The 56,579-nt window shown below is 61.7% G+C and carries 56 protein-coding genes, 1 tRNA gene and 4 pseudogenes (2 of these 61 only partly in view); 41 read left to right on the top strand and 20 right to left on the bottom strand.

Annotated features, from left to right (window positions below; genetic code table 11):
• The 9 genes and pseudogenes from AC0L2U_RS23275 to AC0L2U_RS23235 form a co-directional block, all read left to right on the top strand.
• Positions 1-11 (top strand): annotated as a pseudogene (locus AC0L2U_RS23275) (JAB domain-containing protein) (its annotated part extends 133 nt beyond the left edge of the window); the annotation flags it as partial.
• A 254-nt stretch (positions 12-265) separates the two neighbouring features.
• Positions 266-844, top strand: a pseudogene (locus tag AC0L2U_RS23270) (PfkB family carbohydrate kinase); the annotation flags it as partial.
• A gap of 103 nt (positions 845-947) precedes the next feature.
• Positions 948-1,160, top strand: a pseudogene (locus tag AC0L2U_RS23265) (JAB domain-containing protein); the annotation flags it as partial.
• 154 nt (positions 1,161-1,314) lie between these two features.
• Positions 1,315-2,199, top strand: a complete 885-nt coding sequence (locus tag AC0L2U_RS23260) for a cytochrome c oxidase subunit II (protein WP_127321125.1) — start codon at positions 1,315-1,317, stop codon at positions 2,197-2,199.
• Positions 2,200-2,223: 24 nt separating this feature from the next.
• A complete protein-coding gene (gene ctaD, locus AC0L2U_RS23255; protein WP_473602720.1) occupies positions 2,224-3,993 on the top strand; it encodes a cytochrome c oxidase subunit I in 1,770 nt (589 codons plus the stop codon).
• The gene (locus AC0L2U_RS23250) at positions 3,990-4,694 is read left to right on the top strand and encodes a cytochrome c oxidase subunit 3 (protein ID WP_127396523.1); all 705 of its coding nucleotides are present in this window, start codon (positions 3,990-3,992) and stop codon (positions 4,692-4,694) included. Before ctaD ends, AC0L2U_RS23250 begins: the two co-directional genes overlap by 4 nt.
• Before the next feature lie 12 nt (positions 4,695-4,706).
• On the top strand, positions 4,707-5,429 hold the full coding sequence (locus tag AC0L2U_RS23245; protein WP_127379816.1) for a heme-copper oxidase subunit III family protein: 723 nt from the start codon (positions 4,707-4,709) through the stop codon (positions 5,427-5,429).
• Between the two features lie 9 nt (positions 5,430-5,438).
• The gene (locus tag AC0L2U_RS23240; RefSeq protein WP_127379815.1) at positions 5,439-5,840 is read left to right on the top strand and encodes a cytochrome C oxidase subunit IV family protein; all 402 of its coding nucleotides are present in this window, start codon (positions 5,439-5,441) and stop codon (positions 5,838-5,840) included.
• Between the two features lie 177 nt (positions 5,841-6,017).
• Positions 6,018-6,492: pseudogene (locus tag AC0L2U_RS23235) on the top strand (aminoacyl-tRNA deacylase).
• A 49-nt stretch (positions 6,493-6,541) separates the two neighbouring features.
• Here the strand turns inward: AC0L2U_RS23235 and AC0L2U_RS23230 are convergent.
• The 5 genes from AC0L2U_RS23230 to tig all read right to left on the bottom strand — a co-directional run bounded on the left by AC0L2U_RS23230 (position 6,542) and on the right by tig (position 11,525).
• On the bottom strand, positions 6,542-7,354 hold the full coding sequence (locus AC0L2U_RS23230) for a DUF2189 domain-containing protein (protein ID WP_127379813.1): 813 nt from the start codon (positions 7,352-7,354) through the stop codon (positions 6,542-6,544).
• 337 nt (positions 7,355-7,691) lie between these two features.
• Positions 7,692-8,663, bottom strand: a complete 972-nt coding sequence (cyoE, locus tag AC0L2U_RS23225) for a heme o synthase (protein WP_127396522.1) — start codon at positions 8,661-8,663, stop codon at positions 7,692-7,694.
• A 137-nt stretch (positions 8,664-8,800) separates the two neighbouring features.
• Positions 8,801-9,181, bottom strand: coding sequence for a c-type cytochrome (locus AC0L2U_RS23220; protein WP_473602719.1), 381 nt, complete (start codon positions 9,179-9,181; stop codon positions 8,801-8,803).
• A 192-nt stretch (positions 9,182-9,373) separates the two neighbouring features.
• On the bottom strand, positions 9,374-9,898 hold the full coding sequence (locus AC0L2U_RS23215; RefSeq protein ID WP_127379811.1) for a hypothetical protein: 525 nt from the start codon (positions 9,896-9,898) through the stop codon (positions 9,374-9,376).
• Positions 9,899-10,058: 160 nt separating this feature from the next.
• On the bottom strand, positions 10,059-11,525 hold the full coding sequence (tig, locus tag AC0L2U_RS23210) for a trigger factor (protein ID WP_473602718.1): 1,467 nt from the start codon (positions 11,523-11,525) through the stop codon (positions 10,059-10,061).
• 375 nt (positions 11,526-11,900) lie between these two features.
• Here tig and AC0L2U_RS23205 point away from each other — a divergent pair.
• Positions 11,901-11,985 (top strand) — tRNA-Leu (locus AC0L2U_RS23205).
• A gap of 90 nt (positions 11,986-12,075) precedes the next feature.
• Here the strand turns inward: AC0L2U_RS23205 and AC0L2U_RS23200 are convergent.
• On the bottom strand, positions 12,076-12,654 hold the full coding sequence (locus AC0L2U_RS23200; protein WP_127272271.1) for an NUDIX domain-containing protein: 579 nt from the start codon (positions 12,652-12,654) through the stop codon (positions 12,076-12,078).
• 224 nt (positions 12,655-12,878) lie between these two features.
• Between AC0L2U_RS23200 and AC0L2U_RS23195 the strand changes: the two genes are divergently transcribed.
• From AC0L2U_RS23195 to AC0L2U_RS23185, 3 genes are all read left to right on the top strand, one after another.
• A complete protein-coding gene (locus AC0L2U_RS23195; protein WP_292699984.1) occupies positions 12,879-13,982 on the top strand; it encodes an NADH:flavin oxidoreductase/NADH oxidase in 1,104 nt (367 codons plus the stop codon).
• A 247-nt stretch (positions 13,983-14,229) separates the two neighbouring features.
• Complete coding sequence (locus AC0L2U_RS23190) at positions 14,230-14,508, top strand: DUF982 domain-containing protein (protein ID WP_127810584.1); 279 nt, start codon at positions 14,230-14,232, stop codon at positions 14,506-14,508.
• A gap of 30 nt (positions 14,509-14,538) precedes the next feature.
• On the top strand, positions 14,539-14,778 hold the full coding sequence (locus tag AC0L2U_RS23185; protein WP_095090749.1) for a DUF2188 domain-containing protein: 240 nt from the start codon (positions 14,539-14,541) through the stop codon (positions 14,776-14,778).
• Positions 14,779-14,930: 152 nt separating this feature from the next.
• Here AC0L2U_RS23185 and AC0L2U_RS23180 read toward each other — a convergent pair whose 3' ends face one another.
• Positions 14,931-15,212 carry a hypothetical protein gene (locus AC0L2U_RS23180; protein ID WP_127810585.1) on the bottom strand — a complete coding sequence of 94 codons (282 nt, stop codon included), beginning with the start codon at positions 15,210-15,212 and terminating at the stop codon, positions 14,931-14,933.
• Positions 15,213-15,533: 321 nt separating this feature from the next.
• On the opposite strand from AC0L2U_RS23180, the gene AC0L2U_RS23175 reads away from it, so the two are divergent.
• The 8 genes from AC0L2U_RS23175 to AC0L2U_RS23140 all read left to right on the top strand — a co-directional run bounded on the left by AC0L2U_RS23175 (position 15,534) and on the right by AC0L2U_RS23140 (position 23,767).
• Positions 15,534-16,277: a competence/damage-inducible protein A gene (locus AC0L2U_RS23175; protein WP_473602717.1), complete on the top strand. Its 744-nt coding sequence runs from the start codon at positions 15,534-15,536 to the stop codon at positions 16,275-16,277.
• A gap of 79 nt (positions 16,278-16,356) precedes the next feature.
• A complete protein-coding gene (locus AC0L2U_RS23170; RefSeq protein WP_127272270.1) occupies positions 16,357-17,190 on the top strand; it encodes a universal stress protein in 834 nt (277 codons plus the stop codon).
• Positions 17,191-17,322: 132 nt separating this feature from the next.
• Entirely contained in the window at positions 17,323-17,823 is a 501-nt protein-coding gene (gene gpt / locus AC0L2U_RS23165) for a xanthine phosphoribosyltransferase (RefSeq protein ID WP_057145797.1), read from the top strand.
• 212 nt (positions 17,824-18,035) lie between these two features.
• On the top strand, positions 18,036-18,524 hold the full coding sequence (locus AC0L2U_RS23160) for an NUDIX hydrolase (protein ID WP_473602716.1): 489 nt from the start codon (positions 18,036-18,038) through the stop codon (positions 18,522-18,524).
• 132 nt (positions 18,525-18,656) lie between these two features.
• Positions 18,657-18,968: a PilZ domain-containing protein gene (locus tag AC0L2U_RS23155; protein WP_127810588.1), complete on the top strand. Its 312-nt coding sequence runs from the start codon at positions 18,657-18,659 to the stop codon at positions 18,966-18,968.
• 598 nt (positions 18,969-19,566) lie between these two features.
• Positions 19,567-23,349, top strand: coding sequence for a vitamin B12-dependent ribonucleotide reductase (locus AC0L2U_RS23150; protein WP_128364211.1), 3,783 nt, complete (start codon positions 19,567-19,569; stop codon positions 23,347-23,349).
• Positions 23,350-23,355: 6 nt separating this feature from the next.
• Positions 23,356-23,556 carry a type II toxin-antitoxin system HicA family toxin gene (locus tag AC0L2U_RS23145; RefSeq protein WP_013532021.1) on the top strand — a complete coding sequence of 67 codons (201 nt, stop codon included), beginning with the start codon at positions 23,356-23,358 and terminating at the stop codon, positions 23,554-23,556.
• Between the two features lie 4 nt (positions 23,557-23,560).
• Entirely contained in the window at positions 23,561-23,767 is a 207-nt protein-coding gene (locus AC0L2U_RS23140; RefSeq protein ID WP_127810590.1) for a type II toxin-antitoxin system HicB family antitoxin, read from the top strand.
• Positions 23,768-24,096: 329 nt separating this feature from the next.
• Here AC0L2U_RS23140 and fghA read toward each other — a convergent pair whose 3' ends face one another.
• From fghA to AC0L2U_RS23110, 6 genes are all read right to left on the bottom strand, one after another.
• Positions 24,097-24,927 carry an S-formylglutathione hydrolase gene (fghA, locus tag AC0L2U_RS23135; RefSeq protein ID WP_127810591.1) on the bottom strand — a complete coding sequence of 277 codons (831 nt, stop codon included), beginning with the start codon at positions 24,925-24,927 and terminating at the stop codon, positions 24,097-24,099.
• 102 nt (positions 24,928-25,029) lie between these two features.
• On the bottom strand, positions 25,030-25,839 hold the full coding sequence (locus tag AC0L2U_RS23130) for a formylmethanofuran dehydrogenase subunit C (RefSeq protein WP_473602715.1): 810 nt from the start codon (positions 25,837-25,839) through the stop codon (positions 25,030-25,032).
• Positions 25,836-26,744, bottom strand: a complete 909-nt coding sequence (gene fhcD / locus AC0L2U_RS23125; protein ID WP_473602714.1) for a formylmethanofuran--tetrahydromethanopterin N-formyltransferase — start codon at positions 26,742-26,744, stop codon at positions 25,836-25,838. Before fhcD ends, AC0L2U_RS23130 begins: the two co-directional genes overlap by 4 nt.
• Positions 26,732-28,363: a formylmethanofuran dehydrogenase subunit A gene (locus AC0L2U_RS23120; RefSeq protein ID WP_473602713.1), complete on the bottom strand. Its 1,632-nt coding sequence runs from the start codon at positions 28,361-28,363 to the stop codon at positions 26,732-26,734. The genes fhcD and AC0L2U_RS23120 overlap by 13 nt, the downstream gene beginning before the upstream one ends.
• Complete coding sequence (locus tag AC0L2U_RS23115; RefSeq protein ID WP_473602711.1) at positions 28,357-29,445, bottom strand: tungsten formylmethanofuran dehydrogenase; 1,089 nt, start codon at positions 29,443-29,445, stop codon at positions 28,357-28,359. The genes AC0L2U_RS23120 and AC0L2U_RS23115 overlap by 7 nt, the downstream gene beginning before the upstream one ends.
• Positions 29,446-29,562: 117 nt before the next feature.
• Positions 29,563-29,943, bottom strand: coding sequence for a 4a-hydroxytetrahydrobiopterin dehydratase (locus AC0L2U_RS23110; RefSeq protein WP_256748126.1), 381 nt, complete (start codon positions 29,941-29,943; stop codon positions 29,563-29,565).
• 156 nt (positions 29,944-30,099) lie between these two features.
• Here AC0L2U_RS23110 and AC0L2U_RS23105 point away from each other — a divergent pair, with 156 nt between their 5' ends.
• The 7 genes from AC0L2U_RS23105 (at position 30,100) to fae (ending at position 36,663) form a co-directional block, all read left to right on the top strand.
• Positions 30,100-31,071 carry a beta-ribofuranosylaminobenzene 5'-phosphate synthase family protein gene (locus AC0L2U_RS23105; protein ID WP_473602710.1) on the top strand — a complete coding sequence of 324 codons (972 nt, stop codon included), beginning with the start codon at positions 30,100-30,102 and terminating at the stop codon, positions 31,069-31,071.
• 29 nt (positions 31,072-31,100) lie between these two features.
• Entirely contained in the window at positions 31,101-31,994 is an 894-nt protein-coding gene (locus AC0L2U_RS23100; protein ID WP_473602709.1) for an NAD(P)-dependent methylenetetrahydromethanopterin dehydrogenase, read from the top strand.
• 13 nt (positions 31,995-32,007) lie between these two features.
• Positions 32,008-33,102: an ATP-grasp domain-containing protein gene (locus tag AC0L2U_RS23095; RefSeq protein ID WP_473602708.1), complete on the top strand. Its 1,095-nt coding sequence runs from the start codon at positions 32,008-32,010 to the stop codon at positions 33,100-33,102.
• Positions 33,099-34,055 (top strand): methenyltetrahydromethanopterin cyclohydrolase, encoded by a 957-nt coding sequence (mch, locus tag AC0L2U_RS23090; protein ID WP_473602707.1) that lies wholly within the window; start codon positions 33,099-33,101, stop codon positions 34,053-34,055. The genes AC0L2U_RS23095 and mch overlap by 4 nt, the downstream gene beginning before the upstream one ends.
• Positions 34,056-34,187: 132 nt before the next feature.
• Positions 34,188-35,135, top strand: a complete 948-nt coding sequence (locus AC0L2U_RS23085) for an ATP-grasp domain-containing protein (RefSeq protein ID WP_128289842.1) — start codon at positions 34,188-34,190, stop codon at positions 35,133-35,135.
• Entirely contained in the window at positions 35,132-36,007 is an 876-nt protein-coding gene (locus AC0L2U_RS23080; protein ID WP_473602706.1) for a triphosphoribosyl-dephospho-CoA synthase, read from the top strand. The genes AC0L2U_RS23085 and AC0L2U_RS23080 overlap by 4 nt, the downstream gene beginning before the upstream one ends.
• 149 nt (positions 36,008-36,156) lie before the next feature.
• Entirely contained in the window at positions 36,157-36,663 is a 507-nt protein-coding gene (gene fae / locus AC0L2U_RS23075) for a formaldehyde-activating enzyme (protein WP_013532036.1), read from the top strand.
• A gap of 137 nt (positions 36,664-36,800) precedes the next feature.
• Here fae and AC0L2U_RS23070 read toward each other — a convergent pair whose 3' ends face one another.
• Positions 36,801-37,499, bottom strand: a complete 699-nt coding sequence (locus tag AC0L2U_RS23070) for a HisA/HisF-related TIM barrel protein (protein WP_164895780.1) — start codon at positions 37,497-37,499, stop codon at positions 36,801-36,803.
• Positions 37,500-37,544: 45 nt separating this feature from the next.
• Here AC0L2U_RS23070 and AC0L2U_RS23065 point away from each other — a divergent pair, with 45 nt between their 5' ends.
• Complete coding sequence (locus AC0L2U_RS23065) at positions 37,545-38,582, top strand: hydantoinase/oxoprolinase family protein (RefSeq protein ID WP_473602705.1); 1,038 nt, start codon at positions 37,545-37,547, stop codon at positions 38,580-38,582.
• A gap of 19 nt (positions 38,583-38,601) precedes the next feature.
• Here AC0L2U_RS23065 and AC0L2U_RS23060 read toward each other — a convergent pair whose 3' ends face one another.
• From AC0L2U_RS23060 to AC0L2U_RS23045, 4 genes are read right to left on the bottom strand one after another with little or no spacing between them, the layout of a single operon-like run.
• Positions 38,602-39,192 carry a DUF447 domain-containing protein gene (locus AC0L2U_RS23060; protein WP_128289846.1) on the bottom strand — a complete coding sequence of 197 codons (591 nt, stop codon included), beginning with the start codon at positions 39,190-39,192 and terminating at the stop codon, positions 38,602-38,604.
• A 3-nt stretch (positions 39,193-39,195) separates the two neighbouring features.
• Positions 39,196-40,590 carry a DUF6513 domain-containing protein gene (locus tag AC0L2U_RS23055; RefSeq protein ID WP_128289847.1) on the bottom strand — a complete coding sequence of 465 codons (1,395 nt, stop codon included), beginning with the start codon at positions 40,588-40,590 and terminating at the stop codon, positions 39,196-39,198.
• Positions 40,583-41,134 (bottom strand): flavoprotein, encoded by a 552-nt coding sequence (locus tag AC0L2U_RS23050; RefSeq protein ID WP_127268111.1) that lies wholly within the window; start codon positions 41,132-41,134, stop codon positions 40,583-40,585. The genes AC0L2U_RS23055 and AC0L2U_RS23050 overlap by 8 nt, the downstream gene beginning before the upstream one ends.
• 3 nt (positions 41,135-41,137) lie before the next feature.
• Positions 41,138-42,967, bottom strand: coding sequence for a (5-formylfuran-3-yl)methyl phosphate synthase (locus AC0L2U_RS23045; RefSeq protein ID WP_256748118.1), 1,830 nt, complete (start codon positions 42,965-42,967; stop codon positions 41,138-41,140).
• Positions 42,968-43,217: 250 nt separating this feature from the next.
• Between AC0L2U_RS23045 and AC0L2U_RS23040 the strand changes: the two genes are divergently transcribed.
• The 6 genes from AC0L2U_RS23040 (at position 43,218) to AC0L2U_RS23015 (ending at position 48,259) form a co-directional block, all read left to right on the top strand.
• Positions 43,218-44,447 (top strand): ABC transporter substrate-binding protein, encoded by a 1,230-nt coding sequence (locus tag AC0L2U_RS23040; protein ID WP_127268108.1) that lies wholly within the window; start codon positions 43,218-43,220, stop codon positions 44,445-44,447.
• Between the two features lie 21 nt (positions 44,448-44,468).
• Complete coding sequence (locus AC0L2U_RS23035; RefSeq protein WP_127268107.1) at positions 44,469-45,440, top strand: YVTN family beta-propeller repeat protein; 972 nt, start codon at positions 44,469-44,471, stop codon at positions 45,438-45,440.
• A gap of 293 nt (positions 45,441-45,733) precedes the next feature.
• On the top strand, positions 45,734-45,913 hold the full coding sequence (locus tag AC0L2U_RS23030) for a hypothetical protein (RefSeq protein ID WP_473602704.1): 180 nt from the start codon (positions 45,734-45,736) through the stop codon (positions 45,911-45,913).
• 56 nt (positions 45,914-45,969) lie between these two features.
• The gene (locus tag AC0L2U_RS23025; protein WP_292679875.1) at positions 45,970-46,758 is read left to right on the top strand and encodes an ATP-binding cassette domain-containing protein; all 789 of its coding nucleotides are present in this window, start codon (positions 45,970-45,972) and stop codon (positions 46,756-46,758) included.
• Positions 46,759-46,793: 35 nt separating this feature from the next.
• Complete coding sequence (locus AC0L2U_RS23020; RefSeq protein ID WP_050580490.1) at positions 46,794-47,630, top strand: ABC transporter permease; 837 nt, start codon at positions 46,794-46,796, stop codon at positions 47,628-47,630.
• 191 nt (positions 47,631-47,821) lie between these two features.
• A complete protein-coding gene (locus AC0L2U_RS23015) occupies positions 47,822-48,259 on the top strand; it encodes a hypothetical protein (RefSeq protein ID WP_473602703.1) in 438 nt (145 codons plus the stop codon).
• 16 nt (positions 48,260-48,275) lie between these two features.
• Here the strand turns inward: AC0L2U_RS23015 and AC0L2U_RS23010 are convergent, their stop codons facing one another.
• Entirely contained in the window at positions 48,276-48,476 is a 201-nt protein-coding gene (locus AC0L2U_RS23010; protein ID WP_127269848.1) for a hypothetical protein, read from the bottom strand.
• Positions 48,477-48,672: 196 nt separating this feature from the next.
• Complete coding sequence (locus AC0L2U_RS23005; RefSeq protein ID WP_127319312.1) at positions 48,673-49,611, bottom strand: LysR family transcriptional regulator; 939 nt, start codon at positions 49,609-49,611, stop codon at positions 48,673-48,675.
• Positions 49,612-49,735: 124 nt separating this feature from the next.
• On the opposite strand from AC0L2U_RS23005, the gene AC0L2U_RS23000 reads away from it, so the two are divergent.
• The 6 genes in view from AC0L2U_RS23000 to AC0L2U_RS22975 are tightly spaced (at most 21 nt apart) and all read left to right on the top strand, a layout consistent with a single transcriptional unit that may run on beyond the window.
• Positions 49,736-50,782, top strand: a complete 1,047-nt coding sequence (locus AC0L2U_RS23000; RefSeq protein WP_023810405.1) for a class 1 fructose-bisphosphatase — start codon at positions 49,736-49,738, stop codon at positions 50,780-50,782.
• 8 nt (positions 50,783-50,790) lie between these two features.
• Entirely contained in the window at positions 50,791-51,663 is an 873-nt protein-coding gene (locus AC0L2U_RS22995; protein ID WP_027036917.1) for a phosphoribulokinase, read from the top strand.
• 10 nt (positions 51,664-51,673) lie between these two features.
• Positions 51,674-53,686: a transketolase gene (gene tkt, locus AC0L2U_RS22990; protein WP_473602701.1), complete on the top strand. Its 2,013-nt coding sequence runs from the start codon at positions 51,674-51,676 to the stop codon at positions 53,684-53,686.
• An 11-nt stretch (positions 53,687-53,697) separates the two neighbouring features.
• The gene (gene fba, locus AC0L2U_RS22985) at positions 53,698-54,777 is read left to right on the top strand and encodes a class II fructose-bisphosphate aldolase (protein WP_473602700.1); all 1,080 of its coding nucleotides are present in this window, start codon (positions 53,698-53,700) and stop codon (positions 54,775-54,777) included.
• 21 nt (positions 54,778-54,798) lie between these two features.
• Positions 54,799-56,292: a ribulose-bisphosphate carboxylase large subunit gene (locus AC0L2U_RS22980; RefSeq protein ID WP_013532056.1), complete on the top strand. Its 1,494-nt coding sequence runs from the start codon at positions 54,799-54,801 to the stop codon at positions 56,290-56,292.
• Between the two features lie 18 nt (positions 56,293-56,310).
• Positions 56,311-56,579, top strand: the 5' portion of a protein-coding gene (locus AC0L2U_RS22975) for a ribulose bisphosphate carboxylase small subunit (protein WP_013532057.1). 166 nt of this gene lie beyond the right edge of the window; only the first 269 of its 435 coding nucleotides appear in the window; it begins with the start codon at positions 56,311-56,313; its stop codon lies beyond the right edge, outside the window.

Here is a 56,579-nt window from a genome sequence, read left to right as displayed (position 1 = left end):
TGCTGATCTGACGGGCCGGGGGCATGCCAAGACCGTCCGATCAAGCCCGGGCGATCGAATGAAGTGCAGGAAATTCGCTTGCACAATCTTTTACCAAAAAATTTGAAAATTGTTCAATCTTGGAAAGAGGGCCCAAGGTCCGCTCTATCTCTGGATTAAACTTCCAATCGAGAGGAGTGCTCTCTTGATTTTTAGAAGACAATTCCGTTGAGGCATCGCATTTTCGCTGCTACCGTTTTGAAACGCTTCAATTGGAACTCCGCCATTGCAACGCAAGCGCCCGACCATAGCGGATGTCGCACGAACCGCCGGTGTCTCCATCGGCACGGTGTCGAACTTCATCAATGGAACGGCAAGCCTGAAGGAAGGCACGCGCGACCGCATCGAGAAGGCGGTTGCCGCGCTGATGTATCGGCCGAGCTCCTTTGCGCGCTCACTGCCGGGCCGCGCACCACGCAGGCCAAAGAACCTAGATCACCTGCCAAGACTTCTGGTCGCAGGTAGGGTGAGTGTCGACTTCCTGTGCCGCGTCGACGTGCTGCCGCATCGCGACGACCGGATCACCGCCAGCCACATCGACAAGGCGCTGGGTGGCCCCGCGGCCAATCTCGCGGTTGCCGCCGCCGGCATCGGAGCACCCTACGCGCTGGACGTTGAACTGGCGACAGCAGTTGGCCAGGATCCAGAGAGCGATTGGGCGCTCGGCGCGCTTTCGAAACTGGGTGTCCACGCCTTGCCGATCCGCAACACGCCCAACAACCGCCTCTCCCAGGCGATCGTGATCATCGAGCGCAATGGCAGCCGGACGATCATCAGCGAACCGTTCGAGCTTGGCGAGGTCGACCTGACAGCCAATCTGGATATCCAGCCCGAGCAACGTCCGGCCTGCCTTCATATCGAAGGCTTCCACTACGAGACGATGACCGCGTCCATCGCTCGCTTTCATCAGGCGGGCTGGAAGGCGCGCCCTCGAACTCTCGGCCACCGCCATCATCCTGGTCCACAATCACCCGTCAGGCGACCCCACACCCTCACGAGCCGATATAGAAATGACGAAGGAGATCATCGAGGCGGGCAAGCGGCTGGGTATTGGCGTGCACGACCATGTCATCATCGGGCGCAAGGGCTATTCGAGCATGAAGGGCCTGCTGCTGATCTAGGAACGGCCCTTCTCGAAGGTCGCTGTAGCAAAAAGGCGGTATTTTTCCCGTCAAGATAGTCGGCTCTGGAATTTCGATCGCAAAAAGAGCTATGATGAACTTGGCATTCGCCGGGACAGCTTCGATCGCCCTTTGAATGCCGGGAGGACGGGACATGGCCGTAGCGCTTGTACTCGTTTTGATCGTTGTGGGCTCGGTGCTGTTTCACCTGCTGAGTCCATGGTGGTGGACGCCTATTGCCTCGAACTGGGGCTATATCGACAACACCATCAGCATCACCTTCTGGATCACCGGTGTCGTCTTCGCCGCCGTGGTTCTGTTCATGGCCTATTGCGTCTTCCGCTTCCGTCATCGGGAAGGGAATCGGGCTGCCTACGAACCGGAAAACAAGCGCCTCGAATCGTGGCTGACGATCGTCACCGCGGTCGGGGTTACGGCGTTGCTGGTTCCCGGCCTGTTCGTCTGGAGCCAGTTCGTCAACGTTCCCAGCGACGCAACCGTGGTCGAAGTCGTCGGCCAGCAGTGGCAGTGGAGTTTTCGTCTGCCTGGCAAGGACGGCAAGCTTGGCAGATCCGACACCCGCGAGGTCACCGCGGACAATCCGCTGGGCGTGATCGCCGGCGATCCCAACGGTCAGGACGATGTCGTGGTCGAAGCGGCTGATTTGCATTTGCCGGTCGGCAAGCCGGTCAAGATGCTGCTCCGCTCGATCGACGTGCTGCATGATTTCTACGTGCCGGAGTTCCGCGCCAAGATGGACATGATCCCGGGCTCGGTCACCTATTTCTGGTTCACGCCGACCAAGACAGGAACCTTCCAGGTGCTGTGCGCCGAGCTTTGCGGCCAAGGCCACCCTCTGATGAATGGCATCGTCATAGTCGACACCGAGCAGGACTATGTGGCCTGGCTCGACCAGCAGCAGACATTCGCGCAATTGTCGGCGCCCCAGCAGACGGGCTCGGCGCAACAGGCGCCGGGCAAGGCAACGGCATCAGCTTTAAAAGTTGCGGCAAAACTCGAAACTGTCGGGTCCCGCTGAAAAGGGCACGGAGGAACTCCTCCTATGGTCGATATCACGCCTGCAGATGCGGTCCCGGCCGCCGAAGTCCCGGAAATGGAACTCTACCATCCGCACAGCTGGTGGACGAAGTATATCTTCTCGCAGGACGCCAAGGTCATCGCCATCCAGTATTCGGCGACGGCGACGGCAATCGGCATGGTGGCGCTGGTGCTGTCCTGGCTGATGCGGCTGCAGCTCGGTTTCCCCGGCACGTTCGACTTCATCACCCCGGAAGCCTATTACCAGTTCATCACCATGCACGGGATGATCATGGTGGTCTACCTGCTCACGGCGCTCTTCCTGGGCGGCTTCGGCAACTACCTGATCCCGCTGATGGTCGGAGCTCGCGACATGGTTTTCCCCTATGTCAACATGCTGAGCTACTGGATCTATCTGCTTGCCGTGGTGGTTCTGGTGTCGAGCTTCTTTGCGCCCGGCGGACCGACGGGTGCCGGCTGGACGCTTTATCCGCCGCAAGCCATCATGACCGGTACGCCAGGCGGCCAGGACTGGGGTATCATCCTGATGCTTGTCTCACTGATCCTGTTCATCATCGGCTTCACCATGGGCGGCCTGAACTATGTCGTGACGGTGCTGCAGGCCCGCACGCGGGGCATGACGCTGATGCGCCTGCCATTGACGGTCTGGGGCATCTTCACCGCCACCGTCATGGCGCTGCTCGCCTTCCCGGCGCTGTTCGTCGCCTGCGTGATGATGTTGTTTGACCGTGCGCTCGGCACCTCCTTCTTCATGCCGGCGATCGTCGAGATGGGCGAACAACTGCAGCATGGCGGCGGCAACCCGATCCTGTTCCAGCATCTGTTCTGGTTCTTCGGTCACCCCGAGGTCTACATCGTGGCACTGCCGGCCTTCGGCATCGTCTCCGACCTGATCAGCACCCATGCGCGCAAGAACATCTTCGGCTACCGGATGATGGTCTGGGCGATCGTCGGCATCGGCGCGCTGAGCTTCGTCGTCTGGGCTCACCACATGTATGTCAGCGGCATGCACCCCTATTTCGGCTTCTTCTTCGCCACCACGACATTGATCATCGCCGTGCCGACCGCCATCAAGGTCTACAATTGGGTGCTGACGCTGTGGCGCGGCGACATCCATCTCACCATACCGATGCTCTTTGCCCTGGCCTTCATCGTCACCTTCGTGAACGGCGGCTTGACCGGCCTGTTTCTTGGCAACGTCGTCGTCGACGTTCCATTGTCGGACACGATGTTCGTGGTTGCGCATTTCCATATGGTCATGGGCGTCGCTCCAATCCTCGTGATTTTCGGCGCAATCTACCACTGGTACCCCAAGGTAACCGGTCGGATGCTGAATGAGACGCTCGGCCAGTTCCACTTCTGGGTCACGTTCCTCGGCGCCTATCTGATCTTCTTCCCCATGCACTATCTTGGCCTAGTGGGCCTGCCACGGCGCTATGCCGAACTGACCGACATGACGATCATGACGGAATCGGCCCACCACCTGAACTCCTTCATCAGCATCATGGCGTTCATCGTCGGCTTTGCCCAGATCGTGTTCCTGTTCAACCTGATCTGGAGCATCCGTCACGGCCGTGAGGCCGGCGGCAATCCCTGGCGCGCCACGACGCTCGAATGGCAGACGTCCGAAACCCCGCCGGCCCACGGCAATTTCGGCAAGGATCTGCCGATCGTCTATCGCTGGGCCTATGACTACAGCGTGCCGGGCGCCAAGGAGGATTTCATTCCGCAGAACGTGCCAGGCTCCTTCGGCACCTACAAGGAGCCGGCATGAGCGTCATCCTGGTCTTCCTGCTGGTGGTCGTCGCCTTTGTCGGATGGTGGCTTTCCCATCAGCGGCTGATGTCGAAGCCATGGCTCGAGCAAGGCATGGCCGAGGATTTTGTCGCCCTCGACCGCTCGGCGCTGCCGACGGCTAAGATCGGCCTCGGTGTCTTCCTCGCCGTTGTAGGCTGCCTGTTCGCGCTGTTCACCAGCGCCTACTTCATGCGCATGGCGCTGTCGGACTGGCAGCCGCTGCCGCTGCCGCGCCTGCTCTGGCTCAACACCGGCGTGCTGGTGCTCAGCAGCGTCGCGCTGCAATGCGCCTCGGCCGCCGCGCGCAAGCGGCAGAGCGATATGGTCAGACTCGGCCTCGCCACAGCCGGGCTCACGGCGCTTGCCTTCCTGGTCGGGCAGTTGGTGGCATGGCGGCAGTTGGCCGAAGACGGCTATCTGCTGAGCTCCAATCCGGCCAACAGCTTCTTCTACCTAATCACCGGCATGCATGGCCTGCACATACTCGGCGGGCTGGTCGGTCTCGGCAGAACGACTGCCGGCGCCTGGAATGGAGCGCGGCCGGAACGGCTTCGCCTCGGCGTCGAGCTGTGCGCCATGTACTGGCATTTCCTGCTTTTCGTCTGGCTCGCCATATTCGCCCTGCTTGCCGGCTGGGGCGCTACGTTCATAGACATTTGCCGACAATTGCTGACCTAAGGGATCAAGCGGATGTCCGAGACGACAATGACGCATATCAGCCAAACGACGCCCCGGCCAGCGGGTTGGCAAGGCATTGCCGCCGACTGGTCCTCGGATCAGCGGGCGTTCAAGAACGTGTCCTGGGGGAAGGCCATGATGTGGATCTTCCTGCTCAGCGACACCTTCATCTTCGGCTGTTTCCTGCTCTCCTACATGACCGCGCGTATTTCGACGCGCGTGCCGTGGCCCAACCCGAGCGAGGTCTTTGCGCTGCACATAGGCGGCTCGAATGTTCCGCTAATCCTGATCGCCATCATGACCTTCGTGCTGATCTCGAGCAGCGGCACGATGGCCATGGCGGTCAATTTCGGCTATCGCCGCGACCGCCGGAAGACGGCAATTCTGATGCTTCTGACCGCGGCACTCGGCGCGACCTTTGTCGGCATGCAAGCCTTCGAATGGACCAAGCTGATCACTGAGGGGGTGCGGCCCTGGGGCAACCCCTGGGGCGCCGCACAATTCGGTTCGTCTTTCTTCATGATCACCGGTTTCCACGGCACCCATGTGACGATCGGGGTAATCTTCCTGCTCATCGTGGCGCGCAAGGTCTGGCGCGGAGACTACGACACCGGACGGCGCGGCTTCTTCACCAGCCGCAGGGGTCACTACGAGAGCGTCGAGATCATGGGGCTCTACTGGCACTTCGTCGACCTGGTCTGGGTGTTCATTTTCGCTTTCTTCTATCTTTGGTGAGAGGCAGATATGGCTGAAGCAACCGCAAACGGCCTCGGACAACACGGACTTGGCGCTGGTCACGCCCATGAAGCTCGGACGGCTGCCCCCCATGCCGAGGTCCATCAGGAACACCCGATCAAACTCTATCTGGTGGTCTGGGCATGGCTGTTCATCCTAAGCGCCTGTTCCTACATGGTCGATTATTTCGGCCTCCACGGCTATCTCAGATGGTCGCTGATCCTGATCTTCATGATGCTCAAGGCGGGCCTGATCGTCGCCTTCTTCATGCACATGGCTTGGGAGCGGCTGGCGCTGACCTATGCGATCATCCTGCCGCCGATACTGGTGCTTGTGTTCGTGGCAATGATGGTCTTCGAAGCGGATTACACGCTTTTCACCCGGTTGGTGTTTTTCGGAGACGGGCCCTGAATCAAGAGCTGGGTGAGATCCATCTGCCCCGACTTCAGTTGTGCGACGATGCTGCTTGCCGTTCGGTTGCCTTGAAACAACGGGCGGCTGGTCCATTTTCCAGATATCGGAAGCGACATCGGCAGAATGACTTCTCTCGTTCTACGCGCGTCGCGAAGTCTGGCAAGGGAGGCCAAGATGACGATCGCAAACAGATTAAGGGATTTCATCGACGGCAAGGGAATTTCCTACGACACCGTCGCCCATCATCGCACTTCAACAAGCCGGCAGTCGGCAATAGCCGCGCATGTGCCCGGCAGCATCCTGGCGAAATCCGTGGTCGTTCACCACGAGCTTGGCTATACGCTGGCCGTGGTTCCGAGCACCCACAGGATCGAACTTGGCAGGTTGCAAGATGTCATGGACAAGCGTCTCGGACTCGCCTCCGAAGACGAGGTGGTTTCGCTCTTCGATGATTGCGACACCGGCGCCATTCCGCCGATCGGCGCTGCCTATGATGTACGCGGTGATTGTCAAAGAAAGCCTCGCCGATGCCGCCGACGTCTACTTCGAAGGCGGCGACCATAGAACGCTGGTGCATGTCAGTGGCGCGGATTTCCGTAACCTGATCATGTGCGCACACCAGGCTCGCTTCAGTCACCCGGCTTACTGACAGTTTCGATCAGAACCGCCCCCTCGCCTGTGCGGCGAGGAGACTTTGCTCAAACCGCCGGCCTTGCGGGCGGCTCCACGACCTTGCGGTAGACATGCCAGGTGGCGTGACCGAGGATCGGCAACACGACAGCCAGCCCGACGAACACCGGCAGCGAGCCGATAATCAGGGCGACGGCGACGATCAGGCCCCACACGGCCATGGTGATCGGGTTCGCCAGCACCACACGCACCGAGGTGTGGATGGCTTCGTAGGCGCCGACGTCCCGGTCGAGCAACAACGGGAAGGCGACGACCGTTGTGCACAACACCACCACAGCGAAGACCAAGCCTATGGCGTGCCCCAGGATAATCAGCGTCCAGCCACGTCCGGTGGCAAATATTTCATTGATGAAGCCGGATATCGATTCAGGCGGAGCCGGGCCGAAAAGGTATTGGTAGAACATCTGCGCGGTCAAAAGCCAGGTGATGAAGATTGCAAACAGCATGATGCCGACCGCGGCAATGGCCGGCAGCGCCGGAGAATTCCTGACCTCGAAAGCATGCCTCCAGGAGGAGTCCACGCCGGCTTCCCGTCTGCGGCTGATTTCATAGAGGCCTATCGCCGCGAATGGGCCAATCAAGGCGAAACCGGAGACCAGCGGAAACAGCAACGGCAACGCATTGGCGCCCGAAGTCCAGGCGGCGAGCACGACACCCACGAGCGGATAGATCAGACAGAGAAAAACGATATGTGACGGTTTGACCATGAAATCGTCGACGCCCCGCCTGAGCGCGTCGAAAAGGTCGGAAACACCGATTTTTCGAATTTTGGTATGTTCCAGCGTCTCGCTGGCGCCTGCTATCACATGAAAGCTAGCCATGACCATTCCTCCAGACCAGGTCCGGTAAGGTCGCGGCTTCGCGGTGCTGCCGTTTGCGTGGCCACGCAAAACCGCGACCTGCACCGCAATCAACATACTCTCTTGCCAGAGACTTGTCGCCCTTTGTCAGAAGGGTCCCGGCGGTTCGGCTAGCTCTGGTGGTCTTTTTTCGATATTCTCGGGTTCAAAGGTGAAGGTCATGGATGGAAGGACGCTTCTCATACTCGGCCTCGGCGTGGTCGCCCTGCTTATTCTGGGATTCTGTGCGATTCCTTCGTGATGTTCGAGCCGATTCTGGTCCGCAACGCCTTCAATTCGGCAGTACAGACTGGCTGCCTCATCCGACCAGTATTCCGTTAACAGCGGTCTTGCCGTCAACTCCAGTTGACGTGGACGCTCGCATCGCGATCGTATCGGCAAGCAGTATGGCAAAGATCGCGAAAAGATAGAAAATCGAGAAGGCAAACAGCGCCTTTGCAGGCTTCATCTCCTCTTCGGGAGCGATCAGGACCTTCCAGGCGTGCCAGATGAAACCCGCGCCCAATGCAGTCGAAACAATTCCATAGAACCCACTCGCGAATCCGAACGCCCAGGGCAGCACGCCGATTGGCGCCAGGAGCAGCGAATAGGCGAATATCTGTTTTCTGGTCGAGGCCAAGCCAACCACGTTCGGCATCATCGGGATACCCGCAGCGGCGTAGTCGCCGACCTTGAACAGCGCGAGTGCCCAGAAATGCGGCGGCGTCCACAGAAAGATGATCAGAAACAGGATGAAGCTTTCAACGCCGATCGCGCCAGTGGCGGCCGCCCAGCCGATGACAGGAGGAAGGGCACCCGCCGCGCCGCCGATGACGATGTTCTGCGGCGTCGAGCGCTTCAGCCACATCGTATAGATGACAATGTAGAAGAAGATGGTGAAGGCCAGCAGCGATGCGGCAAGCCAGCCCACCAGCACGCCGAGCGTGATGACCGAAAGTGCGGAAAGCACCAGGCCGAAGCCGAGGGCTTCACCCGGCGTGACGCGGCCTGACGGAACCGGCCGCTTTGATGTGCGCGACATCAGCGCGTCGATGTCGGCGTCGTACCACATGTTGAGAGCCCCGGCCGCTCCTGCTCCGATCGCAATCGCACCGATTGCAATCACGGCGATGACCGGATTCATCGCACCGGGCGCCGCCATCAGGCCAACGAACGCAGTGAATACAGCAAGCGCCATGACCCGCGGCTTTAAAAGCGCGAAGAAATCACCCGCAGTCGCTTCCGAGAGGCGGATGTCGGTATCCTTGAGGCGGTTTTCCCTAGTCGACATCTCTGATGGAAGCACCTGGGCCATGATCCGAACTAAAGGCGCGAGCGAAAACTGAAAACCGGTCTTTGCTTACGCTGCCCTGGTTCGGATAAGATCACAGTAAAACAAGAGGTTAAACGCAGGACGGAGGTGTCAGGTCACTTGAAGAACGTTTTCAGATAGGCAATGACGTTGGCCACGTCCGCATCGTTCTTGAGGCCGGCAAACGCCATCTTGGACCCTTTTACCATGGCCTTGGGATCGTGAAGATAGGTCGTCAGTGTTGATTCATCCCATTTGAGGCCGGATTTGCCGGCCGCAATCATGGCATCGGAATATTTGAAATCTGGATGCGTCCCCGCGGTGCGGCCGATGACGCCGTGCAGCGATGGACCGATCTTGTTCTTGTCCTCCTCCACGATGTGGCAGGCCTTGCATTTGGCGAAGACCTTCTCGCCAGCAGCAGCATCCTGAGCCTGCGATGGACCGGCGACGAAGGTTGCAACAGAGATGACGGCGAAAAACGCGACTAAGCGCATGACTTTCCTCCCTGATCGTCAAATGTGCCCGAGACGATCCGCGCGTGCCGATCACACCAGCAATAGGCCTTGCACGGCGGAACAGATTATCCGCTTCTCCCCCCAAATGGAATTACGGCACCTATATACCACAGAGTCTGGCCGGCGGGTAGAAGAGGTCGACCGTACAAGGTTTAGGTGGCCTACAGTGGCTCAAGGTACATCCGTGTTGCAGCTGCCGGCTACCTGATTGACCGCTTCTCCGAACCCGGCGAGGTCGAAATCGGCCTCGCCGCGCCCCGCCAGCAGCCCGAACCGCCACGAAAGCTGGAGTCGGTTCGCGGCGACAAGGCGCCTGATGCCATCGGCGCCATCGCGCACCAGCATCCGGCCGCGCGGCCCGACCGCCCAGCTTTCATCGAACTTGCTCTCCTGATCGACCGTGATCGACATGGTGATCTTGCGGCTGGCCGAAACAGCGTCGTTCAATTGCAGCCATTCAGTCCAATGCGGCTCGCCGTTTGCCCGGCAGGCAATCGTCAGGATCGGGCTGTAGCTCAAGGCACCGCCGCCGGTGATCAGCTTGTTGGTGGCATAGAGCGAGGCCGTGACGAGGCCGTCTTCACTCGTGCCGAAGCGCCAGTTGTCAGGCACCGTGCCGGCCTGGGCGATGCCGCAGACCGAGACAAGGACCAGCGCGATTGCCGAAGCGTGTCCCAATTCGACGAACAGTCTCAACACGCCCTCCAACAACCAAGCGGCTTGCAATAGAAGCGCAGATAATGATCAAAGCTTGGTCGCCACAGGCCGCCGCTCGCGAAGCATGGCGGCTGTTGCAGTTTGGCAACGAAAAAGGCCGCCTCGAGGGCGGCCTTCCTGTTTCAGCGGAGCGCTGGTGTTATTCGGCGGCCTTCTTCTTCGGCGCGGCCTTCTTCTTGGGCTCTTCCGCGTCGTCGGCCTTCTTGGCGTCGGCCTTCTTGGCGGCGGCTTTCTTCGCCGGCTTCGCCTTGACGGCGGTCTCGTCCTCTTCGTCGTCGGCCATCAGCTCTTCCTTGCTGACCTTGACGTCGGTGACCGAAATCTGACCGAGCAGATGGTCGACCACCTTCTCCTCGAACATCGGCGCCCGCAGCGTGTTCAACGCTTCCGGGTTGTTGCGGTAGAACTCGAAGACTTCCTGCTGCTGGTTGCCCGGATAGCGGCGCACCTGCTCGAACAGGCCGCGCTGCAGCTCTTCGTCCGATACGGTCACGCCGGCCTTCTCGCCGATTTCAGCCAGCACCAGGCCGAGACGCACGCGGCGCTCGGCAAGCCGCAGATACTCGGCACGCGCCTCTTCTTCCGTCGTCTCTTCGTCGGCGAAGGTGCGTCCGGCTGCTTCCAGGTCACGATTGACCTGCGCCCAGATGTTGTTGAACTCGGCGTCGACGAGCTTCGACGGCGCCTCGAACGAATAAGCCGCGTCGAGCTGGTCGAGCAGCTGGCGCTTGACCTTCTGGCGCGTCATGGCGCCGAACTGGTTCTCGATCTGGCCGCGTACGACGTCGCGCAAGCGCTCCAGCGACTCCAGGCCGAGGTTCTTGGCGGTCTCGTCGTTGATTTCCAGCGCGCCGGGCTGGGACACTTCCTTGACGGTGACGTCGAAGGTCGCTTCCTTGCCGGCAAGATGCGCGGCCTGGTAGTTCTCCGGGAAAGTCACGGTGACCTGCTTTTCGTCACCGGCCTTGGCGCCGACCAGCTGATCCTCGAAGCCGGGGATGAATTCCTTCGAACCCAACACCAGCGGCTGATCGGTGCCCGCGCCGCCATTGAAGGCTTCGCCGTCGATCTTGCCGACATAGTCGATGGTGACGCGGTCGCCATCGGCGGCCTTGCCGGTCTTCGGCTCGTAGCTGCGCGCCGATTCGGCAACACGCTGGACCTGCTCGTCGATCTCGGCATCAGGCACGTCGAACACCTGGCGTGTCACCTTGATGTCGGCAAAGTCCTTGATCTCGATCGCCGGGATGATCTCGTAGTTGAGGCGGAATTCGAAGTCGGCGCCGCCGGCCAGGATCTTCTCGGCTTCCTTCTCGTCCTCGGTCATGATGACTTCGGGCTGCATGGCAGCCTTTTCACCACGCCCGGTAATGATCGAACGGGTCGAATCGTTGAGGATTTCGTTGACCACTTCGGCCATGAACGACTTGCCGTAAACCTTGCGCAGGTGCTGCACCGGCACCTTGCCCGGGCGGAAGCCGTTGATGCGGACCTTGTTGCGGGCATCCGAAAGCCGCGCCATCAGCTTGGCTTCCATGTCACCGGCCGGCACGGTGATCTTGATCTCTCGCTTGAGACCGGAGTTGAGCGTTTCGGTGACCTGCATCGTAAAACCTTTGTTTTCACCAATGAGACTGCCACGGCCTCTGCCGTTCACAGCCTGCCGGTATATTCTTGCCGGGAATGGCTTTTGGTACGGAACCTGGCGATTTGACCGAAAACCCGGCTCAAACTCTCCCAAACTGCGTTCCAAAATGTGAATAAGTTCTTGTTTTTCCTACTTCTTATCACATTCTGCAGAAGCGGATCGTCGCGTCCCGTCACATTTGACACGCCTTTTGTCACAGGCGAGGCCAATTTTCAACAGTCTTCGCATCCCGGCGAATAACCAGCATTTGGACCTGACCACATCTTGTCCCTGACCTCTACATCTTGTCTCCGACATTGACAGAATGATGGCCACATGGGATTGCCGGTCCATGCGGATGTGGCGGAACTGGTAGACGCCCTGGATTTAGGTTCCAGTGCCGAAAGGCGTGGGGGTTCGAGTCCCTTCATCCGCACCACCCTTCGCTCTTCGAGCTTCGGGTGGCGGGCCACCCGAATAGATGAAGGAGTGTCCTCCCGAAGCCTTGGCTAAGGAGGACCGGCGCCGTTCAGGCGGCGATCGGGTTGAGCTTCAGATGCTGGATCAGGATAATGGTCTTGGCGTCGATGATCCGGCCATCGGCGATGCCGGCCAGCGCCTCGTCGAGCGGCATTTCCAAAACCTCGATGTCCTCGCCCTCTTCTTGCGCGCCGCCGCCGGCTGAGATGCGGTCGGCGGGTGAATAGCGGGCGATGAAGAACCAGAGACGTTCGGTGACGCTGCCGGGGCTCATATAGGGCGAAAACAGCCGCTCGACGTTCTGCAGCCGGTAGCCGAGTTCTTCCTCCGCCTCCTTGCGGATGCAGGTTTCGGGATCGTTTTCGTCCAACAGGCCGGCACAGGCCTCGATCAGCGGCTCGCGGTGGCCGGTGACGTAGGCGGGATAGCGGAACTGGCGCACCAGAAGCACGGTCGAGCGCGAGGGATCGTAAGGCAGGATCACCGCGCCGTCACCGCGATCATAGGTCTGGCGAATTTGCGTCTCCCACTGCCCGTCGCGCCGGCGGTAGTCGAGGACGGTCTTCTTCAGGACGGCCCAGTCGTCGGAGAGGATTTCCTCCGAACGGACGCGAATACGATCTTCCATCGTGGTCTCCATGCAAAAGCGCGTCGCGCTTTATGCTCCTGTTTTATGCATGTCGCTCTCCCAAACCGGGCCACTTTTGGGCGCCATGCATTGCCGAGGCGTATCCGCGAACCGGCATTTCGGCAATCCCGTCAGTGATTGGTCCAGAACCCCTTTCACCGCCTCGTGTCTGGCGCAGGCGCCATCCGTCGCCTAAATAGCTGCGAACCCTCCCGGAGTTTCTCATGACAGCGTCGCTTTTCCAGTCGATCACCCTCGACGGCCTCACCTTCCCCAACCGCATCGCCGTCGCGCCGATGTGCCAGTATTCCGCCGACGACGGCTCGGCCAGTGACTGGCATCTCCATCACTGGATGAACCTCGCAATGTCCGGCGCCGGCATGGTCACAGTCGAGATGACCGATGTCGAGCGGCGCGGGCGTATCACCCATGGCTGCCTCGGCCTTTATTCCGAAGACAATGAGGCCGCCGCCCGCCGCGCACTGGATGCCGCACGACGCGTCGCCGCACCCGGCACGAAATTCGGCTCCCAACTCGCCCATGCCGGCCGCAAGGCTTCGAACCGCAAGCCGTGGGAAGGCGGCGGGCCACTGCAGCCAAATGAGGATCCCTGGCAGACCGTCTCCGCCTCGGCCATCCCCTACGACACCGGTTGGAACGTGCCGCACGCACTGGAGGACGAGGAGATCCTGCAACTGATCGAGCGCTTCGCCGAAGCCGCAAGACGGGCCGAACGCGCCGGCTTCGATTTCATCGAACTGCATGCCGCGCATGGCTATCTGATCTTCCAGTTCCTGTCGCCCTTGTCCAACCAGCGCACGGACCGCTGGGGCGGCTCGCTGGAAAACCGCATGCGTCTTGTCGTCGAGATCGCCAAGGCGGTGCGCAAGGCTACGCCAAAGCTGATGCTCGGCGCGCGGCTGTCGGTGATGGATTGGGTCGATGGCGGCTTCGACGTAGCGGACGCGATCGAAGTGGCCAAGGCGCTCAAGGACGAGGGCGTTGCCTATCTCTGCTGCTCGAGCGGCGGCAATTCGCCGTTGCAGAAATTGCCCACCGGCCCTGGCTATCAGGTGCATCTGGCGGAAGCGGTGCGCAAGGGTGCTGATATTCCGACCCGCGCCGTCGGCCTGATCGACGACCCCAGGCAGGCCGAAGCGATCCTCACCGAGGGCCGCGCCGACATGGTGGCGCTGGCGCGAGCCTTCCTGGCTGATCCGCGCTGGGGATGGCGTGCGGCGGCGACATTCAGCGAAACGATCCACCCGGCGCCGCAGCTTGCCCGTTCGGTGACCACGATGCAGCATTGGATGAAGGCGGTGGGCTGAACGGTCCGCGCTCCCGACACGCGCGCCCCTCCTGTCTCCAGACAGCTTGACGGTGCTTCGCTGCTATTCCGTCCGCAAGCGGTTGGCGTGGAGTGGGCGTGGCTGGGCTTGGGAGGAAACCTGTTCAGGGCATTCTTGCCGGTTGCAGCGCTGACCGCAGGTTAGAGCCTTCAAACAGCCTCTGAGACGTTTGGGCGCAGGCTGGCGGCCATGGTTGCAACCAAATTGGCTGCTTTGCGTTGCGGCCATGATGGACAACAAACCTTTTGAAGTGCCGGTCGTCCTCGAACTTGGCCACGTCGGCAAATATCGCCACATCCGCAGCGCCCAGGAGGCAGCGGAGTGCCTGATGACGGTGTGGCCGCTCAATCGCGGCCCGCGCCATCGTGATGCCCTCGACACTTGCCTCAAAGTGCTGGAAGGTTATCGTTCGACAGCAGATGCGCGCCGGGCGCTGATTGAAGCCGCCAAGGAATCGGAAGTGCTGGTGCCCGACGACAGACTGCCCGACGACCGGCTGCATTGAGCAGACGGACCTTTCAACCGGAGGTTTTCTATGGCGAAGCTGACTTACAAGATCGTCGAACATGACGGCGGCTGGGCCTACAAGGTCGGAGCGACCTTTTCCGAGACGTTTCCCACGCATCAGGACGCATTGCGTGCGGCCGAAATCGCCTCGGCCGAGCAGCAGGTCGCCGGAGCGACCGACGGCATCCAGTATGAGGACGCCGAAGGCAAATGGCACGACGAACTGGCCGACGGCCGCGACCGGCCGCAGACAGAAGTCTCAGAGTAATTTATGCGGCTGATGTCGAGCGGCCAGGCAGGACGCCAGCCGCAGCCGTCCAAAGAGAGGACGGGCTAGCGGCCAGCCACGGCCTTTCGGACTAGCTCTTGAAGATGGCCTTCCAGAAAATCGGTATCCGCTTTTCGGAAATCGCGTTCTGGCTATTTGCCGCAATACTGATCGTTGACGTTTTGCCCAGCGTTAGCGTCCGGGCCTGGCGTGTTGTGGGCACATGGGCCTATTGCGCCGGTGTTGCCTTGGGTGTTCAACCCGGAGCCGTCACGGATGCTTCCCGTGGTATAGGGGTCGACAGTTGTCTGGTCGTTGTTGCCGAACAGCCACCAATCACGATTGTTGGAATACCTGTCGTCCAGTGACTGCGCCATCGCCGATGTTGCGAGACCGATCGTCAGAACAGATGCTGCGAGAATTTTTGTAACCATTGAATCACTCCGTATCTTAGCCGCTTTGGTGCGACACTCATAAAACCCGGTAGTCAGCCGAATGGTTCCTTGAAATTGTCGTGAGGCTCAGGTGAGGCCCTGACCAGCAAAGCCCGGCCGGCGATGCGCTCGATGAACGCGGCGGTTCGCTCCGGGACGACGAATTGCTGCATGTGCCCTATTCCCTCGAACGGTTCGAACCTAGATCCTTGACGTCATCGGCTCGCCTTGGCGGCGCGAAGATGACATTGCGGCCACCGTCGCGCCGCGCTATCTCAGACCACTCGCCTTCCCAGGCCACACGCCTTGCCGGAGCCTTCCATGCCTGAAATCGTGACCGCTGCCATGCTCGTCATTGGCGATGAGATTCTGTCCGGCCGAACCAAGGACAAGAACATCGGCCATCTCGCCGACATCATGACGGCGATCGGCATCGACCTGAAGGAAGTGCGTGTCGTCCCTGACGAGGAAGACGAGATCATCGCCGCGGTGAATGCCGTGCGCAGCCGTTACACCTATGTGTTCACCACCGGCGGCATCGGTCCGACGCATGACGACATCACGGCCGATTCCATATCCAAGGCTTTTGGCGTGCCTTGCGAATACGATGTCCGGGCCTATGAGATGCTGGAAGCAAGCTATGCCGCGCGTGGCATCGAATATACGCAGGCCCGCAAGCGCATGGCGCGGATGCCGCGCGGCGCCGATCTCATTGACAATCCGGTGTCGGTCGCACCTGGCTTCCGCATCGGCAACGTCCACGTCATGGCCGGCGTGCCATCGATTTTCCAGGCCATGCTCGACAATGTCGTGCCGACGCTGAAGGCCGGCACGAAGATGCTTTCGGCGACCGTGCCCTGCCCGTTCGGCGAAGGCCTCATCGGCGGGCCGTTGGGTGATATCCAGAAAGCGCATCCCGATACGATCATCGGCTCCTACCCGAAATATGGCGACGGCAAGTTCTGGACCGAACTGGTCGTGCGTGCCCGCAACCAGGAGGCGCTGGACGCCGCCCGCGCCGACGTCGAGGCGATGGTCGCCGGCTTCGCCAGCAATCCCGGCTGATCTGGTCCAGACCGGAACAAAGCACGACGCTGCAACGTTCCCGGCACGAGTTCACCAGCTCGTAAATCGAGGGATTGTCATGCGATTCAAAACCATCGTCGCCATTCTGCAGAACGAGCAGGACGCCGAGCGCGTGCTCGACTGCGCCATTCCGCTCGCCACCCGGTTCCAGAGCCATCTGGTCGGCATCCATGCCGAAACACTTCCCGTGCCGTACACCTCGGCCACAGGCTTTCCGGACACCGAATTCCTGCAGGTTTCGGCAGATATGAACCGGGAACGGGCCGAGAAATTAAAGGCGCTGTTTCTCAGACATATCGAGGATTCCGGTCTTTCCTTCGAGTGGCGAAGCCTGGAGAGCTTTTCGGGTGACAGCGCGCTGACCGGGATTTCGAGCGTGCGGGCCGCCGACCTGATCATAGCGGCGCAGCGCGAAACGGGCGGCGATTCCAGCGCGGACGTGGACACGCTGGTCTACGATGCCGGCCGGCCGGTGCTGGTGGTGCCGCACGAGGGTCCGCTGATCACCACCTTCAAACGCGTCTTGCTCGCCTGGAACGGCAGCAAGGAAGCGGCGCGGGCCGCCTTCGACGCGCTGCCCTTCATCATCGAAGCCGAGAAGACTGACATATTGGTTATCGACCCTCCTGAAACGCTCGACGACAGCCCGGAGGCCGCCGGCGCCGAAATCGCGTCGGCGCTGTCGCGCCACGGCGCCACCGTCAGCGTCTCGGTGCAGCAGTCGGGCGGCAATTCGGTCGATGACATCATCCAGACCAGAATTGCGGAAACCGGCGCCGATCTGCTGGTGCTCGGCGCCTACAGCCACTCATGGCTGCGTCAGCTTCTGTTCGGCGGCGTGACGCGCAGCGTGCTGCGCACTGCGCCGGTGGCGGCCTTCCTGTCGCGGTAGGTCCACAGCGATCGCTGGCCCTTGCCTTTGCCAAGGCCCTTGCTCTTGCCAAGATGGGGGCTTTCCAGCTAATTCCGCGCGCATTCCCCTGTTTTCCTGCGCGCGATCCCCGCGTGCTGTGGAGTGCGCGACATGTCCCTTCCCGAAAAAGCCTTTCCGGTCTCCTGGGACCAATTCCATCGCGACGCCCGGGCGCTCGCCTGGCGGCTTGCCGGCGCCAACAAGGGACAATGGAAAGCGATCGTCTGCATCACGCGAGGCGGGCTGGTCCCCGCGGCGATCATCTCGCGTGAACTCGGCATCCGCGTCATCGAGACGGTTTGCGTCGCCTCCTATCACGACTATACCAGCCAGGGGCAGTTGCAGGTCCTCAAGGAGATCACCCCTGCCCTGCTCGCCGAAGACGGCGCCGGCGTGCTGATCATCGACGACCTGACCGACACCGGCAAGACGGCCGGCATCGTGCGCGCGATGATGCCCAAGGCGCATTTCGCCACCGTCTATGCCAAGCCGAAAGGCCGGCCGCTGGTCGATACTTTCGTCACCGAAGTCAGCCAGGACACCTGGATCTATTTCCCGTGGGACATGGGCTTCACCTACCAGAAGCCGATCGCCGACGACCACGCCGGCTGATTCGCAACTACCTGCCTGTTACAGACCAGCAGCTTGCACCCGCGCATGATTGCTTTCGCAAACAGGTCCGGCAGGGCCGGATATTTAGCGAAATCGACGTCTATTGGCGGAAATCGGCCAGGCGAATGAAATTTTTTACTTTTATTGCCGACAATTAGCCGTAAGATTCGTGAGACGGCAAACGATTCCGGAGGCTGGGGCTAGCTTCTTCGATGTTGACGAGGCCAACGACACACAATCATCTGGCCGAAAGGGTCCGACGGCTCTTCGGCACGGCGCCGTGCCGTCTGCAGGTTGCCGCCCTGCCCTGGCGCGACACGGGCGACGGCGTCGAAATCATGCTGATCACCAGCCGCGATACTGGCCGCTGGGTTTTGCCCAAGGGCTGGCCAGAGGCCAGGGAGCCGCTCTGCGAGGCCGCGGCGCGCGAAGCCGGCGAGGAGGCCGGGCTGCGCGGCCGTGTCTCTCATCTTGAAGCCGGCCGTTACTTCTACGCCAAGGTCCTGGCTTCCGGCGAAGAAGTGCCGTGCGAGGTCCTGGTGTTTCCACTGCATGTCGAAAAAGTCGCGGACCGCTGGAAGGAAAAACACTCACGCACCCGCAAATGGGTCCGTGCGAGCGAAGCGGTGCGCATGGTCAATGAACCCGACCTTTGCCAGATCATCGCCTATTTCTGCGCCGACCCGCACAGCTTCTCCTGACGGGCGGCCACACCGCTCTCTTTGCAAAACGGGACTGGCTTGCAAAGGCTAGACACGCGTTGCCGCGCTTCGACATGAATGCTTTGCTAAGGAATCAAGGGTAGGATTCGGCAGCTCTGGTATTTTTGATCGATGGCGAATCCCGCAAATCCAATTCCAAACGAGTCCGACGACCCACAGCGCGAGCATCGTCCGCGCGTGCTCAAGGGCGGGTCGATCATCACCGGAATTTCGAATTCGGAAGTCGGCTGCACGCTTCGCAATCAACACGAAGGCGGCGCCGAACTGAAGGTACCGCTGGAAGCCCGGGTCCCAGATCGATTCCTTCTCTATGTGCCGCTCGACGGCATTGCCTATCGGTGCGAGGTCCGCTGGCGTCGCAACGACCGTATCGGGGTGCAGTTCACCGGCACCGAGCCAAAGCCCCGGCTGCATTACGGCTGACGCCCGGGCAAGCTTGCGCGCGGAAAATCGTGATCCGCGCCTGCATTCTATCCCCGTTATCCACATATGTGACACACAAGATGTTGGGGTCACAAAAGCTACGCAAACGAATCCTTGACGGCGCAAAACGAGTCGCCTTTTATAGGCCATGCGCTCCTGTTGAGAGTGCGACCGGAAAGTTCTGAGCCCGGTCTTTTTTCCCGGATTATGTGCGTTTTTGCTCGCATTTCCGCCTGTTTACGAGGCCGGCGGAAGCGTTGGGATTGTGGGGCGGTTGGGGACGATAGGGACAATTGTCGGGCTTGAATAAATTGTCTGTTAATACTATATTTAGTGTTTGCAGGTAGGTTCGACGCTAGATAGTGTGAATTTCCCTCGATCGAGGGAATCGGAAAAAATCAGTTTTGAGGGGCCCGTGGGTTCGTCGGCGCGTTGGACAGGTACTTCGCAAGAGTTTGACCAGCAGGGCCGGCGGAGACCGCGAAATGGAGAGCCGGCCGTTTTCGAACGCCCGGCAGACGGCGGACATGCGCGTTTCGCATCGGGGGCAGAAATCCCTAGGGAAAAGCGCTATATATAGACAAAAGGGACCGGACCAATGCGCATCGAGCGTCGTTTCACCAAGCCAGGACAATCTGCCTATGCGGAAATCGAATTCCGCAAGGCGCTTTCGGAGATCAAGAATCCGGATGGTTCGGTGGTGTTCCGCTTGGACAATATCGACGTGCCGGCGCAGTTCTCCCAAGTTGCAGCCGATATCCTTGCGCAGAAATATTTCCGCAAGGCCGGTGTGCCGGCGCGCCTGAAGAAGATCGAAGAGAACGACGTCCCCTCCTTCCTGTGGCGCTCCGTAGCCGATGAGGCGGAACTGGCGAAGCTGCCGGAAGCCGAGCGCTACGGTTCCGAGATCGACGCCCGCCAGGTCTTCGACCGGCTTGCCGGCACCTGGACTTACTGGGGCTGGAAAGGCGGCTACTTCAAGGGGTCGGAGGAAGACGCGCGCGCTTTCCGCGACGAGCTTGCCTACATGCTGGCCACCCAGCGCGTCGCGCCGAACTCGCCGCAATGGTTCAACACCGGCCTGCACTGGGCCTATGGCATCGACGGCCCGAGCCAGGGCCACTTCTATGTCGACCCGTTCACCGGCAAGCTGACCAAGTCGAAATCCTCCTACGAGCATCCGCAGCCGCATGCCTGCTTCATCCAGGGCGTGCAGGACGATCTCGTCAACGAGGGCGGCATCATGGACCTGTGGGTGCGTGAAGCGCGCCTGTTCAAATACGGCTCCGGCACCGGCTCCAACTTCTCGCTGCTGCGCGGCGAAGGCGAAAAACTGTCCGGCGGCGGCCGCTCGTCGGGCCTGATGAGCTTCCTCAAGATCGGCGACCGCGCGGCGGGCGCCATCAAGTCGGGCGGCACGACGCGACGCGCCGCGAAGATGGTCATCGTCGACGCCGACCACCCCGATATCGAGGAATTCATCGACTGGAAGGTCAATGAAGAGCAGAAGGTCGCCTCGCTGGTGACTGGCTCGAAGATAGTCAAGAAGCATCTCGAAGCGATCATGAAGGCCTGCGTCAACTGCGAAGGCAATGGCGACGACTGCTTCGACCCGGCCATCAACACCGCGCTGAAGCGCGAGATCAAGGCGGCCAAGAAGTCCGCCGTGCCGGAGAACTACATCTACCGCGTCATCCAGTTCGCCAAGCAAGGCTATAGCTCGATGTCGTTCAAAACCTACGACACCGATTGGGATTCGGATGCCTACCTCACGGTTTCGGGCCAGAACTCCAACAATTCGGTGTCGCTGAAGGACAATTTCCTACGCGCCGTCGAGGACGATGCCGACTGGCACCTGACCGCCCGCAAGGACGGCAAGGTGCTGAAGACGCTGAAGGCCAGGGATCTCTGGGAAAAGATCGGTTACGCCGCCTGGGCGTCGGCCGATCCGGGCCTGCATTTCAACACGACGATGAACGACTGGCACACCTGCGCTTCGGCCGGTGCGATCCGGGCGTCCAACCCGTGCTCGGAATACATGTTCCTCGACGACACGGCCTGCAATCTCGCCTCGATCAATCTGCTGCCCTACCGCAACGCCGACGGCACGATCGACATCGCAGCCTACGAGCACACGGTGCGGCTGTGGACCATCGTGCTCGAAATCTCGGTGATGATGGCGCAGTTCCCGTCGAAGGAGATCGCCAAGCAGTCCTACGAATACCGCACGCTCGGCCTCGGCTATGCCAATATCGGCGGCCTGCTGATGACATCGGGCATTCCCTACGACTCCGATGAAGGCCGCGCCATCTGCGCCGCACTCACCGCGATCATGACCGGCATGGCCTATGCCACCTCGGCCGAGATGGCCGGCGAACTCGGCGCCTTCGCCGACTACGACCGCAATGCGCAGAACATGCTGCGCGTCATGCGCAACCATCGCCGTGCCGCCTATGGCGAGAAGCAGGGCTACGAGAAGCTCGCCGTCAACCCGGTGCCGCTGGTCGCTTCCGACCTGAAGCAGCAGGACCTTGCGACGCACGCCAAGGCCGCCTGGGACCGCGCCATCGAACTCGGCGAGGAGCATGGCTACCGCAATGCGCAGGCGACCGTCATCGCGCCGACCGGCACGATCGGCCTGGTCATGGATTGCGACACCACCGGCATCGAGCCCGACTTCGCCCTGGTGAAGTTCAAGAAACTCGCCGGCGGCGGCTATTTCAAGATCATCAACCGCGCCGTGCCGGAAGCGCTGCGCACGCTCGGCTATTCCGAAGCCCAGATCGCCGAGATGGAGGCCTATGCGGTCGGCCACGGCAACCTCAACCAGGCGCCGGCCATCAACCCCGGCGCGCTCAAGGCCAAGGGTTTCACCGACGAGAAGATCGCGGCGCTCAACGCAGCCTTGAAGTCGGCCTTCGACATCAAGTTCGTCTTCAACCAGTGGACGCTCGGCGCCGACTGGGTGAAGGAGACGTTCGGCTTCACCGACGAACAGCTCAACGATTTCTCGTTCGAGATCCTGCCGGCGCTCGGCTTCTCCCGGAAAGACATCGAGGCCGCCAACATCCATGTCTGCGGTGCGATGACGCTGGAAGGCGCGCCGTTCCTCAAGGCCGAACACCTCGCCGTGTTCGACTGCGCCAGCCCGTGCGGCAAGATCGGCAAGCGCTCGCTGTCGATCAACAGCCACATCCAGATGATGGCGGCAGCGCAGCCCTTCATCTCCGGCGCGATCTCCAAAACCATCAACATGCCCAACGATGCGACGGTGGAAGACGCCAAGGGCGCCTACATGCTGTCGTGGAAGCTGGCGCTGAAGGCCAACGCGCTCTACCGCGACGGCTCGAAGCTGTCGCAGCCGCTCAACTCCTCACTGCTCGCCGATGGCGAGGACGACGAGGATGAAGCCGTCGAGCAGTTGCTCGCCGCACCTGCGGCGGCACGTGCCGCACAGATCACCGAGCGGATCGTCGAACGCATCATCGAGCGCGTGTCGCGCGAGCAGGAAAAGCTGCCCGGCCGCCGCAAGGGTTACACGCAGAAGGCCAAGATCGGTGGCAACACCATCTTCCTGCGCACCGGCGAATATGACGATGGCCGTCTCGGCGAGATCTTCATCGACATGAACAAGGAAGGCGCGACCTTGCGTGGCCTTCTCAACAACTTCGCCATCGCCATTTCGCTCGGCCTGCAATATGGCGTACCGCTCGACGAATATGTGCACGCCTTCACCTTCACCAAGTTCGAGCCGGCCGGCATGGTGCAGGGCAACGATGCCATCAAGAGCGCGACGTCGATCCTCGACTATGTGTTCCGCGAGCTGGCGATTTCCTATCTCGGCCGCAACGATCTCGCTCATGTCGACCAGTCGGACTTTTCCAACACCGCACTTGGCCGTGGCATCAGCGAAGGCAAGACCGATGCGGTCTCCAAGGGCCTGACCCGTGGCGCCTCGCCGGTGAAGCTGGTGTCGCGCGTCAGCGGCAACGATCCGAAGGGCTTTGCAGCCCCCTCGGGCGCCCCTGCCCGCTCAGTGCCGACCGCCTTCTCCGGCTCCAACGTGCTGGCGCTGAAGCCGGCCAGCGACGAAACGGTCGCCTACAAGCGCGACTATGAGGAGCGGGCGAAGGAACTGGCCGAGGACATCGCCTTCGAGGAAGCAGCGGGCGTTGCTTCCGACGCCACGGCGGGATTATTCACCGACGCGGCGGCCGTTGAGGCGGCCGAAGCCAAGAAACTCGCCAACGACCGCCGCGCCAGGTCCCTGCTCCAGGGCTACACCGGCAATTCCTGCTCCGAGTGCCAGAATTTCACCATGGTGAGGAACGGGACCTGCGAGAAGTGCGATACGTGCGGCTCGACGAGCGGGTGTAGCTGAGGTCTAGTGCCACCTCGGCTTACAGTTCGCGAGATCATTCGCCTGCTGGAGGCCGACGGCTGGTATCTGGTTGCAACCAAGGGCAGCCATCGCCAATATAAGCATGAAGTCAAAGCCGGCCGCGTCACCGTGGCTGGCAAGCCGTCTGAAGAGGTTGCGCCAGGAACACTGAACAGCATCCTAAAGCAGTCAGGTTTGAAGGAGTGATGACATGCGTTACGCAGTGGTGATTGAAAAAGCAGGAAGTAATTTCTCTGCCTATGTGCCGGACCTACCCGGCTGCATCGCGACAGGTGCCACTGTGCCTGAAGTGGAAACCGAGATTCGCGACGCAATACGCTTTCACATCGAAGGTTTGCGAGCCGATGGCCTGAATGTGCCCAAGGGTGTCAGCCTCGCGGAATACATAGAGGCATAAAATTCCTGCAATCGGGATTCTCGGCATCTACCCCGCCGGCAACACCCGCAGCGTCTGCTCGTCAACGGCTCGTCCTGCCCCACGAATAGCAGCTTGCGCCCCGTACCCGCCGGCACCTCGAAATACTGGATCCGTCAGGCATTTCGCCCCAGTCGCCGCACGGTGGCTCCGGGATTTCATCGAGGCTTGCTACCGCTTTCAGCTTTTTCGCATAGGCGGCGTCGCGGCTAAATGTGTAGCGTCTGACGGCGGCAGGCGCGGCGCCCTCGGTGTAAGGCGTCGGATTCAATAACTTGTTTGCATCTGGCCATGCCTTCGGCCTGCCCAGATCAAAGCCTCTCAGCATGCCATCTCAGATGGTCGTCCATGAAACTGGAGATGAAAAGATACGAGTGATCGTATCCATCCTGCATCCGCAGCTTTAGCGGAATACCTGCTTTGGCGCAGGCCGCTTCAAGCAGCCAAGGCCTCAGCCCGTCGTCAAGAAATCCGTCCGACGTTCCCTGATCCACCAAAAATTCGGGGAACCGGTATCCGTCGTCGATGAGCGACGTCGCGTCGCAGGTTCGCCACGAAGGCTCATCCTTGCCCAGATACTTCTCAAAGGCCGGTTTCGACCAGCCGGCGGTGCTTGGCTGGGCGATCGGGGCGAACGCCGAGCAGCTCTTGAAACGCTGCGGATTCTTCAAGGCAATCGTCAGCGCGCCATGCCCGCCCATCGAATGGCCGGAGATAGCCTGGCGCGCCATATCGGCTGGAAATTCAGCCGCGATGAGAGCCGGCAACTCCTCGGTCACATAGGAATACATGCGATAGTTCTTCGCATAAGGTTCTTGCGTCGCATCGAGATAGAAGCCGGCGCCGGAGCCGAACTGCCAGTTGTCTTTTTCATCCGGAATGTCGGCCCCGCGCGGGCTGGTGTCGGGACAAACGACGATCAGGCCAAGCTCGGCGGCCATGCGCCTGTACTCGCCCTTGTCCATTACATTGGCGTGGGTGCACGTCAGGCCTGAGAGATACCACACAACGGGACAAGGCGCCTCCCGCGCCTGCGGAGGTATGAAAACGGCAAAAGTCATGTCGCAACGGCAACTCGTCGACAAATGGGAATAGACGCCCTGCACGCCGCCATGGGCCTTCGTTTGAGAGATGATTTTCATGTGTTCTCCACGTTGCGGGTCGGATGACGGTCGGCCCCACCACTGCCACCCAGCGGCAAGCACTTGCGTCCTGCCATCCTATGGTTCCTGTGTCGACGGATCTCAGCGCGGAAAAAGAACCTCGCCCATTCCGAGCACTGCGTTATCCCCGCCATATTTGCGCGGTGCGCTCCCCAGAAGCGGCCGTTTCAAAATGCCCTCGGCGATCAGATGACGATCGATGATGGCGGCGAAGACGCTCTCGGGCGCGCCACATTCGACGAAGCTCGGCGACATGCGTGCCGGCGCGCGATCGAGAAGGATCGAACCGCGACGCATCAAATAGCCGGGCATCTCACCGGTGCCACCGGCCACCACCAGGGTGCCGGCGATCATGCGGCTGCCGGCGTGGTCGCCGGAGCCTTTCAGCACCGCGATCAGGCCGCGCCGCATGCGGTCCGCCGCGGAGGCGCCCGCCTTGCCCCTGACGATCAACACACCGCCGTTCATGCCAGCCAGTTCCCCGACGAGCGGCGCACCGAGGTGGTCGCCGGCATTGCCTGTTATCTCAAGCCTGCCGCCGCGCATGCCGGAGCCGGCGTATGGACCCGCATTGCCTTGAATCGTGAGCTCCCCACCGCGCATGGCGCGCCCGGCCTGGGCGCCCGCATTGCCAACGAGGCGAACCGACCCACCCCGCATGCCTTGCGCCACAAGGTCAAGGCGCGTGCTTCCGCCTTCGAACACGATGTTTGTCGGATCGCTGCCGGCGACGCGAAAAATGTCGCCCACCTTCGATCCGTGCTTCGACATGCCGATCTGGATTCTTTCGACGTCGCGCCTTTCGATCCCGGCCAGCCGCTCCGGCGTCAGCAGCGACAGGTCAAGGCGCTCCGGCGGCTCGGCAACCAGGGTGAAGGTCAGCGCCTTCATGGCAGCATATCCTTCAGCGAGTAGATGAATTTCCCGAGCTTGCCGCCGTAATTGCCGGCGCTGATCCGAACCGCGCCTCTTTTCGGGCCGAGCTCTATGACAGCCTTGATGCCTGCCTTCATCGCGGCGGCAACTGCATCATTGGTTTCACCATCGATGACGATTTCCAGGACGGCGTTGATGTCGGGAGCGAGCTCACTCGCGACGACGCCGCGCAGCGTTGGCGCGTAGGCTTCGTTGGCCGAAGCGATCATGCCCTTGTATTTGCCACCTATCTTGGAACCCGAACGGGCAATGCCGCCCGGAAACGGCACGATGGCGCCAGGCACCATGCCGATCGCAGCGACCGCGGCCTCGGCAGCGGCCAAAGCGTTGGCGCTGTTTTGCGCCATGACAAAGAAATTGCCGCCACCGACAGCTTCCTTCGTCAGTCCGGTTGTTGCTTCGCACAGGAACTCGCCATCCATGACGGGAATACGCCAGAAATGCCTGTCGCCGATCTTCTTGGAGATTTGCCAGCCGTCGCCGAAATAACGCAGCGCCGAACCGAGCTTGAGCTCGGCGCTGCCCTGCAGCCCGGCAAAGCAGGCGGAACCCGGCGAGGTCAAAACGCACTGGCCGACACGATTGAGCAGTTGCTTCTGCAATTCGTCCGTTCCCATCGCGAAAATCATGACGCGGCAGCCCGGCCGGCCATCCGGTGTGGCCGAGGGCGGCAGGTCGAGATCGATTGCCGCTTCGCAGCCGCAACCGATCACCGAGGTGGCGAAGCCGGACATCGTGATCGCCGCCTGGCGAGCCCATTTCCGGCTCGGCGCGGTGATGACGATGGCGGTTGCGCGCATGCCGAAGGCTTCGGCGAAGGTATCGTCGATCGTCACCCCATTGACGCTCATGTTCGGCATGGCACCTCGCCGAATGGCTGTTCGCGCGCAATCGCGGAATCCGGAAAATTGAACCAGTCCAGCGACAGGCCGTAGAGCTGCTGGTGATAGTCCTCGAGCCGTCGCACCATTGCCTTGTCGACAGGCGGCTTGAGCCTCAATGCCTTGCCCCAGCGGTAATGGATGATTTCCCCGTCTTGCACGACGAGATCGCCATCCTTGAAAACATACGCCGCCCGTCCGAGCATTTTCGCGATACTGCGGTCCCTGCGATAGACAGCGATGTCGGCTGTTGCACCGGCGCCGAGATGGCCTCGATCCGTCAAGCCAAGCAGCTTGGCCGGCGCCGCGCGCGTCATGATGGCGATTTCCTCGAACGTGTATTCGCGGTCGATTGCGGCCAGGGTAGAGAGCGCCAGGGCGGATCGTGAAAGTCCAGCGGTCATTTCGGCGCGCGCTTCCCGGCTCATCAGCAGTTCGAACAGCGCCGGATAAGCCGTAAAAGGTGCACCGTTGGGATGATCGGTGGTGAAGAACACACGCCAGGGATCGTCGATCAGGAGAAAAAGCTCGAGCCCGATCGCCCACTGCATCGTGCCGTAGAAGTCCTTGCCATAGCTGTAGGGCACGATGCCGCCGCCATTGCCGTCACCATCATGAATGACGGTCTTTTTCGGGTGCGCGCTGCCACGCGCCGAAAACTGCCGCATGACGTCGGAGGAGACCGTGACCGTCTGGCCGAACATGACCTGGCCTATATCGATGGTGACTTCCGGCGTCGCGTTGACCAGTTCGGCAAGCCGTGCGGCGGCGGAAGAAAACCCGCGTTTTCCTTCCGTGCCATAGCCATAGAACTGGAGGTGGGCGAGATGCAGCGGCAGCCCATCCGCCGCTGCGATCGTCGCAGCCGCCGTATCCGCCGATCCGGGGCTGCCCAGATTGTTGCAATGGACATGCAGGGGATGCGGCAGGCCAAGACTGTCGACGGCGGCCTGCAGCGTCTTGACGATCTTGCGCGAACTGACGCCATAGGAAGGCACGACATCGTCCAGCGAGAAGGTGCGGACGTTCTCCTTGAAGGCGGCCGCCGCACCGGCGTTGATCACCTTGACCCCAAGTGCTCGCGTTGAAGCGACCGTCCAGGCGACGTAGTCCTCGATCATCGTTCGGGGGGCGTCGTCGCGGATCATCGACAACAGGAAATCGTCATTGCCGAGAATGGCGAGGGTTGCCTTGTCGATGATCGGGATGTCAGCCAGTTCGAGATGCGTGTGAAGCGCCGCTCCCGGCGACATCGCCGGCTCGACCACCGTCGTAAAGCCCATCTTTGCGTAGAGGCAGCCCGTCTGGAACGTCGACCAGCCGGCATTGGAGAGCGGCGTCATTGCTGGCCGCGGCTGATGGGCGGCATGCTGTTCGGGCAAGAGCAGCCGCGCGGTGTTCACATTGCCGCCGCCAATGTGGGAGTGGATGTCGATGGCGCCAGCCATCACGATGCAACCGCTGGCTTCGATGGTCCGGTCGGCCGCCCCTCCCGCCGGCGCCGCAACGATCTTGTCGTCCTTGACCCAGAGGTCGCCCTTGCCGAGACGGCCGTTGACAGGATCGATGATGTCGCCGCCGGCGATTTTCGTCAGCATGGCAGTGGCTCGGCGAAAGCGTGGCTAGCGATCAGGCGGATGATCGTCGCGGCGGAGGGCAATTGCGAGGCCGCTTGCGCCTCGGTCGACCGCAGCGAGCCCGTGCGGCTGGAATAGACAACCGCATCGTGATCGACCCCAGCCTCGCCGATAGCGATGGTGACTGCGGCGCCGGCAACCGGCTCTTGCGTTTTCGTCAACGCAATCAGTGCCATGCGTGCCCTTTTTTTCTGTGGTTGGGCCGTGGTGGCGGAGACCCGCAGATGCAGGTCGGCTTCGCCGGCAGCGATCATGCGCGCCACATCGCAGCGCCAGGGATCGAATTCCGGGAAGCCGCGCGCAAAGCCGGTGCGCAGCGGAAAACCTGTCATCCAGGCCGAGGCGAGCGTGCTACCCCATCCGTTTTCGGTCGCCGGCAAATGAAGGCCGGATGCACGCGATTTGCGATTGAGATCGGCGATCAGTCCTTGCAGCATCTCCAATGCCAGGCCTTCGGCGGCGTGGCCTGAAAACAGGAACACGGGAAAATGCGCGGCCGCCAGAGCTTTGGCGAAATCATTGAAATTCGACACCGGTTGCGACGTACGCTGCCCTTTGTACTGTGCCCTCAGTGCCGCCAGCGTGGCGGCGAGGCCAGCTTGGCCGCAGGAAAGTTGCGTTGCCTCGCGCCCGCCGTTCAGCGGCGGCACAGACATCCCGTTCGGGCCTACCACGAAGAACGCGCGCTGGTTCACGGTCGACAAGTCGGGAACCGTCCCGGCGAGTTCGCCAACAAGACCATGATGGATCCGCGGGAGCTCGCCCACGATCACCACGACATCGGCACGCCGGCGCGTCTCCCCGGGGGCGACGGTCATTGCCCCCTTGTCGGTAAAAAGCGCGGTCTCCCGGGCAAGTGCCGCGCCATCGGCATGGTCGTATGCCGCGCCAGCCCGCTCGGCCAGCGCGATCGCCGCCCTGGTGCCGTCTATATCCGTATCAAAGCTGAAAACCGGGCACCGACTTGACGACAGTAGCGACGCGGCATGCGCAGCCGCGTGCTCAATCAGCGCTTCCCGGTTGCCGATCCAAGCAACCGCCATTCGCTAAACTACTTTCTGGTGCCGGCCCGATCCTAGACGAAACTGGATTGGCCGTGAACCCCACCTTGCAGCGGATCAGCGAATGTTTTCATACGCGTCAACAAATTCCGACCCTGCTTAGTCATATTTGACATAAGCGAAGCGTTGATCGGTCAGCGGAGTGCCCTCCAGTGCCCCGCCTTCCTTGGCCGGCTGCCACTGGACAACATCCTCGATCTTTTTCGCCAACTCGAAATCCTTGTCGGTAATGCCTTTCGCCGCGTGGTTCGTCAGGCGCACCTCGACCCAGGCATAGGAGGCGGTGATATCGGGATGGTGCCACGCCGCCTCGGCGAGATGGCCAACCGTGTTGATGACCATCAGCGTCGATTTCCAGCTGTGGGTCTTGTATTTGCGCCGGATCCAGCCGTTTTCGTAGCGCCATTTTGGCAGCTCCTTCTCAAGCCGCTCGGCGATCTCGGCTTCCGAATAGACCTTTTCCTTGACTGTCTCGTTCATCTCGACCTCCGCGAATTGCTCGGTCTGTCTACACGCCGGAGCCGGCAAACACGTGGATGCATTCTCTTTGGCTTGCCCCATCGACGAAAACAGTTATCATGGTACCGGGCACCTAAACTTCCATGATGCATCCATGATGCACCCATCGGGGGGCAGATGTCGAATTCTGTTACCATACGAGTGCCCGCTCGCCTGCACCTTGGCTTCCTTGATCTCAATGGCGATGCCGGACGGCGGTTCGGCAGCGTCGGGCTTCCATTGAGCGAACCCGAAACCGTCGTCACCCTGTCGCGGTCCGGCGAGACCGTCGTCGAAGGCTCCGAGAGCACCCGAGCCAGCGAGCATCTGTCGACGCTCTGCAGGCATCTCGGCATTCGCGCCCAGCACCATCTGGTGGTCGAGCAGTCGATCCCCAGTCATGCGGGTCTGGGGTCCGGCACGCAGATCGCCCTTGCCGTCGCCTCGGCATTGCGCACTCTCCATAATTTGCCTCTGGATATCGCCGGCGACGCGGGCCTGCTGGAGCGGGGCGGCCGATCCGGCATCGGCATCGCAAGTTTCGAAGATGGCGGGGTCATTGTCGACGCCGGCAAGAACGACCGCGGCGGAACGCCTCCGGTCGTCGCGCGGCTGCCGTTTCCGGAAGAGTGGCGCGTCATCCTCATCCTCGACCATTCCGGGCATGGACTGCATGGCGCTGCCGAGGTCGCGGCGTTTCGTTCGCTGCCGCCGTTCCCAACGGCAGGCAGCGGGGAGATCTGCCGAAGGGTGCTGATGGGCATTATGCCGGCTTTGGTCGAGCGGGACCTTCCGGCATTCGGCGCCGCCGTCACCGCGATACAGATGCTGATCGGCAGCCATTTCGCCCCGGCGCAGGGAGGCGTGTTCACCTCGAAGCGGGTCGAGATGGCGGCCCACCGTCTCAATGAAGCAGGCGCCGTCGGCATCGGCCAGAGTTCCTGGGGGCCGACAGGCTTTGCCTTCGCGCCATCGCATGATTCCGCACTCAAGTTCGTTGACGCGGTTCGGAAGACGACAATTGAGGACGGCCTTGAGATCAAGATCGTCAAGGGCAGGAACTCCGGTGCGAAGATCAGCTCAACCAGGCTGAATCTCGTCGGCAGCTGACGCTCCCGTTTCAGGCAGAAAGGCAAGAAATGGCCCGCAAACACATCCTGCACATGCTGACACCGTTGAAGCAGATGAGCCCCTTCGACGTAAACATGGCGCTCGACGCAGGTTTCGACGCCGTCGTCCCCTATGTCGATGTAAGCCTCGCCGAAGTGACAGGCCTGGTCCAGGACGCGATCTTTTCACGCCCGCCGGATGCGGGTGTCGACACCGGCATCTTCATCGCCGGGAAGGATGCCTCGTTGGCGCTCGACATGTTCGACGCCGCGAAGAAGGCGATGGTGCCGCCTTTCGAGGTTTCGGTGTTTGCCGATCCGGCCGGCTCGTTCACCACGGCCGCGGCGATGGTGGCCAAGGTCGAAAAGGCGCTGGAGAAGAAATTCCAGCGTGCGCTCAGGGATACGAGGGTGGCTGTTTTCGGCGCTACCGGCGTCGTCGGTTTCTGCACCGCCGTCATCGCGGCAGGGGAAGGTGCCCGGGTCACACTTGTCGGCCATGACGGCATCGAGCGGGTCAAGCAGATCGCTGCCGAGATCGAAAGCAGATTCAACATCATCGTCGATGCCGCTGACGGATCGAGCGACGCACGCAAGACAAAGCTGGTCGAGGCAAACGAAATTGTCCTGGCTTGCGCCAAAGCCGGCGTCCAGGTGGTCTCCAAAGCCCAGTTGAAAGGCAATGACCTGCTTATTGCGGCCGACGTCAATGCCGTTCCCCCGGCCGGCATCGAAGGATTGGCCGTCAATGCCAATGGCGATCCACTCGAAGCGGCAAAAGCTGTCGGCATTGGTCCGCTTGCCATCGGCAACGTCAAATATAAGGTCGAATTCGGTCTCTTCAAAAGGATGATCGAATCCGAAAAAACGATCACGCTCGATTTTCAGGAAGCGTTTTCCCTTGCACGCGAGATTGCCAAGTAACGCCGGATCTCTCTTGATCGCGGCAATTTCAGGCCGGGCGCTGGCCGCCGCCGCGCGCCGCGCCGGCTATCGTCCGCTGGTCGCCGATTTCTTTTGCGATACGGACACCGTCGCGCTCGCAGGACGCGCGACGATGCTGCCGGGCGACCTGCAGAGGGGCATCGAGGGCGAGCGCATCGTCGACACGCTTCGGCGATTGGCTGGCGACGACCTGCCGGTCGCCATTATCCTGGGCTCAGGGTTTGAGCGGATGCCCGAGACCGTGGACGAGATCGCGCGACACTTTCCGCTCGCTGGCAATGGCGGCGCCGCGATCCGCAGGATCAAGGATCCGCAGTTGCTGGCCGATGATTGCGCCGAACTTGGCATCCCGCATCCGCAATTGCGATGGGACCAGCCGCCTGATCCGGAGAACTGGGTGGTCAAGACCGCGGGCGGCGCCGGCGGCGGGCACGTCAGACGAGCAGCCGGAGAAAGCCCGACCGCCGGCCGCTATTTCCAGCGCTTCGTTGCCGGACGCAGCATTTCGGCCCTGTTCGTCGGCAACGGGCAAACCGCGCACGTCGTGGGCTTCAGCCGACAATGGACGTCCCCCTCCCCAACAGCGCCCTATCGCTACGGCGGCGCCGTGCGGTTGAGACGCTTCGCTCGCAAACAGGCGGCGGTGATCGGCGGTTGGCTCTCAAGTCTGACGCGGCGCGCCGGCCTGGTTGGATTGTGCAGCGCCGATCTTATCCGCGGGCCGGACGGCTACAAGTTCATCGAGATCAATCCGAGGCCAGGCGCCACCCTCGACATTTTCGACGATGTCGACGCGCCATTGATCGAAGCGCATCTGCGCGCCGCGACGGGTCAGGTCTTCCGCTTGCCGCGCTTCGTCGATTCGATGGCGTCGATGGTGACTTACGCCGCGACGCCAATCACTCACTTTCCGTCGATCGCCTGGCCTGAATGGACAGCGGACCAGCAGTCGGCTGGCACCCGTCTGATTGCCGGCGACCCTGTCTGCACGGTCTTCGCGCGCGGGCCGAGCGCCCAATCGACCAAGCGACTCATCAAGGGACAAGCCAGTCAATTGCAACTCCAATGGGAAGGAGACCGGACATGAAAAACGGTTCGGCATTCCTGAACGACAATGCACAGCGCATCGTTGACGGCATGATCGGCGACGCCGAACGCCTGCGCATCGTCGTTTCCAGGGGGCCATTGGGCGAGCGCCTGATCGATGCCGGTGCCAAGACCGTAGGCAGCGTCGAAGCCGGGCTGCGCATGGCCGAGGCCGCGATGGGCGGTCTCGGCAGCGTTTCGGTGTTCATGGATCGTGCGTCACAGCAATGGCCGTTCACCGTCGAAGCGCGATCTTCGCAACCGGTGCTAGCCTGCCTGGGCAGCCAATATGCGGGCTGGAACCTGTCTGGCCAGGACTATTTCGCCATGGGATCTGGACCGGCGCGCGCCCTCGCCCGGGTCGAGCCGCTGTTCGAAACACTTTCCTATCGCGACATCGCATCGTCCGCAGTGCTTATCCTTGAGACGGCCGAACCGCCTCCCCGCGCGATCGTTGAGAAAGTGGGCAAGGCAACTGGACTGGCGGCGGAAAAGCTCACCTTCCTCTATGCGCCGACACAAAGTCTTGCCGGCGGCGTGCAGATCGTTGCGCGCGCGCTCGAGGTTGCCCTGCACAAGATCAACGATCTCAAATTCCCGCTGGAGAACGTTGTCGATGGCATCGGAACGGCTCCGATCCCCGCCCCCCATCCGGATTTCCTGACCGCTATGGGCCGAACCAACGATGCCATCATCTATGGCGGCAGCGTGCAGCTCTTCGTGAAAGGATCGGCGAAAGAAGCTGGCAAACTCGCGGAAAAACTCCCAAGCAACGCCTCACGGGACTATGGCCAACCCTTCGCCGAGATCTTCACGCGGTTCAAGGGCGATTTCTATGCCATCGACCCGCTGCTGTTCAGCCCGGCCGAAGTGATCGTGACAGCGATCGAAACCGGCGATACGTTTCGCGCCGGTCGGCGTGATCTGAAAATGCTCGAACGGAGTCTCGGCTAAGAGGATGGCGGTGCAAAGGGATTCGTCCGTCATTCGCCTGCCCGACGACTGCATTTCGTGCAGCCCTGCCGCGGACGCGGCCATGGGGGCGCGGAATCGCTCGCGCCTCCGTTCCCGTACCCGAGGCGCCACATGATCCCTCGCATCCTGATCGTCAGCGACAAGGTGGACACCGGCTCCAACGGCCTGGCGGCAGGGCTTGGTCGGCGGGGCGCCGCCGTTGCAGCCGTGCCGCTGGCAGCGATCGCATTCGACACCAGCAGCCCGAGCGGACTTTCGATCCCCGGCTTCGGCGGCACGCTGCCCGACGCCGTGCTCGTCCGTTCGATCGCCGCCGGATCGTTCGAAGCGATTACCCGGCGCCTCGGCATGCTGCACGCGTTAAGCAGACTGTCGGTTCCCGTGTGGAATTCCGCGCAGGCGATCGAGCGCTGCGTCGACAAGTCGATGACGACATTCCTCTTGAAAAATGCCGGCCTGCCTACGCCACGCACCTTTGCCGTGGAAGGCCTTGCCGTCGCCGAGGAGATCGCGGCGCAAGAACTTCCGCGGGGGCCGCTGGTGCTGAAACCCTTGTTCGGCGCGCAGGGCCGCGGGATAAAGCTGATCCGCACGCTCTCGGACCTGCCGGCTGCAGAAGAGGTGAACAGCGTCTACTACCTTCAGCGATATGTGTCGCGTGCCGGTCCGCCTTTCCGGGATTTTCGCGTCTTTGTCTGCGCCGGCGAGACCGTGGCGATGATGAGCCGCATCAGCGACGACTGGATCACGAACGTCAACCGGGGCGGCGTGCCGGAACAGGTTTCCGAATATGGCAAGGCGGAACTGGCCTCGCTGGCTGTCGCCGCGTCAGCCGCGGTCGGCGCGGATTTTGCCGGCGTGGACATCGTGCGGGCTGACGACGGCAATCTGTTCATACTCGAAGTGAACAGCATGCCCGCCTGGTCGGGATTGCAATCGGTGGTCGCCGTGAACATCGCCGAGGCAATCGCCGATGCCTTGCTGAAACTCCTGGCCGACCGCGCCGAAGCGGCCGCCGCGCCGCGGCCCTATCGTTTTGCCGCGCCTGCGAATTCGTGAGAGCCGGTAGGGTGGCGCTTTCGCGTGAATACCTCCGGGCCAGCTACAAGGATGCCTGCAGGATGGAGATCGAAGCCCTCAAACCGGGCAACGTCCATCTGTTCGCCGACGGACACGGAATGTCCGCCGCCCAGTTCATGACAAGTGCGGAGGTTTCCTCCGGGCCGCTGACCGATCCTCGTCTGCCGGTCGGACAGCGCATGCTGGAGGCGGTGCGCGCGACACGACTGGCGGTCGAAACCAATACCAATCTCGGAATCATCCTTCTCACAGGACCTCTGATATGCGCCGCCGAAATGGGTGGTGACAGACTGCGAGACAATCTCGACTCGCTGCTTCGGGCTTTGAGCGTGCAGGATACCAAGGCGGTATTCGAGGCGATCGTCACGGCCGCGCCAGGCGGCCTCGGAGAAGCCGCCAACGATGTGCGGCAGGAGCCGAAGGTCCATTTGCTGGACGCGATGCGGGAGGCCGCCGACCGCGACATGATCGCCCGCCAGTACGGCAACTGTTTCGGCGACGTGTTCGGGGTCGGGCTCGCCGCGCTGGATGGAGCGTTGGCACGCGAAGAAACCGGCATGTGGCCGACGGTGTTCGTTTACATGGCGTTTCTCGCCGGCTTCCCCGACAGCCATGTGATGCGCAAGCACGGCGTTGACGTCGCAAATCAAGCGCGGCAGGAAGCCGTTGCCGTCCAGGCGGCGCTCCATGCCGAGGGCGACGAGCCGTCGCGCATTCGCCTGCTCATGGAGTTCGACCGCCGGCTGAAGGCCGACAACATCAATCCCGGCACCTCGGCCGACCTCACCGTGGCTACTCTTTTAGTCCACACCCTCGCCCTCACCTTGCATAATCGCGGCGTTGGTGCTTGACTTCCAAAAGCGGAAGCTGTGCTTCCGCGGCTATCTAGCCAACCGGTCCGGGCAAATCCGGACGCTGCCAACAAGGATAGCTGTCCATCGAGCGCCTGCTCGGTTGCAGCGTCCGTGGACATCATAATTGTGTCTTGGAGGAAATTGGCATGGCAAAAATATCAAAGGTTATGGTCGGTGAATCGCTGGTGGGAGACGGCAACGAGGTCGCGCATGTCGACCTGCTCATCGGCCCGCGGGGGAGCGCGGTCGAAACGGCATTCTGCAACGCGCTTACCAACAACAAGGACGGCTTTACTTCGCTTTTGGCGGTGATCGCGCCCAATCTTCAATGCAAACCCAACACCGTGATGTTCAACAAGGTCACGATCAAGGGCGCCAAGCAGGCGGTCCAGATGTTCGGCCCGGCGCAGCACGCCGTGGCAAAGGCCGTGCAGGACAGCGTTGCGGACGGGACCATTCCGGCCAACGAAGCGGACGACGTGTTCATCTGCGTCGGGGTGTTCATCCATTGGGACGCGGCGGACGACGCCAAGATCCAGAAATACAATTACGAGGCGACAAAGGAAGCTATCCAGCGCGCCGTTGCAGGAACCCCGACCGCCGCCGAAGCAACGGCCCAGCGCGACAAGGTCAAGCATCCGTTCGCAGCCTAGACAAGAGACAGCCCCGCACAGGAAAAACCCTCTTCTGAGACGGATGGTCTGTTGCGCCGGCTGAAAAAAGTTCTGGGCTTTTGAAACGTCACCTCCCGAAGGGCGCACGTCCTTCGGGAGTCGACGAGCAACGATGATCAGGCGCCGAGTGACGCGAGGCGGCCGGGTGTGAGCGTAGCGTTGTGCAATGAGGTTGCAACCAGCGCCGCGGCGACACCCATCGCGGACAAGGCGCTGATGTCGGCCTCATCTCGGATGCCGCCGGCCGCGATGACGGCGCGATTTCCGGCCTTGGCCTTGACCTCCTGCAGCAGCCCGAAGTCAGGGCCGGCGGCCGCACCGACCTTGGCCAGCGTCATGACAATCACCTTTTGCGGCCAAAGCTCGGGCTCTTCGAGAAGAGAACGCGGTCCGCAAAAACTATCGCCGATGAAATCAAGGGACAGGATGAGATCGGGATGATCGCAAAAACGCCGCAGCAACATGTCGTCCCGCTGCGATTCAGAGCCCAGAACAGGAGACAGCGAGCGTTCGGCAAGCGCCGCCAAAAGGGTCTTTTCGTCGGCCACGCCGGCATCGACCCAAAGTTCCGGCGGCTCCGCCATCGTCCTCAGCCGGGCGAGTGCGTCGCTGTTTGGCGCTCCGCCTTCGATAGCGTCCAGATCTGCGATGTAGAAGGTCGAAAAAGGATAAAGCCCACGCAGTCCTTCAGCGACCGCGACGACATCAGGACTTCGGCTGAGCGGCGTAACGATCGGCCTGTAGCGATCGCGTTTTCCCTGCTGGGCGCGAACCACCACGCCGTCCTTCAGGTCGAGAACCGGAATGATACGCAACGCTTTTCTCACCGACCAATTGCCCCCGTCATGAAAGCTTGAAGCGTGGAAAAAAGAAAGGGCATCATTGCCGGTTTCGACATTGGCGGCGCGCATCTGAAGGTGACCCGCGCACAAGACGGTCGCATCGTCGAGGCGGTAACGATCGCAACGCCGCTCTGGCAAGGGCTGCACAAGCTGGCTTCAGCCCTCGACGAAACGGCCCCGATCTACGCGGGTGCGGATTTCAACGCATTCACAATGACAGGCGAACTGTCGGATATCTTTCCGTCCCGCGATGTCGGCGTAGCGGCTCTGCTGGGTCAGATTTCCACCCATTTCCCCACCGACAAAAAGCTGGTCTATGCCGGACCATCCGGTTTCGTCGGGGTCGAGCGGGCAGCGCAGCTGGCCGCCGATGTGGCTTCTGCCAATTGGCACGCGACAGCCTTGTTGGTGGCAAAACTCGCCGGCGATGCCCTGTTCGTCGACATGGGCTCCACCACCACCGATATCATTGCCATCGAGAACGGCGCCGTGGCCAATGACGGCTACACCGATGCCGGACGGCTTCTAAGCGGCGAATTGGTCTATACCGGCTTTACCAGGACATTCCTGTTCGGCGTAGCCTCGTCGGCTCCCATCCATGGCAGGCTAACGCCGCTGATGAACGAGTATTTCGCCTCGATCGCGGACGCGCATCGCATCCTGGGCGTGCTCGACGAGGACGACGACAGGCACCCTCCCGCCGACGGCAAGGAAAAGACCGTGGACGGCTCGATCGCGCGGCTGGCGCGCATGGTGGGGCGCGACGCCACTGACCTGACCCCGCCGGAATGGGGTGAAGTCGCGCGCTGGTTCAGCGAGCAGCAACTGCGCAAAGTGCACGATGCAGCGTCTCTGGTTGCCGGGACCTTGCCGCGGGATGTCCCGATCGTCGGGGCCGGAATCGGTCGCTGGCAGATCAGGCGACTGGCCGAACGCATGGAACGCAGCTACGTCGATTTCGCCGACATCATCCCCGCCGATGACACCGTTCGCGGGCAAGCGAGCAGCGCGGCCCCCGCGTCCGCGGTAGCGCTTTTGGCGGGATATCCGTTGTAAGCAGGGTGCGGCGCTCGGCCTAACCCCGCGCGTCCTCGCTACCGGAACCTTTGGCGGTCAAGTGATCGCTGACACGCTGCATCAGCCAGCCCCAGGCTTCCTTTTCGCCCTCGCCTGCGGTCTTTTCGATGGCAATCGAAAGGTAGGCGATTTCCGCCTCGATCTTGTCGCGCGGCAGCATGCCGAGCCGGCTAACCAGGATGGCCAGCTCAAGCACCGCCGCCTTAGCTCGGTTGAGGCCGGTGAACGGCGCGAGCGCTTCCTCCTGCACCACGCGGCAGAAATGGCGGGGGCGCACGCCATTGTCATCGACCGCCTGGACTTGGAGGCCCGAATACGCCAGCGCCGCCTCGAGCCTCGGCACCGGAAACCCGTCAACCGGAACGGTTGGCCAATGCTTGCGGCCTGTCAGGCAGCCGGCAAAGACACGCACGTCGTCGGTATAATTGGCGATGGCGAATGGCACTTCGGCGAGATTGTCGAGCGTGACCGACGGCCGGAACGGTGCAATCACCCAGCCGTCATTCTCGGCAATGATGCCTATCGGCGCGATGTGGACGTTGCCTGCCTTGTTGACCGTCGTGATGATCGATTCGCGAATGTAGGGCATGGTCTAGCGCTCTTTCCTTGCGCGGAGCGTCTTGCCCGGCTCGGCAAGACGGGTACGGTCGGTTTCAGGAGCCGGCGCGGCAACGCCCCATGCGAGCGGTTCGTCCTGCACATAACGCTTGCCGAGGCGCCACGCGATCTCCGCTTTCATCAGTTCCGCGCCGAGGTAAAAAGCGTGTGCGCCATCGGCGTTGACGTCCAGCCCGGCAAAAAGTTCGAACGCATCCGTGGCAACCGCATGCCCTTTGCTATTGAAAACATGGATGCCGTCCTCCGCTACCGCGATCCGGAAGTTGGCGTCGCGCACCTGGGCCGCCAATGCCTCGATATCGTCGGCTGAGGCTGTGAAAGGCTTGCGATCGTGGACCTGCAACAGGCCTGGGTGATAGCCGCGCGGCAACGCGCCGTCCGTGCAAGCAGCCAACATGATGCGGCGGGCGATATCGTGCTCCTCGATCGTCCGCACCGTGTGTGGGCTGACATGCACCGCCAGCACGTTTCGGATTCGGAGTTCCGAGCAGAGTCCCGCTAGAACGGCCGTAACACCGGAACTGTCCGCGTCGGTCAATTCGGTGAGATTGCCGGTACCCATCAGCAATTCGGCGTCCGGCCAGCGGCGCCGCGCCTCGATGAAGCGCCCGAGTGAAACGGCGAAGCCGAAATGGATCGGGTCGAGCACGGGATCGGCAATGAAGGCAACGCCGGCCTTTTGAGCGGCTTCGATGGCCCGGCCGAGCGAATCCAGATCGCCGGGCGTGGACGGTATCAACACTGCCGTAGCCCTATGGTCGAAGATCAACGGCAGCGTGTTCTCATCGAGGCTGAGAAGATAGTCCGCGCCGGCGCGTGCCCCGATCGTCAGTTCGTCCACGCTGGCCGAATCGACGCTGACCATGAATCCCCGTGCCTTGAGCGCTCGCACAGCCTCCGGCAGCAATGGAAACGGCGTCTCCGGCAGGCAGCCCAGATCGATGACATCGGCGCCGGCCGCGGCCAACATCGAGGCCCTCGCCATCAGCGCCTCGACCGACAGCATCGGCGCATCGACGATCTCGGCGAAGATGCGCATATCGTGACGCGTCAGATCCGGCGGTTTGCCCGCCCGGCCAAGGAAGGCCGGCAGGTCAGCGATCTCGTCGGGGCCGCGCACAAAGGGCACGCCGAAATGCTCCGACAGGTGCTCGATGTTGCCCCGATAGCGTCCGGGCAGGATGACGCGGCCGACGTCTCCTGTCAGAGTGAGCCGACGCTTCACAATGTCCTCGCTCATCAGCGCGGCGACCTTGACGCCGACGTCGACGATTTCCCACGCGAATGCGGTTCTGCCCAGCCCGGCCAGCAGCCGTTCCAGCCGCGCCTTGGCCAGATGGCCGGTAAGAAAAACCAGCCGCTCAGCCATCGCTTGCGAGTTCGGCCCGGCGCCGTGTGAGCGAGGCTTCGAGATCAGCGAGCGATTCGACCACCTGGGTCCGCTCGAAACTCTTCAACTGCTTGGTATTTTCCAGGTCGATCCTGCGCGGATAGACCTTGACCAGCCCGTGCGGTGCCTGGGTCTCGAGTTCCGGCGCGGTGTCGCAAGCAAAGACGATGGCTGGCACACGGCACTTTCCGGCTTGGGCAAAGACATTGGTGGCGAGCGTATCGGAAATGCCATGCACGCATTTGGCGACCGTGTTGGACGTGGCCGGCGCCACCACGACCGTGTGATAGACACCGTGGTAGAATTCGCCGACAGGGATCGCACTCGCGGTCTTGTCGTGCAGCACGCGCGTCGTCTCCGGGAAATCAAGTTTAAGCTTGTACATGCGCAACACTTCGTTGGCAGCCTTCGACACGAAGACATCGCAATGTTCGAGTTGGCGAACAAGTGCGAAGCTCTCCGTAAAAAAATGCCCGGAACCCGTCAAAACCCATGCCCAGCGCGGCACATGCAGCTTCACCATCGGCTATCCCGCCTTCTTTGCCGACGACCCTGTTGAAGCCACGATCCTGGTGCCGGGCAGCTTGCCCAACGCGAGCATCGCGCCGGCCCCGGCAGCATCCTTCGGACCGGCGAGATGGAAATCGACGCCGTCGGGCAGCATGGCGGCAAAGCCCGGGTCGACAATGCCTCGGGTCCTCAGGCTGTCAGCGGTATCGCCATCGAAGAATGCACCGGTCTGCTTGATAAGCAACAGCGCGTTTGCGCCAAGCTTGCCGGCAAGCCAGGCGGCCAGAGAATCGGAGGTAATGTCCCACGAGGCCGGAACATCCAGCGCCGGCAGTGCCAGTGACGACGGCAGCCACACCGGAACCTTGCCCGCCTCCAACGCTCGCCCGATCTCGTCCAGCGACCGTGCCGGCGTCAGTCTTTCGTCCCGGTCGAGGATGACATGGCCGAACTGCTCCATGGCCAGGATCGCCATGGCATGAGCGGCGGCGTCGGAAAAATCCATGCGTGTCTGCGTCTCGCGCACATGGTCGGCAAAGAGGCCGCCGCCGGGCACGATGACGATCGGCAGCCTGGAACCCGCCAGCGCTGCGATCCAGCTCTTCATCTCCGCCGCATGGGCCGTGCTGCCGCCAAGCTTGACGATGGCCCGTCGGAGCATTTCGGGGCGTTCCTGGCGCGGCCGGAAAACAACGCTCCGGTCTTTTCGGCCGGCAGTGCCGGAGGCAGCGCCGCGTCCCGCCGATTGGCGCTTGCGTTCGATCTCGACGCCGACACCGCCAGGGCCGAGCTCGAGCTTCTCCACCCTTACCGTGACACGCACGACACGCTGGTTCTCCAGGACGTGCGCTGCCACCTGCTCGGCCAAAGCCTCGCTGAGCTGGATATGTCCCCGCGCGACGATGGTGCGAATGCCGTCCATGATGATGTCATAAGAGAACACATGGCGCATGTCCTCGGGATGGTCGGTGATTTGCAGCACGTCGGCGGCCACATCAAAGCGCACTTTTTGAGTATGGCCATGCTCGAAGCTGTAGGCACCGATCTGGACCGGCAGAACAAAATCCCGCACAAAAATCCTGTCCGTGCCCAATGTCGGGTCGGTGTCCGGCGAATAGCCTCTCGCCGCCAACAGGCGATAGTCGATACTCGATTGACCGCCGGTCCCGGATTCCGCCGGGATCAACTCGCGAATCTGCGAGACCGCCTCGGCGCTGATCGAACTCGTGCGACCGGAATGGCCACACAGCGCCCCCCGAAAGCCGAGAAAATCGGGAGCGAAAGGCAATAGGCGCGGAATATCCGGAGCTTCCAGCGATCCACTCAGGCCGACCATCAGACCGAGCGATTTCGTTCGGTCTACGAATCCCGGAATACGCTCCGGCGGCAGATGATCGAGCAGCCGGCCCTTCCCCTTTTGCGCGGTATCGACCATCACGCCATGGAAGCGATGCCTGGCGAATATCGGCAGAAGTTCGAAGTCCGGCGCCAGATCGGCAAACAGCACGGCAATCAGCTTCGTTCGTGCGGCGAGCGGTTCGAGCGCCTGTGCGCAGGCAGAGATATTCGCCGAAGGAAAAAATCCGATCTTCACATAGTCGACGCCGGTCGCCGCGATCTCTTCGGCCTTGATGCGGATCGTTTCGGGCTCCATCGGCAGGTCGCCGCAGACCGCGCTGACCGGAGCCCGACCAGCGATGAACGAAATCGTTCGGCGCATGGTTTCCGTGGACACCGCGCCCAGAGCTCCCGCCTTCGGGTCCTTCAGGTCGACGATGTCGACACCTCCAGAAAGAGCGATCTCCGCCTCTTCGATGCCGGTGACGCTTGCCAGCATTCTGGTCATTTGAACACTTTCTCCAGTTTGGAGGACAAGACGTTTTTATAGAGGCAGTCGATCCCCCTGCGCCACGTCTCGCCGGTGCTGCCATGCGAATCGACGCCGGCGACCTTCCGCACCGTTCTGGCAGGCGCGAAAAGTCTTCCGATAGGGTTTGATAAATTTTGCGGGTCGGCTAAGTTGATCATGGGCACCTTGACTTGGCGCGGGTCCGGCAACCGTCGAACCTTTGCGCAAGAATGGGTAATTACTATCGATGACGAGCGCGGTGCCAGGCACTCTCGCTGCCTTTTTGTGCTTTTTTTCCCTGACCGTCAACGTTTCCGACGCGACAGGCCAGGAAACGGTGGCGAAGCCGGAAAAAAAGACAACCGAAATCAAGATAGGCTATTTGCGGGCCTACGCACCGCAATTGACGCTTTCCATGCTCGACCTGCCGCCACGTGACGAAGGTGTCGCCGGCGCCGAGGTGGCGATCGGCGACAACAATACGACCGGAAAGTTCACCAACCAGAAATTCAGCCTCGACGTGACCGAGATCAAGCCCGACGGCGACGCGGTTCAGGCATTCGAAGGCATGATCGCCAAGGGCGACCGCTATGTGGTCGCCGATCTTTCAGCCAAACAATTGCTGTCGATCGCCGACATCGCCCGCGACAAAGGCGTGCTGATCTTCAACGTCGGCGCCACCGACGACAGCCTTCGCGAGGAGGACTGCCGCGTCAACGTTTTCCATGTCGCGCCGACGCGCAGCATGCTGGCCGATGCGCTGGCGCAGTATCTCATGGTGAAGAAGTGGCCGAATTGGGTGCTGCTCTATGGGTCGCATGAGCAGGATCGTCTCTACGCCGATGCGTTGCGCCGCGCGGCAACCCGCTTCGGCGGCCAGATCGTCGCCGAGAAGGAATTCAAGGATACCGGCACAGCCAGGCGCACCGACACCGGCGCCACGCAGATACAGCAGCAGATTTCCGTGTTCACGCAAGATCTCCCGGAGCATGACGTGGTGCTTGTCGCCGACGAAAGCGAGGTTTTCGGGACCTACGTGCCCTATCGCACCTGGACGCCGCGGCTGGTCGCCGGCACGGCCGGTCTGGTTGCATCGTCGTGGCATCCCGCCAGCGAACAATGGGGCGGTATCCAGATGCAGAGCCGCTTCTTGAAGACGGCGAGCCGGCGGATGCTTTCAAAGGACATGTCGGCCTGGACGGCGGTGCGTGCCGTCGGCGAGGCCACCACGCGCACCAAGGGCGACGATGCGAAAAAGATCAGCGACTACATGCGCTCGGACGACTTTTCGGTTGCTGCTTTCAAGGGGCAGAAGCTGACCTTCCGCAAATGGAACCTCCAGCTTCGCCAGCCGATCTTGCTTGGCGATACCAAGTCCGTCGTCTCGACATCGCCACAAGAGGGCTATCTTCACCAAGTCTCCGAACTCGACACGCTCGGTGTCGATCAGCCGGAAACGAAATGCGCTCTCAAGTAGAGTCAATCGGGAGGAATTTGCGTGCAGAAACGAGCTTGCGCATTCGCCATTCTCGCGGCCGGCCTGACGGCCAGTCCGGCATCGGCCTATACGGCCTACGTTTCCAACGAGAAGGACAACACGATGACCGTCGTCGACACGGCGACGATGCAGGTGGTGAAGACAGTTGAAGTCGGCCAGAGACCGCGCGGCATCACCATCTCGCATGACGGCAAGTTCGTCTACCTATGCGCCAGCGATGACGATACGGTCCAGATCATCGATACCGCGACGCTTGAAATCGTCGGTACGCTGCCATCCGGCCCCGATCCCGAATTGTTCGTGCTCTCGCCGGACGGCAAGACGCTTTATGTCGCCAATGAGGACGATAATCTCGTCACCGCCATCGACGTCGAAAGCAAGCAGGTCCTGGCCGAGATTCCGGTCGGTGTGGAACCGGAAGGCATGGGTGTCAGCCCCGATGGCAAGACCATGGTCAACACCTCGGAAACCACCAGCATGGCGCATTTCATCGACACCAGCACGCATGAGGTGACCGACAACGTGCTGGTCGACACGCGCCCGCGCTTCGCCGACTTCAAGCCCGACGGCTCGCAGGTCTGGGTCAGCGCCGAGGTCGGTGGCACTGTCAGCGTCATCGACAACGCCAAACGCGAAGTGGTGAAGAAGATCCAGTTCGCGATTCAGGGACTGCGGGCCGAAACCATCCAGCCGGTAGGCATCGCCATCACCGCCGATGGTAAGAAAGCCTATGTCGCGCTCGGCCCGGCGAACCATGTCGCGGTGATCAATACCGACACCTACGAGGTGGAGAAATACATCCTCGTCGGCCAGCGTGTCTGGCATCTGGCCTTCACGCCCGACCAGAAAACGCTGATCACCACGAATGGCAATTCCAACGATATCACCTTCATCGACACGGCCACCGACGAGCCGGTCCAATCGCTCACCGTGGGCCAGCAGCCCTGGGGTGTGGTCATTTCGCCCAAATAGCAGACATTGATCATCGGGAGGCTCAAGACATCAAACTTTTCCGCAGGTTTTTCTTCGCCGCGCTCGCCGGATTCGTCCTTGCTCCGATCGGAGCAAGCGCCGACGACGCAACACCAAAACCGTCGCGTGCCAGCAAGAACCTGCCGGAACTGATTATTGGTTCGGCCGATTCCACTTACGCCGTCAATCAGAAGGATTTCGAGCTGATCGCCGGCCAGGGCTATCGCTGGAAGATCACCTCCAAGGGCGGTTTCGAATACAAGTTCGTCACCGACCTCTTCCGCAATGTCTGGATGGACCAGATCGTCATCAACGATTTGGAAGTGCATATGGACGGCGGACCAGCCTGGCTGGAATTCGACGACGCGGGGACGATCCAGGTGCAGTTCCATACCGTTCGCCCGGGCGAATATACCTGGTCGGTTCCCGACCTTGCCGACAAGGGACTGAAGGGCAAGATTACGATCAAGTGAGACAAAAGGCGATCAAGGCGCCAGATAGCCAACGCGTCCTGAAGGAGCGGCCCGGCATGCAGCATATGAGGACAAGCGGTCCGGGAGAAGAGGTGGCGGCGCTCGATGTCGGTGCCGTCAGCCATTCCTATGGCCAGAAGCGGGCGCTCAACGACGTCTCCTTCTCGATCGCGCCGGCGACTTTCACCGTTCTGCTCGGCCTCAACGGGGCCGGCAAGACAACGCTGTTCTCACTGATAAGCCACCTCTACGACACGCGTCACGGATCGATCCGCATCTTCGGCCATGACATTCGCCGCGCATCCGGCGAAGCACTCAGACGCGTCGGCATCGTGTTCCAGGCACGCACGCTCGACCTCGACCTCAGCGTCTACCAGAATCTCTCATACCACGCCTCGCTGCATGGCATTGGCGGACGCGACGCTCGCCAGCGCATTGCCGCGCTGCTTGAAACGGTCGACATGCAGGGCCGCCAGCATGACAAGGCACGCAGCCTCTCCGGGGGTCAGATGCGGCGCATCGAAATCGCCCGGGCGCTGTTGCACCGCCCTTCCCTGCTCCTGCTTGACGAGGCGACCGTAGGCCTCGACATCGAGTCTCGCGCGGGCATCCTCGCCACCATCCGCAAGCTCGTCCAAGCCGAGGGCATCGGCGTGCTCTGGGCCACGCATCTGATCGACGAAGTCGAAGACGCCGACCATGTCGTCATACTGCGGCGGGGTGATCTGGTCGCGAGCGGCAAGGTGTCGGATGTGACCCGTGCGAACGGTGGAAATTCGATTCGCGAAACCTTTTCGAAGCTCAGCCGCGTCGATACGGCGGGCATGGTGGAGACGTCGCCATGAGCGCTCCTGCGATGCCTGGAAAGGTCGCCAGCATCATGCCAGTGCGGTCTGAGCCATTCGGCCTGCGCCACTATCTCATTTGCCTGAAAGGCGTCGTCCTGCGCGAGTGCCTGCGCTTCCTGCACCAGCGCGAACGCTTCATTTCCTCGCTGGTCCGGCCGCTTGTCTGGCTGTTCATCTTCGCCGCCGGCTTTCGCCAGGTGCTCGGCGTGTCGATCATCCCACCCTACAAGACCTATGTGCTCTACGAGGTCTATATCACGCCGGGCCTTTGCGGCATGATCCTGCTGTTTTCCGGCATGCAGTCTTCGCTGTCGATGGTCTACGACCGCGAGATGGGCAACATGCGCATCCTGCTGGTCAGCCCGTTTCCGCGCTGGTTCCTGCTGGTGTCGAAGATGCTCGCCGGCGTGGCCGTATCGATCGTGCAGGTCTACGCGTTCCTGATCGTTGCCTGGTTGTGGGGCGTCAAGGCGCCGCCACTCGGCTACCTCTATGTGCTGCCGGCACTGTTCCTGTCGGGCATGATGCTTTGCGCGCTCGGCATGCTTTTGTCTTCGCTGATCAAGCAGCTCGAAAACTTCGCCGGCATCATGAACTTCGTCATCTTTCCCGGCTATTTCGCGTCTCCGGCGCTGTATCCCTTGTGGCGCATCCAGGAGGCGAGCCCGCTGCTCTACAAAATCTGCCTCTGCAACCCGTTCACCTATGCCGTCGAACTGATCCGCTTTGCTTTCTACGGGCAGATCGAGTGGCTGTCGCTGGGCGTCGTGGCCGGCTGCACGCTGCTGTTTCTGGGCGGCGCCATCATCGCCTACGACCCTTCGCGCGGTTTGGTGATCCGCAAGCAGGACATGGGAGGAAACGCCTGATGGCGCGAATGAGACTTGTTCACACTCTCGTTGTGGTCGCCACGCTTGCCTCGATGGGAGGCGCCGGCGCGGCAAACACCGATCCCGACTGGCCCTGCATACAGCGTAAGGTGCCACGGCTCTCGCTTGGCCAGATCTGGAATGGGCCGGAGCTTCCTGCGACCGCGAAAGATTGGGCGAAGGATGCCCGTGTGTCGGCGCTTGTCGAGGCGGTGGCGGCCCGGCGGACGCCGATTGCCGAAGCCCAGAAAGAGATCAAGGATTTCGCGACTTCCCTGCCGCCCGAGCAGGTCGCACCAAAAATGACGATGCTGGTGCAGGGAATGTTCGACCATATGGACACCGAGCGTTCGCACGTGATCTCCGGCATCTCCCGCTATGCGCACAAACAGCTCGAAATGGCGGCACAGTTGCGCAAGGAAGCATCCGAAGTCGACGCGCTGCGCGCCAAGGCCGATGCGGATCCGGACGAAGTCGAACGGCGAACCGACCAGCTGAATTTCGCGACGCGAATTTTCACCGAACGGGTCCAGTCGCTGACTTATGTCTGCGATGTGCCCACGATAATCGAGCAGCGGCTTTACCAGTTGTCGAAGACCGTCTCGGAAACGCTCGTCGTGAAGAAATAGAGCTTGGCTGCCTGTCTCATGACTCCCTGCCAGGCAGCACACGCCAACGCTGCACGAAATAACCGGGATGTGTCTCGATCCACCGAGCCACCAGCGGCTGCGCCTGCATGAAGGCAGTCCCGGGATTCATCGCCAGACCGTCCACCATTTGTTCGCGTTGTTCGCAGGTCCGCGGTATATCCGTCAGGCAGACCATCATAACGAGTGTGTAAAGCATTACCCCTTTTCCCCATCGAATTCCCGAACCCTACCCGGGAGTTTTCCGAACAGTCTGCAGGGGTTGCACATACAGATCGCTTACGGGTGTAAGGACGTGGCCCCCGCTCTTTCGCACTGCAACATAACACATCGCTTATATAACACCAACGATCGCAGGCGTTCTCCACCGGACTTTCCGTCGCGTTCGTGCGATGTCATCCCGCCTTGTCTGGATACAGCTTTCCAAAAAGGGGCAGATACATCGCGCCCTTGCGCATCAGGAAATCGTTGAACGTGGCCATGGCCGGCGAGATAGCGTGATCGGTTCGCATCACTGAGAACCATTGCCGGCGGATCGGCATGCCGACAACATCGAGGATGACAAGCCGGCCTGCTTCGGTTTCCGCAGCGATGGTGTGGGCAGAGATGAAGGCGATGCCCAGGCCGGCCATCACCGCCTGCTTGATCGTTTCGTTCGACGCCATCTCGACACCGAGATCGTCGATGCGGCCAGGCACGTCGCTCAGGAATATTTCCAGCGAGATGCGGGTTCCGGAGCCGGGCTCGCGAATAAGGAAATGCTCCTCCGCGATGCGCTCCTTGGAGATATCTCGCGCCGCGACCAACGGATGGTCGGGCGGCGCGATGATGACCAGCGGGTGATCGCCGAAGACCGAAGCACGCACCGGAACCTCTTTCGCCGGGCGCCCCATCAGCGCGATGTCGATGTCGTGGTTCCTGAGGTTGTCGATCGTCTGGGCGCGGTTGCCGATGGCAAGCCGCATGTCGATGTCGGGATGGTCCTTCATGAACGCAGCCATCAGCCGCGGCGCGAAATATTTGGCGGTGGAAACGACGCCGAGCCTCAGGCTGCCGGTGCGTACGCCCTTGATGGCATCCATCTTGTCTTCGAGCAAACCGAGATGCTCCTCGATAACCTGCGCTGTCTCGACGAAAGCCCGACCTGCGGCAGTGGGACGCATGCCGTCCGACGTTCGGTCGAACAGAGCCAGCTGGAATTCTTCCTCCACTTGCCGCAACTGGATTGTCAGTGCTGGAGGAGACAGACCTAACATCTTGGCCGCGCTGACAATTTTGCCGCACTTGATGATTGCCTGGACGGTCTTGAAATGCTTGAGCGTGAGGTTCCTCATGCCGCATACTAAATTATTTTTACTGGCTAAGTAAAGTTATTGAATTTTACTTATCTCGCGACGTTTGTTTCCATTCCTCCAGTCCAGCCGCTCCGAGGAGATGCGGCCGGACCGGGAGGTTACGATGCCAGCGGCAACGCTCGACGCTTTTCTGAACTCCTATCTCGGCCAGCCTGACGAATTCCGCTCGGCAGTTGTGACGACCGTCCGTCAGTTGACACAGGCCGCCATCAAGGTCCGCAACACCATCAATCAAGGGGTGCTCGGCGCCGCCTTTGCCGAAACCCGTGGCGCCAATGCCGACGGCGACGTCCAGAAGGATCTCGACGTCTTCTCCGACGACATCTTCCTCGACGCCATGCGCCGGGCGCCTGTCGCGCTTTACGCCTCCGAGGAACTGGAGCAGCCGGTCCTGCTCGACAGGCAAGCGCCACTAGCCATCGCGATCGACCCGCTCGACGGCTCTTCCAACATCGACACCAACGTCTCGATCGGAACGATCTTCTCGCTCCTGACCGCAACTGGCGCGCCGGACGCTGATCCGGCCGCCTCTTTCCTGCAGGCGGGCGTGAACCAGCTAGGCGCCGGTTTCTTCATCTATGGGCCGCAGCTGGCACTCGTCCTGTCGCTCGGCAGCGGCACGCATGTCTTCGTCTTCTCGACAAGGCTCGGCACCTTCGTCCAGGCCTATGAAAGCCGGATCATTCCGCAACGCACTCAGGAATTCGCCATCAACGCCGCCAACTACCGGCACTGGGACGAGGCCGTGCGGCTCTATGTCGACGACTGCCTGGAGGGCACCGAAGGACCGCGCGAGAAGGATTTCAACATGCGCTGGATCGCCTCTCTGGTTGCCGACTGTTACCGCATATTGATGCGCGGCGGCGTCTTTCTCTACCCCGGCGATCGGCGCAAGGGCTATGGTCAGGGACGGCTGCGCCTCGTCTACGAGGCCAACCCGATCGCCTATCTCATAGAACAGGCTGGTGGTGCCGCCACCGATGCGATCAACCGCATCCTGGAAATCGAACCCGAGAGCCTGCATCAGCGCGTGCCGATGATCTTCGGGTCGGCGCGGGAAGTCGCGCGCATCACCCGCTACCACACAGAGCCGAGCAACATCGGTGAGCGTGCGCCGCTGTTCAGCCGCCGCGGCCTGTTCAGAGCCTGAGCAGCACCATGTCAGCCAAGCACCCCATCATCACCATCACCGGGTCGTCGGGCGCCGGCACGACCTCGGTCAAGCGCATCTTCGATCTGATTTTCCGGCGCGAGAACATCGAGGCCGCTTTCATCGAAGGCGACGCCTTCCACCGCTACGATCGCGCGGCGATGAAGGCAAAGGTGGCAGAGGAGGAAAAGGCCGGCAACCCGAACTTCACCCATTTCAATGCCGCGGCCAACGAACTCGGAATTCTCGAAGAGGTGTTCGCGGAATATGGCCGCCGCGGAACCGGCAAGACCCGCACCTACATTCATGATGAGGAAGAGGAAAAGCAGCACGGCACGCCACCGGGAACCTTTACCGAATGGCGCGAATTCGCTCCCAGCGACCTGCTCTTCTACGAGGGGCTGCACGGCTGTGTCGTCACCGACACGATCAATTTGGCCAAGCATGCGGATCTCAAGATCGGCGTCGTGCCGGTCATCAATCTCGAATGGATCCAGAAGATCCATCGCGACCGTTCGACACGCGGCTATTCCACCGAGGCGGTGATGGACGTGATCCTGCGCCGGATGCCCGACTATGTCCGCTACATCGTCCCGCAATTCTCGCAGACCGCCATCAACTTCCAGCGCGTGCCGATCGTCGACACGTCCAACCCGTTCATCGCGCGCTGGATCCCGACGCCCGACGAATCGATGCTGGTTATCCGCTTCGCCAATCCGCGCGGCATCGATTTTCCGTATCTGCTGTCGATGATCCACGACTCGTTCATGTCGCGGCCAAATTCCATAGTGGTGCCAGGCAACAAGCTCGATCTTGCCATGCAGCTGATCCTGACGCCGCTCATCCTGCAATTGATTGAACGCAAGAGCCGTGTGTCGTGAGGAGGATGCAATGACCAGCCAAACAGCACTGAAGCCCGTCACCACAACCGCTCCCGTCTCGGAGCGCGACATGGCGAACGCCATTCGCGCGCTGGCGATGGACAGCGTCCAAAAGGCGAATTCGGGTCACCCTGGCATGCCGATGGGCATGGCCGATGTCGCAACGGTGCTGTTCAACCGCTTCGTCAACATCGATCCGTCGAGGCCGGGCTGGCCCGACCGTGACCGTTTCGTGCTTTCAGCCGGCCACGGCTCGATGCTGCAATACGCGCTGCATCATCTGCTCGGCTATGAAGACATGCAGATCGAGGAATTGCAGCGATTTCGGCAGTTGGGCAGCCGCACCGCCGGACATCCGGAATACGGCCATGCGCTTGGCGTGGAGACCACCACCGGACCGCTCGGACAGGGCATTTCCACGGCGGTCGGCATGGCGCTGGCGGAACGTATGCTTGCCGCCCGCCACGGTGCCGATCTGGTCGATCATCATACCTATGTCATTGCGGGCGACGGCTGCCTTCAGGAGGGAATCAGTCACGAGGCGATAGACCTCGCTGGTCACCTGAAGCTTTCCCGCCTGATCGTCTTCTGGGACGACAATGCGATTTCCATTGACGGGCCGACCTCCCTCTCCACGTCGATGGACCAGCCGGCGCGCTTCAAGGCCGCCGGCTGGGATGTCCAAAGTGTCGCCGGGCACGACATGGAGGCAGTCGCCGCGGCAATCGAGGCGGCGCGGCGGTCGGATCGGCCATCGCTGATTGCCTGCCGCACAGTGATCGGCATGGGTGCCCCCAATCTCGGCGGTTCGGAAAAGACGCACGGCGCACCGCTGGGTGAAGCAGAGATCGCCGCGACACGCGAAAACATCGGCTGGGCGCACGCGCCGTTCGATGTGCCGGATGATATCCTTTTCGCCTGGCGCGAGATTGCCGGTCGCGGCGAAGCGATGCGGCGCGCCTGGGAGCAGCGGCTTGCCGCCTCGCCGCGGCGCGAGGTTTTTGAAAGCGCCGTCGCCGCCGAACTGCCCGACACAGTCTTCGACGCACTCGAAGCCTTTCGTCGCGAGCATGTCGAGAAGGCAACCAAGGTGGCGACGCGAAAAGCCTCCGAAATGGCGCTGGAGGTCATCAACGGCGCAACGGAGTTGACCGTCGGCGGCTCGGCCGATCTGACGCATTCGAATCTGACGATCACCAAGGGCATGAACCGCATTGCACCGGGTGACTATGCCGGCCGCTATATTCACTACGGCATTCGTGAGCACGGCATGGCGGCCGCCATGAACGGCATCGCGCTGCATGGCGGTTTCGTGCCCTATGGCGGTACGTTCCTGTGCTTCGCCGATTATGCGCGCGGCGCGATGCGGCTCTCGGCGCTCATGGGCCAGCGCGTCATCTATGTGATGACACACGATTCCATCGGCCTCGGCGAGGACGGCCCGACGCACCAGCCGGTCGAGCACCTTGCGATGCTGCGTGCCACGCCTAATCTCAACGTCTTCCGCCCGGCGGATGTCATCGAAACGGCGGAGTGCTGGGAACTCGCGCTAAAGAGCAAGGATCGGCCGAGCGTCCTGGTGCTGTCGCGCCAGAACCTGCCGATGCTGCGTCGGTCGTACAGCGACGAGAACCGCTCCTGCCAGGGCGCTTACATCCTGCGGGAGCCGGCAAGGCACCGCGCCGTCACCCTGATCGCCACCGGCTCGGAGGTCGAGATCGCGGTTGCTGCCGCCGAAAGGCTGGAGACCGAGCATGGCGTCGCCGTCGCCGTCGTGTCGATGCCGTGCTGGGAGCTTTTCGAGGAGCAGGAAAGCGCCACCCGCAAGGCCGTCCTCGGCTCGGCGCCGCGCGTCGCGGTCGAAGCGGCAGCCCGGCTGGGTTGGGACCGCTGGATCGGCGAGACCGGTGCTTTCGTCGGCATGACCGGCTTCGGCGCCAGCGCCCCTGCCCCCGACCTCTACCGGCATTTCAACATAACGTCCGAAGCGGTTGCTGCAGCGGCGCTGAAGCTCATCATCTAGGAGGATTCACAATGGCTCGCATCACCCTTCGCCAGCTTCTCGACCATGCCGCCGAGCACGGCTACGGCGTACCGGCATTCAACATCAACAACATGGAACAGGGCCTCGCCATCATGGAAGCGGCCAAGGCCTGCGACGCGCCTGTCATCATCCAGGCTTCGCGTGGCGCCCGATCCTATGCCAACGACATCATGCTGGCCAGGATGATGGAGGCGCTGACCGAAATCCACCCGACCGTCCCGCTATGCATCCATCAAGACCACGGCAACAGCGAGGCCACCTGCCTTTCCGCGATCCGCCACGGCTTCACCTCGGTGATGATGGACGGATCCTTGATGGCGGACGCCAAGACGCCGGCCAGCTACGACTACAACGTCGCCATAACCGAACGCGTCGCACGCATGGCGCATTGGGTCGGCGCTTCCGTCGAAGGCGAACTGGGTGTGCTCGGCTCGCTGGAAACCGGTCAAAGCGAGGCAGAGGATGGCCACGGCGCCGAAGGCGCGCTTTCCCACGACCAGTTGTTGACCGATCCCGATCAGGCGGTCGACTTTGTGACCGCAACCCAGGTCGACGCGCTGGCGATCGCCTGCGGCACCTCGCACGGCGCCTACAAATTCACCCGCAAGCCGGACGGCGACATCCTGGCCATGCAGGTGATCGAGGCGATCCACGAAAAGCTGCCCAACACGCATCTGGTCATGCACGGCTCTTCCTCGGTGCCGCAGGAGTTGCAGGACATCATCAACAGATACGGCGGCGAGATGCCCCAGACCTTTGGCGTTCCGGTCGAGGAGATAGAGCGCGGCATCCGCTACGGCGTGCGCAAGGTCAACATCGACACCGATTGCCGCATGGCCATGGCCGGGCAGTTCCGCCGCGTCGCGACGGAAGACCCGCGCGAGTTCGATCCCCGTAAATTCCTGAAACCCGCCATGGACGCCTTGCGCGACCTTTGCCGGGACCGGTTCGAGCGTTTCGGCACGGCGTCCAACGCCTCGAAGATCAAGGTCATCGCCATGGACGAGATGGCGAAACGTTACGCCGCGGGAAAGCTCGATCCCCATATCGCCACCGCGAAAGCCGCCTGAGCAACAAACAGGAGACCTGTCATGAACAAGATCGACATACTGCCAGCGGGAACGCTCAAGGAAGGCAAGGAACGCTACAAGTCAGGGGTCATCCCCTACAAGAAGATGGGCTACTGGGAGCCTGACTACAGGCCCAAGGAAACCGATCTGATCGCCATGTTCCGGATCACGCCGCAGCCGGGCGTCGACCACGAGGAGGCGGCGGCGGCCATCGCCGGCGAATCCTCCACCGCGACGTGGACCGTGGTGTGGACCGACCGGCTGACCGCTTGCGAACTCTACCGCGCCAAGGCTTTCAGATCCGAGCCGGTGCCGAACACCGGTCCCGGAACCAAAACCGAACAACAGTACTTCGCCTACATCGCCTACGACCTCGACCTGTTCGAGCCGGGCTCGATCGCCAATCTGACCGCATCGATCATCGGCAATGTGTTCGGCTTCAAGGCAGTCAAGGCGCTGCGGCTGGAAGACATGCGTATCCCGGTCGCGTACCTCAAAACCTTCCAGGGGCCGGCGACCGGTATCGTGGTGGAGCGTGAGCGGCTCGACAAGTTCGGCCGGCCGCTGCTCGGCGCTACGACGAAGCCGAAGCTCGGCCTCTCGGGCCGCAATTACGGCCGCGTCGTTTATGAAGCGCTGAAGGGGGGCCTCGACTTCGTCAAGGACGACGAGAATATCAACTCGCAGCCCTTCATGCACTGGCGCGACCGCTTCCTCTACTGCATGGAGGCCGTGAACAAGGCGTCGGCTGCCACCGGCGAGGTCAAGGGCCATTATCTCAACGTCACCGCCGGCACGATGGAGGAGATGTACGAGCGCGCCGAATTCGCCAAGCAGCTTGGTTCCTGCATCGTCATGATCGACCTCGTCATCGGCTACACGGCGATCCAGTCGATGGCCAAGTGGGCACGCCGTAACGACATGATCCTGCACCTGCACCGTGCCGGCAACTCGACCTATTCGCGCCAGAAGAACCACGGCATGAATTTCCGCGTCATCTGCAAATGGATGCGCATGGCCGGCGTCGACCACATCCATGCCGGCACGGTGGTCGGCAAGCTGGAAGGCGACCCGCTCATGATCAAGGGATTTTATGACACGCTGCGCGAGGAGCGCACGCCGCAGAACCTCGAAACCGGGCTGTTCTTCGATCAGGAATGGGCCTCGCTCAACAAGGTGATGCCCGTCGCCTCGGGCGGCATCCATGCCGGCCAGATGCACCAGTTGATCCACTATCTCGGCGAGGACGTCATCCTGCAGTTCGGCGGCGGCACGATCGGCCATCCGGACGGCATCCAGGCTGGCGCGACAGCCAATCGCGTCGCCTTGGAAGCGATGATCCTGGCCCGCAACGAGGGGCGCGATTATTTGCGCGAAGGGACCAAGATCCTCGAACAGGCGGCCAGATGGTGCACGCCGCTGAAGGCTGCCCTGGAGACCTGGAAGGACGTCACCTTCAACTACGAATCGACCGACACGGCCGACTTCGTGCCAACAGCAACGCCCAGCTTCTAGACGAAAGGAACCGTCGTCATGATGACCAATCCGGGAAACAAGGTCACGCAGGGACAGTTCTCGTTCCTGCCCGACCTGACCGATGAGCAGATTTCGGCGCAGATCAAATACGCGCTGAAGAACCATTGGGCGGTCAGCGTCGAGTACACGGACGATCCGCATCCGCGAAACACCTATTGGGAAATGTACGGCAACCCGATGTTCGACTTGAAAGATCCGGCGGGCATACTGCTCGAGGTCAACGCTTGCCGGAAAGCGTGTCCGAACATGTATGTGCGGGTAACCGC

The organism is Mesorhizobium sp. WSM4808, assembly GCF_055811675.1.
This window is presented reverse-complemented; position numbering and strand designations above follow the sequence as displayed.

Coding starts and splice junctions, on each gene's coding strand:
- AC0L2U_RS23260 (WP_127321125.1), top strand. CDS start 1,315: ATGGCCGTAGCGCTTGTACTCGTTTTGATCGTTGTGGGCTCGGTGCTG.
- ctaD (WP_473602720.1), top strand. CDS start 2,224: ATGGTCGATATCACGCCTGCAGATGCGGTCCCGGCCGCCGAAGTCCCG.
- AC0L2U_RS23250 (WP_127396523.1), top strand. CDS start 3,990: ATGAGCGTCATCCTGGTCTTCCTGCTGGTGGTCGTCGCCTTTGTCGGA.
- AC0L2U_RS23245 (WP_127379816.1), top strand. CDS start 4,707: ATGTCCGAGACGACAATGACGCATATCAGCCAAACGACGCCCCGGCCA.
- AC0L2U_RS23240 (WP_127379815.1), top strand. CDS start 5,439: ATGGCTGAAGCAACCGCAAACGGCCTCGGACAACACGGACTTGGCGCT.
- AC0L2U_RS23230 (WP_127379813.1), bottom strand. CDS start 7,354: ATGGCTAGCTTTCATGTGATAGCAGGCGCCAGCGAGACGCTGGAACAT.
- cyoE (WP_127396522.1), bottom strand. CDS start 8,663: ATGTCGACTAGGGAAAACCGCCTCAAGGATACCGACATCCGCCTCTCG.
- AC0L2U_RS23220 (WP_473602719.1), bottom strand. CDS start 9,181: ATGCGCTTAGTCGCGTTTTTCGCCGTCATCTCTGTTGCAACCTTCGTC.
- tig (WP_473602718.1), bottom strand. CDS start 11,525: ATGCAGGTCACCGAAACGCTCAACTCCGGTCTCAAGCGAGAGATCAAG.
- AC0L2U_RS23200 (WP_127272271.1), bottom strand. CDS start 12,654: ATGGAAGATCGTATTCGCGTCCGTTCGGAGGAAATCCTCTCCGACGAC.
- AC0L2U_RS23195 (WP_292699984.1), top strand. CDS start 12,879: ATGACAGCGTCGCTTTTCCAGTCGATCACCCTCGACGGCCTCACCTTC.
- AC0L2U_RS23190 (WP_127810584.1), top strand. CDS start 14,230: ATGATGGACAACAAACCTTTTGAAGTGCCGGTCGTCCTCGAACTTGGC.
- AC0L2U_RS23185 (WP_095090749.1), top strand. CDS start 14,539: ATGGCGAAGCTGACTTACAAGATCGTCGAACATGACGGCGGCTGGGCC.
- AC0L2U_RS23180 (WP_127810585.1), bottom strand. CDS start 15,212: ATGGTTACAAAAATTCTCGCAGCATCTGTTCTGACGATCGGTCTCGCA.
- AC0L2U_RS23175 (WP_473602717.1), top strand. CDS start 15,534: ATGCCTGAAATCGTGACCGCTGCCATGCTCGTCATTGGCGATGAGATT.
- AC0L2U_RS23170 (WP_127272270.1), top strand. CDS start 16,357: ATGCGATTCAAAACCATCGTCGCCATTCTGCAGAACGAGCAGGACGCC.
- gpt (WP_057145797.1), top strand. CDS start 17,323: ATGTCCCTTCCCGAAAAAGCCTTTCCGGTCTCCTGGGACCAATTCCAT.
- AC0L2U_RS23160 (WP_473602716.1), top strand. CDS start 18,036: ATGTTGACGAGGCCAACGACACACAATCATCTGGCCGAAAGGGTCCGA.
- AC0L2U_RS23155 (WP_127810588.1), top strand. CDS start 18,657: ATGGCGAATCCCGCAAATCCAATTCCAAACGAGTCCGACGACCCACAG.
- AC0L2U_RS23150 (WP_128364211.1), top strand. CDS start 19,567: ATGCGCATCGAGCGTCGTTTCACCAAGCCAGGACAATCTGCCTATGCG.
- AC0L2U_RS23140 (WP_127810590.1), top strand. CDS start 23,561: ATGCGTTACGCAGTGGTGATTGAAAAAGCAGGAAGTAATTTCTCTGCC.
- fghA (WP_127810591.1), bottom strand. CDS start 24,927: ATGAAAATCATCTCTCAAACGAAGGCCCATGGCGGCGTGCAGGGCGTC.
- AC0L2U_RS23130 (WP_473602715.1), bottom strand. CDS start 25,839: ATGAAGGCGCTGACCTTCACCCTGGTTGCCGAGCCGCCGGAGCGCCTT.
- fhcD (WP_473602714.1), bottom strand. CDS start 26,744: ATGCCGAACATGAGCGTCAATGGGGTGACGATCGACGATACCTTCGCC.
- AC0L2U_RS23120 (WP_473602713.1), bottom strand. CDS start 28,363: ATGCTGACGAAAATCGCCGGCGGCGACATCATCGATCCTGTCAACGGC.
- AC0L2U_RS23115 (WP_473602711.1), bottom strand. CDS start 29,445: ATGGCGGTTGCTTGGATCGGCAACCGGGAAGCGCTGATTGAGCACGCG.
- AC0L2U_RS23110 (WP_256748126.1), bottom strand. CDS start 29,943: ATGAACGAGACAGTCAAGGAAAAGGTCTATTCGGAAGCCGAGATCGCC.
- AC0L2U_RS23105 (WP_473602710.1), top strand. CDS start 30,100: ATGTCGAATTCTGTTACCATACGAGTGCCCGCTCGCCTGCACCTTGGC.
- AC0L2U_RS23100 (WP_473602709.1), top strand. CDS start 31,101: ATGGCCCGCAAACACATCCTGCACATGCTGACACCGTTGAAGCAGATG.
- mch (WP_473602707.1), top strand. CDS start 33,099: ATGAAAAACGGTTCGGCATTCCTGAACGACAATGCACAGCGCATCGTT.
- AC0L2U_RS23085 (WP_128289842.1), top strand. CDS start 34,188: ATGATCCCTCGCATCCTGATCGTCAGCGACAAGGTGGACACCGGCTCC.
- fae (WP_013532036.1), top strand. CDS start 36,157: ATGGCAAAAATATCAAAGGTTATGGTCGGTGAATCGCTGGTGGGAGAC.
- AC0L2U_RS23060 (WP_128289846.1), bottom strand. CDS start 39,192: ATGCCCTACATTCGCGAATCGATCATCACGACGGTCAACAAGGCAGGC.
- AC0L2U_RS23055 (WP_128289847.1), bottom strand. CDS start 40,590: ATGGCTGAGCGGCTGGTTTTTCTTACCGGCCATCTGGCCAAGGCGCGG.
- AC0L2U_RS23050 (WP_127268111.1), bottom strand. CDS start 41,134: ATGGTGAAGCTGCATGTGCCGCGCTGGGCATGGGTTTTGACGGGTTCC.
- AC0L2U_RS23045 (WP_256748118.1), bottom strand. CDS start 42,967: ATGACCAGAATGCTGGCAAGCGTCACCGGCATCGAAGAGGCGGAGATC.
- AC0L2U_RS23040 (WP_127268108.1), top strand. CDS start 43,218: ATGACGAGCGCGGTGCCAGGCACTCTCGCTGCCTTTTTGTGCTTTTTT.
- AC0L2U_RS23030 (WP_473602704.1), top strand. CDS start 45,734: ATGGACCAGATCGTCATCAACGATTTGGAAGTGCATATGGACGGCGGA.
- AC0L2U_RS23025 (WP_292679875.1), top strand. CDS start 45,970: ATGCAGCATATGAGGACAAGCGGTCCGGGAGAAGAGGTGGCGGCGCTC.
- AC0L2U_RS23020 (WP_050580490.1), top strand. CDS start 46,794: ATGCCAGTGCGGTCTGAGCCATTCGGCCTGCGCCACTATCTCATTTGC.
- AC0L2U_RS23010 (WP_127269848.1), bottom strand. CDS start 48,476: ATGCTTTACACACTCGTTATGATGGTCTGCCTGACGGATATACCGCGG.
- AC0L2U_RS23005 (WP_127319312.1), bottom strand. CDS start 49,611: ATGAGGAACCTCACGCTCAAGCATTTCAAGACCGTCCAGGCAATCATC.
- AC0L2U_RS23000 (WP_023810405.1), top strand. CDS start 49,736: ATGCCAGCGGCAACGCTCGACGCTTTTCTGAACTCCTATCTCGGCCAG.
- AC0L2U_RS22995 (WP_027036917.1), top strand. CDS start 50,791: ATGTCAGCCAAGCACCCCATCATCACCATCACCGGGTCGTCGGGCGCC.
- tkt (WP_473602701.1), top strand. CDS start 51,674: ATGACCAGCCAAACAGCACTGAAGCCCGTCACCACAACCGCTCCCGTC.
- fba (WP_473602700.1), top strand. CDS start 53,698: ATGGCTCGCATCACCCTTCGCCAGCTTCTCGACCATGCCGCCGAGCAC.
- AC0L2U_RS22980 (WP_013532056.1), top strand. CDS start 54,799: ATGAACAAGATCGACATACTGCCAGCGGGAACGCTCAAGGAAGGCAAG.